General features: G+C 64.0%; 52 protein-coding genes, 6 tRNA genes and 5 pseudogenes (2 of these 63 only partly in view). 17 read left to right on the top strand and 46 right to left on the bottom strand.

What is annotated here, in order from left to right:
- The 6 genes from BVG12_RS09820 to BVG12_RS09845 all read right to left on the bottom strand — a co-directional run.
- Positions 1-977, bottom strand: the 5' portion of a protein-coding gene (locus tag BVG12_RS09820) for a ShlB/FhaC/HecB family hemolysin secretion/activation protein (RefSeq protein ID WP_075792240.1). Its footprint begins 637 nt before the window's first position; only the first 977 of its 1,614 coding nucleotides appear in the window; it begins with the start codon at positions 975-977; the stop codon falls past the left edge of the window.
- A 152-nt stretch (positions 978-1,129) separates the two neighbouring features.
- Entirely contained in the window at positions 1,130-2,500 is a 1,371-nt protein-coding gene (locus tag BVG12_RS09825; protein ID WP_075792241.1) for a hypothetical protein, read from the bottom strand.
- A gap of 290 nt (positions 2,501-2,790) precedes the next feature.
- The gene (gene epsA / locus BVG12_RS09830; RefSeq protein ID WP_075792242.1) at positions 2,791-3,573 is read right to left on the bottom strand and encodes an XrtB/PEP-CTERM-associated transcriptional regulator EpsA; all 783 of its coding nucleotides are present in this window, start codon (positions 3,571-3,573) and stop codon (positions 2,791-2,793) included.
- An 11-nt stretch (positions 3,574-3,584) separates the two neighbouring features.
- Positions 3,585-4,316 (bottom strand): phosphate regulon transcriptional regulator PhoB, encoded by a 732-nt coding sequence (gene phoB, locus BVG12_RS09835; protein ID WP_075792243.1) that lies wholly within the window; start codon positions 4,314-4,316, stop codon positions 3,585-3,587.
- A gap of 596 nt (positions 4,317-4,912) precedes the next feature.
- Positions 4,913-6,058 carry an extracellular catalytic domain type 1 short-chain-length polyhydroxyalkanoate depolymerase gene (locus BVG12_RS09840; protein WP_229503848.1) on the bottom strand — a complete coding sequence of 382 codons (1,146 nt, stop codon included), beginning with the start codon at positions 6,056-6,058 and terminating at the stop codon, positions 4,913-4,915.
- Positions 6,059-6,341: 283 nt separating this feature from the next.
- Positions 6,342-8,099, bottom strand: coding sequence for an alkaline phosphatase family protein (locus tag BVG12_RS09845; protein WP_075792245.1), 1,758 nt, complete (start codon positions 8,097-8,099; stop codon positions 6,342-6,344).
- 655 nt (positions 8,100-8,754) lie between these two features.
- On the opposite strand from BVG12_RS09845, the gene BVG12_RS09850 reads away from it, so the two are divergent.
- Positions 8,755-9,324 (top strand): DUF4337 domain-containing protein, encoded by a 570-nt coding sequence (locus tag BVG12_RS09850; RefSeq protein WP_075792246.1) that lies wholly within the window; start codon positions 8,755-8,757, stop codon positions 9,322-9,324.
- A 13-nt stretch (positions 9,325-9,337) separates the two neighbouring features.
- On the opposite strand, the gene BVG12_RS09855 is transcribed toward BVG12_RS09850, so the two are convergent.
- The 5 genes from BVG12_RS09855 to BVG12_RS09875 form a co-directional block, all read right to left on the bottom strand.
- On the bottom strand, positions 9,338-10,054 hold the full coding sequence (locus tag BVG12_RS09855; protein WP_075792247.1) for an MgtC/SapB family protein: 717 nt from the start codon (positions 10,052-10,054) through the stop codon (positions 9,338-9,340).
- Positions 10,055-10,228: 174 nt separating this feature from the next.
- Positions 10,229-10,936 (bottom strand): hypothetical protein, encoded by a 708-nt coding sequence (locus BVG12_RS09860; protein ID WP_075792248.1) that lies wholly within the window; start codon positions 10,934-10,936, stop codon positions 10,229-10,231.
- 513 nt (positions 10,937-11,449) lie between these two features.
- Positions 11,450-12,478 (bottom strand): YncE family protein, encoded by a 1,029-nt coding sequence (locus tag BVG12_RS09865; RefSeq protein ID WP_075792249.1) that lies wholly within the window; start codon positions 12,476-12,478, stop codon positions 11,450-11,452.
- Positions 12,479-12,527: 49 nt separating this feature from the next.
- The gene (locus BVG12_RS09870) at positions 12,528-13,880 is read right to left on the bottom strand and encodes an ATP-binding protein (protein ID WP_075792250.1); all 1,353 of its coding nucleotides are present in this window, start codon (positions 13,878-13,880) and stop codon (positions 12,528-12,530) included.
- Entirely contained in the window at positions 13,856-14,521 is a 666-nt protein-coding gene (locus BVG12_RS09875) for a response regulator (RefSeq protein ID WP_075792251.1), read from the bottom strand. The genes BVG12_RS09870 and BVG12_RS09875 overlap by 25 nt, the downstream gene beginning before the upstream one ends.
- 30 nt (positions 14,522-14,551) lie before the next feature.
- On the opposite strand from BVG12_RS09875, the gene BVG12_RS33980 reads away from it, so the two are divergent.
- From BVG12_RS33980 to BVG12_RS09885, 3 genes are read left to right on the top strand one after another with little or no spacing between them, the layout of a single operon-like run.
- Positions 14,552-14,725 carry a hypothetical protein gene (locus BVG12_RS33980; protein ID WP_156895599.1) on the top strand — a complete coding sequence of 58 codons (174 nt, stop codon included), beginning with the start codon at positions 14,552-14,554 and terminating at the stop codon, positions 14,723-14,725.
- Positions 14,700-15,497 (top strand): COG4705 family protein, encoded by a 798-nt coding sequence (locus tag BVG12_RS09880; protein WP_075792252.1) that lies wholly within the window; start codon positions 14,700-14,702, stop codon positions 15,495-15,497. The genes BVG12_RS33980 and BVG12_RS09880 overlap by 26 nt, the downstream gene beginning before the upstream one ends.
- Positions 15,490-16,239 (top strand): transporter, encoded by a 750-nt coding sequence (locus tag BVG12_RS09885; RefSeq protein ID WP_075792253.1) that lies wholly within the window; start codon positions 15,490-15,492, stop codon positions 16,237-16,239. The genes BVG12_RS09880 and BVG12_RS09885 overlap by 8 nt, the downstream gene beginning before the upstream one ends.
- Positions 16,240-16,370: 131 nt before the next feature.
- Here the strand turns inward: BVG12_RS09885 and BVG12_RS09890 are convergent, their stop codons facing one another.
- The 9 genes and pseudogenes from BVG12_RS09890 to BVG12_RS35825 all read right to left on the bottom strand — a co-directional run bounded on the left by BVG12_RS09890 (position 16,371) and on the right by BVG12_RS35825 (position 22,900).
- On the bottom strand, positions 16,371-16,619 hold the full coding sequence (locus tag BVG12_RS09890; protein ID WP_075792254.1) for a hypothetical protein: 249 nt from the start codon (positions 16,617-16,619) through the stop codon (positions 16,371-16,373).
- Positions 16,620-16,870: 251 nt separating this feature from the next.
- Positions 16,871-18,502, bottom strand: coding sequence for a methyl-accepting chemotaxis protein (locus BVG12_RS09895; RefSeq protein WP_083684863.1), 1,632 nt, complete (start codon positions 18,500-18,502; stop codon positions 16,871-16,873).
- A 484-nt stretch (positions 18,503-18,986) separates the two neighbouring features.
- Positions 18,987-19,139 (bottom strand): hypothetical protein, encoded by a 153-nt coding sequence (locus BVG12_RS35820; RefSeq protein WP_370662857.1) that lies wholly within the window; start codon positions 19,137-19,139, stop codon positions 18,987-18,989.
- Between the two features lie 20 nt (positions 19,140-19,159).
- Positions 19,160-19,300 (bottom strand): annotated as a pseudogene (locus BVG12_RS09900) (MFS transporter); the annotation flags it as partial.
- 97 nt (positions 19,301-19,397) lie between these two features.
- Positions 19,398-20,182 (bottom strand): annotated as a pseudogene (gene pcaD, locus BVG12_RS09905) (3-oxoadipate enol-lactonase).
- A 13-nt stretch (positions 20,183-20,195) separates the two neighbouring features.
- Positions 20,196-21,107: a catechol 1,2-dioxygenase gene (gene catA / locus BVG12_RS09910; protein WP_075792256.1), complete on the bottom strand. Its 912-nt coding sequence runs from the start codon at positions 21,105-21,107 to the stop codon at positions 20,196-20,198.
- Positions 21,108-21,138: 31 nt separating this feature from the next.
- Positions 21,139-21,429 carry a muconolactone Delta-isomerase gene (gene catC / locus BVG12_RS09915; protein WP_075792257.1) on the bottom strand — a complete coding sequence of 97 codons (291 nt, stop codon included), beginning with the start codon at positions 21,427-21,429 and terminating at the stop codon, positions 21,139-21,141.
- A gap of 23 nt (positions 21,430-21,452) precedes the next feature.
- Positions 21,453-22,586: a muconate/chloromuconate family cycloisomerase gene (locus tag BVG12_RS09920; RefSeq protein ID WP_075792258.1), complete on the bottom strand. Its 1,134-nt coding sequence runs from the start codon at positions 22,584-22,586 to the stop codon at positions 21,453-21,455.
- An 80-nt stretch (positions 22,587-22,666) separates the two neighbouring features.
- Complete coding sequence (locus BVG12_RS35825) at positions 22,667-22,900, bottom strand: tautomerase family protein (RefSeq protein ID WP_075792259.1); 234 nt, start codon at positions 22,898-22,900, stop codon at positions 22,667-22,669.
- A gap of 253 nt (positions 22,901-23,153) precedes the next feature.
- Between BVG12_RS35825 and BVG12_RS35830 the strand changes: the two are divergent.
- Both BVG12_RS35830 and BVG12_RS35835 read left to right on the top strand, forming a co-directional pair.
- A pseudogene (locus tag BVG12_RS35830) lies at positions 23,154-23,273 on the top strand (PAS domain-containing protein); the annotation flags it as partial.
- Between the two features lie 56 nt (positions 23,274-23,329).
- Positions 23,330-23,506, top strand: a pseudogene (locus BVG12_RS35835) (ATP-binding protein); the annotation flags it as partial.
- A 113-nt stretch (positions 23,507-23,619) separates the two neighbouring features.
- Here BVG12_RS35835 and BVG12_RS09940 read toward each other — a convergent pair.
- A complete protein-coding gene (locus BVG12_RS09940) occupies positions 23,620-24,525 on the bottom strand; it encodes a LysR family transcriptional regulator (RefSeq protein ID WP_075792260.1) in 906 nt (301 codons plus the stop codon).
- 110 nt (positions 24,526-24,635) lie between these two features.
- Here BVG12_RS09940 and BVG12_RS09945 point away from each other — a divergent pair, with 110 nt between their 5' ends.
- The 6 genes from BVG12_RS09945 to BVG12_RS09970 all read left to right on the top strand — a co-directional run bounded on the left by BVG12_RS09945 (position 24,636) and on the right by BVG12_RS09970 (position 30,926).
- A complete protein-coding gene (locus BVG12_RS09945; protein WP_075796287.1) occupies positions 24,636-25,853 on the top strand; it encodes a 3-hydroxybenzoate 6-monooxygenase in 1,218 nt (405 codons plus the stop codon).
- Positions 25,854-25,873: 20 nt separating this feature from the next.
- The gene (gene gtdA / locus BVG12_RS09950; RefSeq protein WP_075792261.1) at positions 25,874-26,923 is read left to right on the top strand and encodes a gentisate 1,2-dioxygenase; all 1,050 of its coding nucleotides are present in this window, start codon (positions 25,874-25,876) and stop codon (positions 26,921-26,923) included.
- Positions 26,924-26,955: 32 nt separating this feature from the next.
- Positions 26,956-27,663 carry a fumarylacetoacetate hydrolase family protein gene (locus tag BVG12_RS09955; protein ID WP_075792262.1) on the top strand — a complete coding sequence of 236 codons (708 nt, stop codon included), beginning with the start codon at positions 26,956-26,958 and terminating at the stop codon, positions 27,661-27,663.
- A gap of 55 nt (positions 27,664-27,718) precedes the next feature.
- Positions 27,719-29,083: an MFS transporter gene (locus BVG12_RS09960; RefSeq protein WP_075792263.1), complete on the top strand. Its 1,365-nt coding sequence runs from the start codon at positions 27,719-27,721 to the stop codon at positions 29,081-29,083.
- Positions 29,080-29,724, top strand: coding sequence for a maleylacetoacetate isomerase (maiA, locus tag BVG12_RS09965; RefSeq protein WP_075792264.1), 645 nt, complete (start codon positions 29,080-29,082; stop codon positions 29,722-29,724). The genes BVG12_RS09960 and maiA overlap by 4 nt, the downstream gene beginning before the upstream one ends.
- Positions 29,725-29,819: 95 nt before the next feature.
- A complete protein-coding gene (locus BVG12_RS09970) occupies positions 29,820-30,926 on the top strand; it encodes a porin (RefSeq protein ID WP_075792265.1) in 1,107 nt (368 codons plus the stop codon).
- A gap of 83 nt (positions 30,927-31,009) precedes the next feature.
- On the opposite strand, the gene BVG12_RS09975 is transcribed toward BVG12_RS09970, so the two are convergent.
- The 8 genes from BVG12_RS09975 to BVG12_RS10010 all read right to left on the bottom strand — a co-directional run bounded on the left by BVG12_RS09975 (position 31,010) and on the right by BVG12_RS10010 (position 38,748).
- Positions 31,010-31,246, bottom strand: coding sequence for a hypothetical protein (locus BVG12_RS09975; RefSeq protein WP_075792266.1), 237 nt, complete (start codon positions 31,244-31,246; stop codon positions 31,010-31,012).
- A gap of 71 nt (positions 31,247-31,317) precedes the next feature.
- A complete protein-coding gene (locus BVG12_RS09980; RefSeq protein ID WP_075792267.1) occupies positions 31,318-32,403 on the bottom strand; it encodes a porin in 1,086 nt (361 codons plus the stop codon).
- A 114-nt stretch (positions 32,404-32,517) separates the two neighbouring features.
- Positions 32,518-34,083, bottom strand: coding sequence for a bifunctional 3-(3-hydroxy-phenyl)propionate/3-hydroxycinnamic acid hydroxylase (locus tag BVG12_RS09985; protein ID WP_075792268.1), 1,566 nt, complete (start codon positions 34,081-34,083; stop codon positions 32,518-32,520).
- Positions 34,080-34,943: a fumarylacetoacetate hydrolase family protein gene (locus BVG12_RS09990; protein ID WP_075792269.1), complete on the bottom strand. Its 864-nt coding sequence runs from the start codon at positions 34,941-34,943 to the stop codon at positions 34,080-34,082. The genes BVG12_RS09985 and BVG12_RS09990 overlap by 4 nt, the downstream gene beginning before the upstream one ends.
- Before the next feature lie 9 nt (positions 34,944-34,952).
- A complete protein-coding gene (locus tag BVG12_RS09995) occupies positions 34,953-35,846 on the bottom strand; it encodes a VOC family protein (RefSeq protein WP_075792270.1) in 894 nt (297 codons plus the stop codon).
- A gap of 9 nt (positions 35,847-35,855) precedes the next feature.
- The gene (locus BVG12_RS10000; RefSeq protein WP_075792271.1) at positions 35,856-36,908 is read right to left on the bottom strand and encodes an amidohydrolase family protein; all 1,053 of its coding nucleotides are present in this window, start codon (positions 36,906-36,908) and stop codon (positions 35,856-35,858) included.
- Complete coding sequence (locus BVG12_RS10005; protein ID WP_075792272.1) at positions 36,905-37,345, bottom strand: GlcG/HbpS family heme-binding protein; 441 nt, start codon at positions 37,343-37,345, stop codon at positions 36,905-36,907. The genes BVG12_RS10000 and BVG12_RS10005 overlap by 4 nt, the downstream gene beginning before the upstream one ends.
- 41 nt (positions 37,346-37,386) lie before the next feature.
- Complete coding sequence (locus tag BVG12_RS10010; protein WP_075792273.1) at positions 37,387-38,748, bottom strand: MFS transporter; 1,362 nt, start codon at positions 38,746-38,748, stop codon at positions 37,387-37,389.
- Positions 38,749-38,964: 216 nt separating this feature from the next.
- On the opposite strand from BVG12_RS10010, the gene BVG12_RS10015 reads away from it, so the two are divergent.
- Positions 38,965-39,867: a LysR family transcriptional regulator gene (locus BVG12_RS10015; RefSeq protein WP_083684869.1), complete on the top strand. Its 903-nt coding sequence runs from the start codon at positions 38,965-38,967 to the stop codon at positions 39,865-39,867.
- A 486-nt stretch (positions 39,868-40,353) separates the two neighbouring features.
- Positions 40,354-41,781: pseudogene (locus tag BVG12_RS10020) on the top strand (IS1182 family transposase); the annotation flags it as partial.
- Between the two features lie 227 nt (positions 41,782-42,008).
- Here BVG12_RS10020 and BVG12_RS10025 read toward each other — a convergent pair.
- Positions 42,009-42,878: a LysR substrate-binding domain-containing protein gene (locus BVG12_RS10025; RefSeq protein WP_218921053.1), complete on the bottom strand. Its 870-nt coding sequence runs from the start codon at positions 42,876-42,878 to the stop codon at positions 42,009-42,011.
- Between the two features lie 112 nt (positions 42,879-42,990).
- On the opposite strand from BVG12_RS10025, the gene BVG12_RS10030 reads away from it, so the two are divergent.
- The 3 genes from BVG12_RS10030 to BVG12_RS10040 all read left to right on the top strand — a co-directional run bounded on the left by BVG12_RS10030 (position 42,991) and on the right by BVG12_RS10040 (position 46,588).
- Complete coding sequence (locus BVG12_RS10030; RefSeq protein ID WP_083684872.1) at positions 42,991-43,416, top strand: alcohol dehydrogenase catalytic domain-containing protein; 426 nt, start codon at positions 42,991-42,993, stop codon at positions 43,414-43,416.
- A gap of 40 nt (positions 43,417-43,456) precedes the next feature.
- Positions 43,457-44,707: an IS256 family transposase gene (locus BVG12_RS10035; RefSeq protein ID WP_075792275.1), complete on the top strand. Its 1,251-nt coding sequence runs from the start codon at positions 43,457-43,459 to the stop codon at positions 44,705-44,707.
- Positions 44,708-45,160: 453 nt separating this feature from the next.
- A complete protein-coding gene (locus BVG12_RS10040; protein ID WP_156895601.1) occupies positions 45,161-46,588 on the top strand; it encodes a hypothetical protein in 1,428 nt (475 codons plus the stop codon).
- A 145-nt stretch (positions 46,589-46,733) separates the two neighbouring features.
- Here the strand turns inward: BVG12_RS10040 and BVG12_RS10045 are convergent, their stop codons facing one another.
- The 16 genes from BVG12_RS10045 to lepB all read right to left on the bottom strand — a co-directional run.
- On the bottom strand, positions 46,734-47,111 hold the full coding sequence (locus BVG12_RS10045; RefSeq protein WP_075792277.1) for a hypothetical protein: 378 nt from the start codon (positions 47,109-47,111) through the stop codon (positions 46,734-46,736).
- A gap of 177 nt (positions 47,112-47,288) precedes the next feature.
- A tRNA-Cys gene (locus BVG12_RS10050) sits at positions 47,289-47,362 on the bottom strand.
- Between the two features lie 74 nt (positions 47,363-47,436).
- A tRNA-Gly gene (locus BVG12_RS10055) sits at positions 47,437-47,512 on the bottom strand.
- A 28-nt stretch (positions 47,513-47,540) separates the two neighbouring features.
- Positions 47,541-47,616 (bottom strand) — tRNA-Gly (locus BVG12_RS10060).
- A gap of 30 nt (positions 47,617-47,646) precedes the next feature.
- Positions 47,647-47,722: transfer RNA gene (locus tag BVG12_RS10065), tRNA-Gly, on the bottom strand.
- A 44-nt stretch (positions 47,723-47,766) separates the two neighbouring features.
- A tRNA-Gly gene (locus BVG12_RS10070) sits at positions 47,767-47,842 on the bottom strand.
- 78 nt (positions 47,843-47,920) lie between these two features.
- Positions 47,921-47,996, bottom strand: a tRNA-Gly gene (locus tag BVG12_RS10075).
- Between the two features lie 85 nt (positions 47,997-48,081).
- The gene (gene pgsA, locus BVG12_RS10080; protein WP_075792278.1) at positions 48,082-48,666 is read right to left on the bottom strand and encodes a CDP-diacylglycerol--glycerol-3-phosphate 3-phosphatidyltransferase; all 585 of its coding nucleotides are present in this window, start codon (positions 48,664-48,666) and stop codon (positions 48,082-48,084) included.
- A 138-nt stretch (positions 48,667-48,804) separates the two neighbouring features.
- A complete protein-coding gene (gene uvrC, locus BVG12_RS10085) occupies positions 48,805-50,673 on the bottom strand; it encodes an excinuclease ABC subunit UvrC (protein WP_075796289.1) in 1,869 nt (622 codons plus the stop codon).
- Positions 50,674-50,816: 143 nt separating this feature from the next.
- Positions 50,817-51,230: a holo-ACP synthase gene (gene acpS / locus BVG12_RS10090; protein WP_075792279.1), complete on the bottom strand. Its 414-nt coding sequence runs from the start codon at positions 51,228-51,230 to the stop codon at positions 50,817-50,819.
- Entirely contained in the window at positions 51,230-52,012 is a 783-nt protein-coding gene (pdxJ, locus tag BVG12_RS10095; RefSeq protein WP_075792280.1) for a pyridoxine 5'-phosphate synthase, read from the bottom strand. Before pdxJ ends, acpS begins: the two co-directional genes overlap by 1 nt.
- 17 nt (positions 52,013-52,029) lie before the next feature.
- Positions 52,030-52,866, bottom strand: coding sequence for a DNA repair protein RecO (recO, locus tag BVG12_RS10100; RefSeq protein WP_083684875.1), 837 nt, complete (start codon positions 52,864-52,866; stop codon positions 52,030-52,032).
- 21 nt (positions 52,867-52,887) lie between these two features.
- On the bottom strand, positions 52,888-53,820 hold the full coding sequence (gene era, locus BVG12_RS10105) for a GTPase Era (protein ID WP_370662833.1): 933 nt from the start codon (positions 53,818-53,820) through the stop codon (positions 52,888-52,890).
- Positions 53,817-54,650, bottom strand: coding sequence for a ribonuclease III (gene rnc, locus BVG12_RS10110; protein WP_075792281.1), 834 nt, complete (start codon positions 54,648-54,650; stop codon positions 53,817-53,819). Before rnc ends, era begins: the two co-directional genes overlap by 4 nt.
- A gap of 60 nt (positions 54,651-54,710) precedes the next feature.
- Positions 54,711-55,124 carry a DUF4845 domain-containing protein gene (locus tag BVG12_RS10115; protein WP_075792282.1) on the bottom strand — a complete coding sequence of 138 codons (414 nt, stop codon included), beginning with the start codon at positions 55,122-55,124 and terminating at the stop codon, positions 54,711-54,713.
- Between the two features lie 19 nt (positions 55,125-55,143).
- Positions 55,144-55,983, bottom strand: the 3' portion of a protein-coding gene (gene lepB / locus BVG12_RS10120) for a signal peptidase I (protein ID WP_075792283.1). 75 nt of this gene lie beyond the right edge of the window; 840 of the gene's 915 nt are visible here — the last part of the coding sequence; its start codon lies off the right edge, out of view; it ends in the stop codon at positions 55,144-55,146.

A 55,983-nucleotide genomic window follows, 5' to 3' on the forward strand; every position in this document is an offset into this window, starting at 1 on the left:
CCGCCTTCCTGCACCAGAAGGCTTTGGCCGATCCGCTTGTGGTCCAGGCCAGCCGACAGGAAATGTCCGAACGTACCGCTGCCGGGGAGCGGCAACGAATAGCGCAGGCCGACGATATCCGAATTGCCCAGCAGGCCGAGTCCGGGCGCATTGGCCAGGCTCGCCAGATCGCTGCGGGAATGGATCGCGGACAGCATGACGCTGCCGCCCGCCGCGCCGACCGGGAGTGCATAATTGCCGGCCAGGACGCGCGCATCCGCCGGGCGCTGCGGCGCCACCTGGGCGGTCAGGCTGAAGCTGTGCCCGCGCTGCCACAGGTTTTCGTAGCGCAGCGACGCCGTGACGCGCTCCGCGGTCGTGTTGGGCGTCTGGCGGTTGCTGACCTCGACGCTGCCGTGCAGCGGCAACTGGTCGTCGGCGTCAAGCTGGACCTCCACCGTGCCGGGCACCGCGCCGGCACGCAGGATCGGCGTCACGCGCAGGTTGGCGTTGCGGTTCACGGCCGCGAGCTGTTCCTGGACCTTGTTGAAATTCGGCACAGTGCCTTCGGCGAGTTCCGGCACCTGCGCCTTGATCGCGCTGGGCAGCGAGTACTGCGCGCCCTTGACGCTCAGCTTTTCCACGCCCGCTTCGACGACGTGCAGGGCCACCGTGCCGCCGTCGACGCTCTGCTCGGGAATCGCGACCAGCACCGTCAGGTAGCCGGCGTCGTGGTAAGCCTTCTCCAGCGCGGCGCGCGCGCCCTCGACGTCCTGCAGGTTCTTGCGCTCGCCGAGGAAGGGCGTGACGCTGGCCTCGATGGCGGCATCGCTCAACAGGCTGTTGCCGTCGACGACGTATTCGTAGACCGCGAAGGCAGGCTGCGCGGATGGCTGGGCGTGGGCGGCCAACGCCGTCATGGCGATGCAGCCGAGCACGGCACGACGAAGCCGCAGCGCGCTGCGCGGCCGGAAATTGGGCGAGATGAGCGAGATCATGGCGTCGCAGTATATGGACGCTTTTTGATTATTTCGTGAAAAAACGAAAACTGTTTTTGGCAAGTTTTTCCCGCCTTGAATAAAAAAAACGACCGCCCGCGTGGACGGTCGTTTCGCGACCGGGGCCAGACCGTTGTCCGGCCTGTGGCCGATTACAGGTCGCCGCGCACCAGCGGGGCGCAGTTGTTGTTGTCCGGACGGACAACCTTCGACTGCAGGGCGGAGATGCCGCCGTCGAGGTAAGCGATACCGCGCAGGTCGTGCAGCGTCGAGTCCTTCAGGCCCTGGATGACGGCCTGGGTCAGTGCCGACTTGTCGACCTTCGGCTTGACGTACTCGACCGCGAACGAGGTCACGGCGAAGCCATAGTCGCCGCCGGCGAAAGCAGCGCGCTGCTTGGCGTCCGGGGTCGGGCTCACGCCGTCGAGCTTGACGAACTTCCACGTGTCGCTGGCGGACGGGGCGGAGGTCAGCGAGATCACGCCGATGGCGTAGCCGGACTTGTTCAGCGCCTTCACGACGTCGCCGCCGACCGGATACTCCTGCACGACCAGATTGCCGGCCGATGCTGCGGCGCCGATGATCGGCTGTGCGCCGCCCAGCACGTTGGCGATCAGCTTGCCTTTCGGATCGTGGTTGTTGCCGCAGGCATTGTTGGCGAAATACATGTTCGACGCAGCCTGGGTGCCCGACAGGTCGTCGCGGCGGGCCAGAGTCAGCACGCCGTTGTTACCCGGCAGCAGCACGCTGGCCGACTTCGCCTTGCCCGTCACGATCGACGCGTAATCCACGCGGCGCACGGTCGGCTGGCCCGACGTACCCTGTGCGCTCTGCAGCGCGGCATACAGGTCGCCGCTGACGGCGACGCCGAAGCCCTGCATGGCCAGCGGCGTGACCTTCAGGGTGCTCAGCTTGGCGGTGGCTTCCGCGTACAGCTTGTACAGTTCGACCGGAGCGACGTCCGAGATCGCCATGTCGGCCTGGCGCAGGGCGCTGGTCGGGCAGTTCAGGACGGGGGCGGCATCCGTGCTGGAAGCATCGGCCACGCACGAGCCCGGGACACCGGCGACCGGGCCCACGCTCAGCACGTTCGATTCCTTGACGATGGCGGTCTTGCCGTCGAACTTGGCCAGCATCTGCGACACACCGGCGGCCGAACCGTTCATCTTGTTGTAGACGACGAACAGGCGCTTCGACGTGCCGCCCGTCAGGTTCGGCTTGGACCAGCCGTACCAGCCGCTGACCTGGCCGGCGCTGAAGCTGCCTGCGTCGGTGTATTTCAGCGTGATCACCGGCTTGCTGGAGTCGAACAGGTCGGCCTTCAGGACGACGTCGTTGACGCTGGCCAGGGCCGACGAGCCGGCCACGTACAGCGACACGAAATCGGTGGCCTTCGCGTCGGTGGCGCAGGTGTTGACCATTTTCTCTGCCGAGCTCGTGTCGCACGTCAGGGTCGCGGTGGCGGCAAACGCGGCCGACGAGCACAGCGTCATGCAAGCGACAGCGATCAGTTTCTTGTTCATGTGTTTCCCTCTCAATTGGAATGCCGTGATGGTGTTACAAACAGTTGTTCGTCGCTCAGGCGCCCGCATGCCCGCATTCGCCCTGCTGTTCCGCATGCCCGCGAAACCTGCTTCACACTGGAAGACGCATGTGCCGGCGGGTCGCCGCGCCATCGGGAGTCCGCGATGCCCGCGCAGGTCCACATGTCGTTTTCGCAATGAAAGATATGGTAAGGGCAAGATTTGACAGAAACTGGACAGTCCCGTCGGAATCGGATGAGCCGATCGGCTCATGCGCGACCCTGTCCGGCTCAGCCGGGGTCGCGTGCCCCCGGGAGGCCCAGCGCGTGCAAATCCCAGCAGCGCGATACGGCCTGGACGCGCGTGTGGACATTCAGTTTGCGGTAGATGTTCTGCAGGTGATTTTTTACGGTCAGCGTACTGAGGTCCAGAATCGCGCTGATTTCAAAATTGCTCTTGCCGCGCATGACCCACGTCAGGATTTCCAACTCGCGTGCGGACAGCAGGTCCACCGCGTCGCTGCTGGCAGACGGCCGGCCGCTGTCCGCCTGGACCCGCTGGAATGCCATGTGCAGGAGCGGCAGCAACAATTCGAAGAAAAACATTTCACGGGCGCCCGGCACGCCCGGCATGCCGAACAGGATGAAACAGCTGGCACCGCCGCGAAACCGCTCGGTACCATGGATCATGGCGCGTTCCAGCCCGAGATCGCGCACCTCCATCCCAATGCTTTCGAGCGGGTCCGCCCTGTCTCCGCTTTCCGGCAGCACATAGGGCAATGCGTTCCTGCTGCGCGCCAACCGGGCCAGGCGTACGGCCAGCCCGTGCTGGGGATGGCACAAATTGCGCGTGAATGCCGGGTCGCGCGCGTGGCGGTCGACGGGGTCGACGCAGACGACGCCGTCGGTTTCGTCGAACTGGATACAGACCATCAGGTGGTGCGGCAGCAGGGCCTGGATCTGCCCTTGCGTCCACAGGAACAACTGACGGATATTGCGCACTTGAACGAATGCCTCGCCGATCCGGACAAGATATTCCTCTTCGAGCCGGTCCAGGATCACCAGCGGCGTCATGCCCGGTCGGTTCATACGGAGGCGCCGACCATGTCCGCAGCCCCGACGCCGGGCATGTCGGACACATTGAACCGGTATCCCAGCCCACGAACGGTTTCGATGTTGCGGTCGTAGCCCACGGCGCCAAGCGCGTTGCGCAGCCTGCCGATATAGGCGTCGACCGTCCGCTCGTCCAGGTAGGAGTTGATCTTCCATACCTTGTCGAGCAATTGCGCCCGGCTATAGATCCGGTTCGGCTGCGCGACGAGGAAGTGCAACAGGCGGAACTCGGTCGCGCTGAGCGCGATCTCGCGGTCCGTCGCAACGACGCTGTGCGTGGTGGGATCGATCCGCAACTGACCCACGACAATGGCATCGGACGTCATATGGGGCGCGCGGCGCCGCAGCACGGCGTACACCCGTGCCAGCATTTCCCGCGGGCTGAACGGTTTGACGATGTAATCGTCCGCCCCGCCCTCCAGCCCGGCGATCGTGTCCTGTTCACCGCTGCGTGCCGTCACCATGATGATCGGCAACTGGCGCGTATGGTGGTCCGCACGCAATGTCCGCACGAGCGAAAGGCCGGACTGCCCGGGCAGGCTCCAGTCGGTCAACACCAGATCGGGCACGACGTCGCGCAATATGGCATGCGCGGCCTCGGCGGTGCTGGCCCGGATGATCCGGTACCCCGAACGTGCCAGCGTCGTCGCGATCAACTCCAGGATTGCTGCATCATCCTCGACAATTAAGATGTGCGCGCTCATTAGGCTCCCCGAAAAGTTTGTGTACGAGTCATCGGCATGCAGCTCCGCTTATGTGGCGTGAAGCGGGCGCATGCGCCGTTTTGGTGCGTGCCGCAGGCAAGACGTGGCGTCCTGCTCGTCAATACAACAGTATTGATGAGTTTTTAGACTATTTGATTACTATTTGTAAATATTAGTGGTCCGTTCGGATCATTTTTGGACACAAAGACCTTTTCTGCGAAGCATGTGGCGTTTCCGCCTGCAATCGAGGGGACGTTAATCGCCGGACCGGGTTCGGAAGGTGTGCGACGAACGCAAACTGTTTCTGAGATGGGCATTCAGGCTCGTCACGCGCCCGGGAGTGTGTTCGGATGCACCAGAGCCCGGATGGGCCCGAGCCAGTCACCAAAATGGCCGCCAGCGCGGCGATGTAGCGATCATCGCGTCCGTGCAGTGTGAACTCGCTGATCTCGACATGGGAATCGACATCGCGCGGGCTTTGATGGCTGATACCGAAACCATGCCGAACGATTTGGCATAGGCCCTATTGCACGTATATCGAACTGGATAAGTGCGCATAGCGGCTTCCGGATGAGCGGCGAGAAACATGACAGCGCTCAACCGCGCCTGGTTTGCCGCCGATGTTTACCGAGAAACTCAAGCATCATGCGGCTCGCCTCCGGCCCGGCTTGCGCGTTGAACCTCAACGTCGGGTCGCCACCGCTCCATGCATGGCCCAGGCCCGCGATGCGAACCACGCGCAACATGACCTTGCGACCCATCAGGTAGTCGTGGATCTCATGGGCATTCCGGCGGCCGCCCCGCCCTGCGGGCTTCACCGTCACACGCGTCGCCGGGCCGTCCGGCAAGCCATGCAGTTGCAACCACTGACGCGTCAGCTGTTGCTGGTTTATCGGACGTACCGCCTGATCGTCATCCCCCTGGATCAGGAGGGCGGGAATCAACGGCATCGGTTCCGGCACGCCTGGCGCGGCCTGCTCGGCGCGGCGATGTAGCACGCCGAGAATGGCCGCATCGAACTGCGCGGCCGCCCCATGGCGCATCACATGCAGCGCGCCCATCGGCGTATGGCCGACACCGAACACGGGACCGGAATGCAGGCCGACGGCGGCGATCAGTGCAGGATGATTCAATGCCAGCACAGCCGCCATGCCGGCCCCGGCAGACAGGCCGCATGCGTAGATGCGACGACGGTCGATCCCATGGTCTTCACATACGCGCCCGATCAACGCCGCCAACGCAATGGTTTCCCCACCGCCCTGCTGGGTCGAACGTTCATACCAGCGCCAGCAGCGCTGCGCGTGCACACTCATCGGTTGCTGCGGATAAAGCACCGCGTAGCCTTTGTCTTCCGCCAGCTGATTCATGCGTGTGCCCTGGGCGAACTGGGTCGCACTCTGCTGACACCCGTGCAGCATGACGACCAGCGGCCAGCCGTGCCGCGCCACGGTGTCCGGAACATGCTTCGGCACGTACAGCCAGTAACGCATATGTCGTACGACAGCGTGTCCCGGCAGTATCGGCAATGGATACCGCCCTGCCAGCCATTGGCCCGGCGCAGATGAACCGGATGGCTGCCGGCGCCGGGGCTCCGGCGGAGAGGCTTGGACATTGGGGGGCGTCGACGGCGACTTGCGCGGCGCCGCCTTGCGTGCGCGCTTTTCCGGTGGCGTGGCGTAGCTGTCCAACAGCTTGGCCAGCGCCGACCGTTGGGTTTTCGCGGCACGCGCCAGAGTGCGCATGAGCCGTACACCTGGGGCGCGTTTGACCATATGAGCCGGGCAGAGTTATGTTGCACCGCAATATATCGCCAGCTGTACGCGTGCTCTGTGCGCTGGCATACACCAGTCGTCATTTGTTCCGACAACGGTGGAGTTACGTGCCGGCATTGCGCGCGTCACGGCCGGTGCCGAACAACTTGGGAAGGACTTGGCGTGCCGGATCATCGCCCTTCTTGACAACGAAAGTGGACGCGCCACTGCAGTTGCCGGTTCGCTTGGCAGACCGGCAGCGGCGTTCGCAACTTCAGAACAGGCCAGGCAGCACCGCGGTACCTTCCGACGTCACCGAGTTCAGCAAGCCAGGATCGAGGCCCAGCGCTTTCACGATCGTGGGCGCAACTTGCGTGGTCGCCACCGCGGTACCGATCGTCTGCTTGGACAGCGTCGGGAACGACACAAGGAGGGCGACATTCGAATCATTGGGCGCGGCTCCGCCGTGCTCGGCATCCTTTTTCCCGGACTTCGAATAGATCACGCCGGCGTTTGGCTGGACCATGATGTCCGGTGTCCGGCCCTTGGCGGGGTCTCCGAAGCGCCCGTCGGCCTTCAGGTCGATCACGCCGCTGCCGGGATCCGTGCCCGCGCAGATGCCGGGATTCGATTGGCCGGCAACGATGATCTTCGACGTCGGGTCCACGGCCGGGCAGCCCAGGTTTGCCTTGAGCGCCGCGATGGCGGCGGCGCGCGCTGCGTCACTTTGGTCGTTGAGCCAGATGAAGCCGACATCGTCTTCCGTGAACTGCCCCGTACCCAGGACGTTGCCGGTGACGGAATCGGTTCCCGAACCGATATTGCTGTTCGCCCCGAGATTGGCAGCGGCCAGGGTAGAGCCGATCGTGTCGCCGATCTTGCGCAGCGCCGAACGGTCGGCCGGCGTCTGCCCGTGCTTGGCGCTGATGATAATCAGCGTGCTGCCGAGCAGATTCTGTTTGCTCAGTTCGGCCTTGATCTGTCCGATCTCCCCATCCAGAAACGCGATGGCGTCGGCCGTCAGCGCATTCGGCGTGAAGTTGGCGTCCTTGTAGCCGCCACCGTTCACGTTGAGTGCTTTCTGGGCAACGCTGAGTGTCTGGTAGTTTGTGCCGAACAGTGTTGGTACGGGGATCTTGTTACTCTTGAGCGCGCCCCCTGCCGCAGCACTGACCACGCCGGTCGAGTCGAGCCCGTCGATCTGATTCAGGATGATTTGGGTATGGTAATGATCGAACACCTTGGTCTGCGTGGGCGTATTCGTAAAATCGTAGCCTGCGGCGCTGGCGAAGCCACGCGCGGTATTGAAATCCGCGTTAATCTCGGTGCGGGCCAGGTCCATCACGCCCGTGCCCGACGGACCATTGACCCAGTCGGTCCCCCACGCATGCTTGTCCGCCCAGGCCGTGTAGGCCCCGGCAATGTTCTGGCGAACGACTTCGAAGATGGTGTTGGTCTGGATAAAATTGTGCGGATAAACAGGTACGCAGCTACCTGCGGCATTCTTCATCCGTGGAACTTGTTGGGAGTTGAAATCGCCGCCGCCGTCGAGGTGGACCAGAGCACCGCCATTGAAGGCATCCTCACCCGCCTGCTCTTGCAGCAACACCTCCACGCCCTGCTTGCCCGTGCACGTGGCGTCGGTTCCGGCGTACAGGTTCCGATCGTAGATATCGTCGTAAAACAGGCCCGTGCTCTTCGGGCTGCCGCCTGTCACGAGGGCGGCAAGTCCAGGCACGGAGTCGGACAGGCCGGGCGTATTCGCGGCCGTGTAGGTGACGCCCGTATTCGACAGGCTGGCAATGTTCGGACAGGTGCTGGCCGCGACGCAGGCAGCAAGATCCTGCTGGTGCAAGCCATCGATGCTGATCAATAACGCATGCTTGACGCCTTGGAGACCTGCCGGGCCGGGCGCAATGCCAGTCGAGGAAGTACTCGAGGTCGATCCACTACCTCCGCAGGCGGCTAGCCCAAGGCCGAGTAGTACGGCGGCTCCGGCGACAACGAAGGATTGGCTTTTCGTTCCGATCATACGCCCTCCACAGTGGTTAAGATCGCCAAAGGTTATTTAAGAAATATGTCCGGAATATGGCAGCCAACGAGAGATGGACGGACCGTAATCATGGTGCGCGTTCAAAGGTATCCGGTGCCGACGATTTGTAATACAGAGCCACTCCATCAGGCACGCGTCCCGCGCGTCCGGCACCCCGGTCTCGCCGCCGTATCTGCCGCTGTGCGTACCGCTTGTGGCCGCGCTGCCCGCCGCGGCACCGGCTGGCGGCGCGGCGACGGCAGCGCCGGTAAGGCGTCCCGGCATGGATTGCTCGCTACGGCAGGAGTCACGCAAAAAGCTCGGTCGAGGCGCCAGGCAGGACGTGACGCCCTGTTGAGCCGGACCACGGGATCGATGTGCGTTACGATTCCGTAAGGTAAAGGTCCCCATGGTGCATGCGGTGGCATGATCGTTGTGCTAGCAAAAAACCGCGGGCATTGCAGGCAACAGGCGCTTGATCGACCGCGGGATTTTGGAATTTCGTCCGCATGCTGCTCGCGTCCCGCGAGGCCGGGAGCCTCCGATGAGGCAAGAAACGCGGTGAGCAAGCTGAATGCCCTGTTCGGAGCGGCAGCGATGACGGGCGACCGTCGCGGCCGCAGGCACGAATATCGCCCAACCCAGGAAGATACGAATGGATGATGACTTCGAGGTTGAAGGACCACACAATCATGCTGTCGAGCATGCGGTTGAACAGCGCGACAAACTGGCCCAGCGCATTGCGCTCATGACGGCGGTCCTGTCGACGGTCGGCGCCATCGTCAACTATGCAAGCGGAAACGCCCAGACCGAAGCCCTGGTGCTGAAGAACGAGAGCATTCTCTTGCAGAGCCGAGCGAGCGATCAGTGGGCCTATTACCAGTCGAAGTCGACCAAATCGCACATCGCCGACGGCGTTGCGGCGCTGGCGACGGATCCGGAGGTGCGCCGGCGGTTTACCGCGGAACGAGACCTCGAGGACAAGGAGCGCCTCCAAGTGCAGCGCGAGGCGAAGCAACTGGAGTCGGCATCGCAGCGCCTGGCGCGCGAGTCGGACGCGAAGTTGCGACCGCACGAGCACCTTGCCCTCGCGCTGGGCTTCCTCCAGATCGGCATCGCGCTGGCCGCGATCACCGTGTTGACGCGTCGCCGCTGGCTGTTGTGGGGCGCCGCCGGCGCCGCGCTGGTCGGCATTGGCGCGGCGATTTCGGCGTTTTTACCGTGAGGTAAGCGCTCTCTCATTCGCTGGTGCTTGGGCTCCAGAACACTTGCCGTACCGCGGGGATGGCAGCGAGCTGGCCGACCACGGCGTCAAGTTCCGCGCCATCGATCGATGTCGCGGCCAATGTGGCGGCAATTTCGATCTCGTCCGCGCCAAATGGATGAACTTCGAGATTGCGTGCGGGATAGCTGCAGCGCGCGAGGTGATGCTCGATCTGCTCGACGATGCTCTTGCGTTCGCCGCGTTGGGCGATCACGTAGACGGTGTTGGTGACCTCGGCCGAGTCGACGTCCAGCGGCCGTCGGTTCAAGGCATTGACGGCCGGACGCAGAAGCGTGTTCGCACCGAGCACGAACAGCGTGGCAAGTACCGCTTCCAGGATCAGGTCGGCACCAGCGGCCGCGCCGACGCCGGCAGCGCACCACAGGGTAGCGGCGGTATTCAAACCGCGCACATTGCCTTCCTCGCGCATGATCACGCCGGCGCCAAGGAACCCGATGCCCGAGACCACATAAGCGAGGACATGCACCGCCGCATCACGTCCATTCAAACGGTTCGCCAGATCGACAAACACCGCGGCCCCGACCGCAACCAACACGTTCGTGCGCAGGCCGGCGGTGCGTTGCCGGTATTGTCTTTCTAGACCGATTATGCCGCCAAGAACGAACGCGGCACTCAAGCTGATGAACGTGTCCAACAAGGATTGCAAGTCAACGTTACGCACGGCTTCCATAAAAAAACCTCGTAGAGTTGATCGGCGTCCGCCGTACATTAACCGAGAGCCTGCCTCGGCAGGGGTTTTCCCCCCGAATAAAAGACGTGCTCTTCGAAGCGTCAACTTCGTTACCGCTTGCCGAATGAGACCCCGATTGTGCAGTTCAACATTCCAGGTACGTCGCGCAAGACCCTAGGACAGGATGTTGACAGCCCGCGCCGCCACCAGACCAACCGTCAGCAACGATGCAAACGACTCCACCATAAATAACAGCTTGGCTCGCACGCTAAGCGGCAGCGTATCGGTCGGGGAAAACGCCGTCGCATTCGTGAACGACACGAATACGTAGTCAAAAAAGCCGGGTGTCCATGTCTCGTGCCCTGGGCAATCCGAGTTCATTTGAGGAAACATCAAATCGGCGACCGGTTGTTTGATCAAGCCGCGCGCTGCCGGACCGCCGCGGTCCATATTCCAGAACCACAAGGCAAATACGACGATGTTTGTGAGCCATATGTTCAACGCGTCGACGAGAAGGCTTTGTCCGGTGGTGCCTTTGGCACCGTAAAGAAGAGCCTTCAGTACGCCGAACAGCGACTGAAAATTAATGAGTGTGATGACCATCGTCAGTACGATTGCGGCCTGACGAATTTTTCGACGCCGATGATGAATCAGGGTCCAGTGATGCTGGCTCGTCGCGCGCAGCATCTGGGTATGCGTCCAAGCAGTGGCCACCGATAGCGGCACGAGCAAGGCCAGTTCGACCACGGATGCAAGCCACCACGGGAAGGCCGTCAGATCATTGATGAGAAAAGCATTGAGCGCCGCCGTGACAAGAATAGCGGCGCGCGCTATCCATATCTCGCGCATATGTCGTTTCAGGGTTTGTCCAAGCTCGTGCATAAGTGATTTTTTTACGATATGAATAGGGCGACTTCGCTCACCAGGTGCCTAATCCCGGCAGCAGGTAAATGGCGACATGGCGCAAACGTCAGTGCGTGGCCTGGCTTGCATCACCCTGGCGGCGACCGCAGGCGAACCCGAGTCGTGTACCGAGTCCGAGATATCTCATGATAAGCAGCTTGCTATGCGTTCCGGCTTGGAAAAGGCAGTGTGTTAACGCTTTGTAATTTAAGCGCTTCTTCAGCCGCCGGACTCGGCTCAGTGAAACGTGCGGCAATGGACGTTGGGCGCGGAACCATTCTGTCGTGTTGCACGTCCCTTCCACGACAGGACGGGCTCGAACGAAGGCCGGCGGGAGCGAGGCTGGGGCCGGGGGCGAATGTGCCTGGCACGCCGTGCAGACCCTGGCGGTAAGTTCGCCGACGTCCACGATCGGCAACTCGTTCGCGTCTGGCGGAACGAACCCGACGTCGATTTTCCCGGCGGGCCAGGTAGCGCGGAACGCGCCCGGTTTTATTCCGCCCCCACCGTGATGACCGTGAACGTACCCGGTTTCAGGGCAGCCCGGCCATTCGAACTGGGCGCCGCCGTCGTGTCGGCTTCGGCCGACACGAGATACAGGTCGTGTGTCGCCGGATCGAGCGTGACCGTCCGGGCGCGCGGCATGGTGTCGACCGTTCCGCGTACCGCGAACGGCGCCGCCGCATCGACCACCGTCAGCGTCCCGTCGCCGTTGGACGCAAAGACAAGTTTTCGCTGCAGGTCGACGGCGACGGCATCGTTGCCGCGCCCGATCGGCACGGCACCGACGACCTTGCCCGACCGCGCATCGACGATGGCGAGTTTCTGGTTGTGGCAACCCGCGTAAAGCAAGCCGGCCTGCGGGTCGATCGCCAGGCCCGCCGGTTCGTCACAGGCGGGCGCGACGCGGTGTTCGGCCACCAGCTTCAGCTTGCGTGTATCGATTTCGGCAATCGCGTTGCGGTCCTCCAGGGCGACGAACAGACGCCCCTTTCCATCCACCACTGCGGTTTCGGGTGCGCCGGGCAACGCGATCGTGCCCGCTATCTTTCGGGTGACGGCATCGACGACGGACACGCTGTTCGCCTTGCCATTGGCGACGAACACCCGATGGGTGGCGGCATCGTAGACCAGCGAGTCCGGACCGGCGCCCACCGCCACTGTGGCCAGCGGCGCGAGCGTGTCCAGATGGAAGACCGTGACGGTATTCGCAGCCCCGTTGCTCGAAAAGCCGAGCCCGAGATCGGCCGCCACCGCCACGCCGTGCACCCCCGGCGTCGCCGGAATGCTGCCGACGACTTCCCGCTTCCGTACGTCGTAGACGTCGACATGGTCGCCGCGAGTCAGGAACAAGTGATGTCGCTCGCTGTCGACCGACAGGTAATCCCAGCGTACCGGTCCTGCGAGGACGCGCTTGTCCATTACCCGATAACTGCTCTCGCCCGCGTGCGCGCCGAGCGTCGTCCCGAGCATCGCCGACAGCCCGGCAGCCGTGAGGTAACGCCACATTGTGTGCATCATGTTTCCTCCGATAGTGAATGAACGACCTTGCATACGGGCCACGCCAGGCCTATGCCTGCTGACGCGACGTCAGACGCGGCAGAGCAACCTGTGCGCGCAAGCCGCCGGGCGTTTGTTCGTCCCGCCGATGGAAGGCCACCTTGCCGCCGCATTTGTCGACGATGGAAGCGACGATGGCGAGTCCTAGCCCGGTACCAGACTGATCCTGCCCGGCACCTCGATAAAACGGCGCGAAGACACGTTCCCGCTCATCGTCGGCAATGCCGGGGCCCTCGTCGACGACCTCGATCACCACATGTTCCACATCGGCGCACACCGCCAGGTCCACCCGCCCGCCCGCGGGCCCGTAGCGGATCGCGTTGTCCACGAGGTTCTTGATCAGCACGTAAAGATCAGCTTCGCTCAGCGGAACCCGCACGTCGGCTTCTTCGGCGATGCCGATGTCGACGTTCCTGGCTTCCGCCATGGTCAGCATGTCCTCAAGCACCCGGCGCAGCGCGGGCCGCACGGATGTGCCGTGCCGTTCCGCCGATGGCTGCAGGCGCGCGCGCGCCAGCGACAACAGCTGGTCCAGCAGTGCCGTTCCGCGCACGATTCCCTGGTGCAGGACGGCGAGTCGCGCCTTGGCCTCGTCCGGCATCGGCGCCGCGCCCAACCGCTCGGCCTGCAGTGCGATGGCAGTCATCGGCGTGCGCAGCTCATGTGCGGCATCGGCAATGAAACGGCGTTCGACGGCCAGTGTCGCCGCAAGCCGGCCGAGCAGGCGATTCAATGCCACGACAAAAGGACGCACTTCAATCGGCACCGCCTGGTCGTTCAACGGACTCAGGTCGTGCTGGTCGCGCGCATCCAGCTCCTGTGCGGCCGCGGTCACCGGCGCAAGGACCTTGCTCACCGATACCGTCACCGCGACCAGCAGGACGAACGTCAGGATCACGAGCGGCAGCACGGTACGCACTGCGCTGTCCTGCGCCGCATCGTCGCGCAGGTCCGTTTCCTGCGCAACCGCGATCCTGCGCCCATCGGCGAAGGTTTGGACCAGGACGCGGTATCCCGTACCCGCGACGTCGCGCGTGCTGAAGCCGTCCGGGATTTGCGCCGGAAGCGCCAACGGCGACGACCTGGATCCGTCGCCGCCAAGGGTGTCCACCAGGACACGCGCGTCCCGGTTTCGACTTGCGGGCATGCCTGCCGGCCGCGCCAGCGACGTGCCGGCTGGCAGACGCAGCGCGAGCGCTGCGATTTCGCGCAACGTGTCGTCCTGCAAATCGTTCGCGGACCGTAATGCGGTGATGAAGGAGAACGTCCCGGCGGCGATCGCGGCCACGAACATGACTGCCGCGAGCACGCAAGACAGCTGCAACCGGAGTGACGAGCTCAAGCGCGCTTGGAAACCATCCATCCCGCGCCCCTGATGTTCTGTATGACGTGCATGCCGAGCTTGCGCCTCAACGCGTGGATGAGGTACTCGATCGCATTGCTCTCTACCTCCTCGCCCCAACCATAGACGCGGTCTTCGAGGTCGCTGCGCGACAGTATCGCGCCGGGCCGCACCATGAGCGCATGCAGGACGGCGAATTCGCGGTTCGAGAGGGTGACGGAACCGCCGTCGCCGACACAGGCTTCGCGCGTCGTCGGATCCAGCGCGACGATGCCGTTGGAAAGGACGATGGCCCCGCCCGCATTCTGGCGCCGCACGACCGCCCGCATACGGGCCAGCAACTCCGCCATGGCAAACGGCTTGACGAGATAGTCGTCCGCCCCGCCGTCGAGCCCACGCAACCGTTCGTCGAGGTCGTCCCGGGCGGTAATGATCAGGAGCGGCAAGGTCCGGCCCGCACCGCGCAAGCTGCGCAGCACGTGCTGGCCATCCTGACCCGGCAAGCCGAGATCGAGCAACACCATGTCGTAATGCTGGCAACCGACGGCAACCGGCACCTCGGTACCATTGCGTACCCAGTCGACGGCATACGACGCATCGCGCAAGGCGGCCTGCACGGCCGCGCCGATCATCACATCATCTTCTGCCAATAACACCCGCATGCCACCCCTTTTGTGTCTACGGTCCAGTTCATGCAACTGGACGACACTATGGCACAAAACTTAGCGGTCACTGAGGCCGTGGTCGTTTTGGCGGATTCACAACAAGTCATGGAAATCAACGCTGGCGAACGCGGCGATTGGGCTAGGATGACGCGCATTATCGTCAATCGGAGTCCGTATGAGCGCCGCAGCTTCCGCCCATGATCACCATCACGCCGACCTGGCCAAAGTGCCCGCCGTCACACTGGGATTCTGGCTCATCAAGATTCTCGCGACCACACTCGGCGAGACTGCCAGCGATACCGTGACGATGTCGATGAACCTCGGCTATCTCGCCGGCACCGGCATTTTCGCTGTCCTGCTGGCGATCGCGCTGACCGCACAGATCCGGGCCAGCCGCCTCCACCCCTTCCTGTTCTGGGCCGTCATCGTGGCCACCACGACGGTGGGCACCACCCTCGCGGACCTGTGCGACCGCTCGCTGGGCATCGGCTACCTCGGCGGCTCGGCGCTGCTGTTCGCGCTCCTGATGCTGACGCTCTTCGCCTGGCACCGCAGCCTCGGATCGGTGTCGATCAAGCGGCTCGACACGCGCGCGGCGGAGATCTTCTACTGGGTCACGATCCTGTTTTCCCAGACCCTCGGCACGGCACTCGGTGATTGGGTGGCCGATCCGGAAACGGGATGGGGATTCGGCTATGGCGGCGGTGCCGCCCTGTTCGGTGCCGGTCTCCTGGTGGTGGTCGCCCTGTATTTCTGGACACGCACGTCGCGCACCGCGCTGTTCTGGGCCGCGTTCATCCTGACCCGGCCGCTGGGCGCGACGGTCGGCGATTATCTCGACAAGCCCGTGGCCAACGGCGGCCTGGCGCTGAGCCGCTACACGGCTTCGGGGACACTCGTGGTTTGCATGCTCCTGCTGGTCATCCTGCTGCCCCAGCGGGCGGAACGCCTGCAGCGCGCGCCGCATGATTAAGGCCGTGCGCCGGTACGTCGTGCTGGCAACCATGGCGTGGACGTCCGTCTACGCGGGCCCGCCTTTCGTCACCGACGATCCCGAGCCCGTCGATCTGCACGCGTGGGAGATCAACTATGGCGCGACCTGGCTGCGCACCATGAACGGCAGTGGCGGCGCCCTCCCAGGGATCGACCTGAACTACGGCGCGCTTCCCGATGTGCAGCTGCACGCGCAGCCACAGCTCGCTTATACGCGCGGCACTGGCGGGAACGCCGTCGGCCTGGGCGATCTCGAACTTGGCGTCAAATACCGGCTGACGAGCCCCGACCAGCCACGCAGCGACTGGATGGTGGGGATCTACCCGATGCTCGAGCTCCCGACCGGCAGCGCGCGCCGCGGCCTCGGTGCGGGGGCGCACAGCGTCTATCTGCCGCTGTGGCTGCAAACCACACGGGGTCGCTGGACCGTCTTTGGCGGTGCGGGCTACTGGCTCGATCACGGCGCGGATGCGCACAACGCATGGGCGGGCGGGATCACCGCACTGTACGAGGTCGATGCGCGCCTCCAGCTCGGCGCAGAGGTCTATGGAAGCACGCGCCGCCACATCGACGAAGCGACTGCGACGGGTTTCAACCTGGGCGGCATCCTGCAACTGCGCGACGGCCTGGCGCTGTTGTTCTCGGCGGGACATGGATTGCGCAATGCCCACACGAGCAACAACGGGACGGCGTACATCGGTCTGAGGACAAGTTTTCAATAACCGATGTCGCCGTCGGCACGCGACGCCTCTGCGCATCGATCAGAAACCCGCGCGAACCGAGACCTGGAAGCTGCGCGGCGCCTGGGACGTGTACCGGTCGCCGGCCACCGTCTTGCCAGACGAGATCGGGGTCACGTCCTGCTTGCCGACACGTTGAACACGTCCAGCTGGACCTTCAGCATACGCAGGCGCAAGCCCGGATTCGCGAAGCGATAGGCGATCGCCAGGTCCGCGCTCGTGTACGCACCGGCGCGGCAGGTGTCGTACGCCGCCGGCGTCGCGGCATCGGCATCCGACTGGTGGACGGCGCCGGTGCGCTTGCCGATCAGCGAACCCGCCCACGGCTCCCTGTTGTGCAACGGTCCCGCGGCGACTGTCATGTCGGGGGAACCCCTTGTCGTGCGAACCGTTGGCGTACCGCGCGACACCGTTTCCGACCAGCCAAGTCGGCTGCCCCCGATACCCTTGTACACGGCGATTCCCGGACCATGTCCGCCTGCCCAACCAACCTGCCAGGATCGTCGCTGCCGTTGCCGCCATCGGGCGACGCCGCCTGCGCGTCGGCACAGGCGTTCCGGCTGGGCCTCGACGATCCTCAAGGGCAACGCTAGGCAGTGCGGCGGCAGTCCGGCTACGGCAACACCGGCTGGACCCGGCTCGACGTGTTGGAAATCGTCGTCGCACGGTCGGGCGGTAACCGGACAGATCGCGACGTGTCCTGCTCCGCGAGCAGGAAGACGCTGACTGCCTGCCTCAGCTCCGCAGCCTGGTGACGCATCGACTCGGACGCGGCCGCAACCTGCTCGACCAGCGCCGCGTCCTGCTGGGTCACCTGGTCCATTTGGCCGATCGCGCGGTTGATCTGTTCGATACCAACGTTTTGTTCGCGCACCGCGAGCGTGATGTCGCCGATGATCGACGACGCCCTGCCGACGAGGTCGACGATCTCGTGCATCGACGTGCCGGCATGATTGACGAGCTTCGTGCCGATGTCGACCTTGTCGACCGCGTCATCGATCAGCGCCTTGATCTCCCGGGCGGCCGCTGTCGAGCGTTGCGACAGGTTGCGCACCTCGCCGGCCACGACGGCAAAACCCCGCCCCTGCTCGCCGGCACGCGCCGCTTCCACCGCGGCGTTCAGCGCCAGGATATTGGTCTGGAACGCGATGCCGTCGATGACGCCGATGATGTCGGCGATCCGTTTCGACGACGCGTCGATTGACGCCATCGTGTCGACGACCTGCGCGACGACGGCGCCGCCGCGTTGCGCTGCGTCCGACGCCGAACGTGCCAGCGCATCGGCCTCGTCCGCGTTGTCGGCGGTCTGCCGGACCGCGGACGTCAATTCCTCCATCGACGCAGCCGTTTCTTCGAGGGAAGCCGCGCGGTCCTCGGTGCGTGCGGACAGATCCGCATTGCCCGCGGCGATTTCGCTGGACGCGCCGGCGATCATCGCCGTGCCCGCGCGCACGCGACCGACGATGCCGACGAGCGCGTCGCGCATGATCTTCATCGATGCCATGAGGCTGGCCGTATCGCCCGGGCGCGTCTCGATCGGCGTGGCCAGGTCGCCCTGCGCGATGCGATGGGCCAGCGCGGCCGCCTGCTCCGGCGTGCCGCCCAGCGAACGCTCGATGTTGCGCACGATCGCTACGACGCAGGCGGAAAGAATCAGGCCGGCGAGCGCCAGCACCAGCATCGACTGGAGCAGCGACCGACGGAAAGCGGACTCCACGTCGCTGATGTACAGCCCTGTCATGATGGTCCAGTCCCATGGCTGGAAGTGCACGTCGTACGTCACTTTCCGCTCCGGCTCGGTCGCTCCGGGCTTGTTCCACATGAGGTAAGTGAAACCCTTGCCGGCGTCCTTGACCACGTTCAGCGCGTCCAGGCACATCTGCCGGCCCTCGACATCGCGGATGTCGGCAACGCTGCGGCCGACAAGATCCGGCTTGAGCGGATGCATGAGCATCTGCTTCGAATCGATCACGAGCAGATAGCCTGTGTCGCCATAGCGCAGCGCCTTGATGTCGGCGAGCGCCTGGGCGCGCGCCTGCGCGTCGGTGAGCTTGCCGGCGGCGGCCATGGCCGCGTACTCCTTCAAAATCGAAATCCCCATGTCGCCGGCGTTGGCGATCTGCGTCTTGCGCTCGTCCATGCGCAGCGTGCGTTCGTGCAGGCTGTTGGCCGCGACCACCGCGAGCAGGCACACCCAGCTGAGTACGAGGGGCAGGAAAAGCTTGATGCGAAACGAAAGGGTCATGGGTCTCCTGCTGGTGCGTTCCGGACGATCGCTGGCGTGTTGCGCTGCGTGCCGTCGTCCATGTGGTTTGGGATGGCGTGATGAACGGGCGGGACGGACACCGCCCGATATCGCGGCTGTGCCGAACGCACGCGGCCGCGGCAAGGTGGAAGAGTAGAGAGGCGCAGCGACCTCGTCCAACACCATTTCGGTATGGAAACTATATCGGCCAGGTATGATCAGGTGAACGCCGTGCATTTCCATGCACGACTCCCGCCACGCCTGCGTTCAAAGCCGCGCAAGGGTCAGAACACGTGCCCGATCCCGGCCATGACGCCATTCTGCGGGCGGCCCGGTGCGACCGCGCGCCCGCATCGAGGGCGATCGCAGCCTGGCCATGGTTGTCCATGCGCCCGACGGCGCCGTAGAAGCGCCGCGCTTCGCGAACGCATACGTCAGGCGCGCCGCCCAGGCCGTAAGTGACGATCGTGAAGAAGGCCGGGGATTACTGGCGGCCCACGCTCAGGTCGCCGGCGCGGCTGCTCAGGCGCACCCAGGATTGGCGGCCGCACGGCACGCTGCCGTGTCCCGAGGCAGGTGAGGTAGAGGACGATGCCGGGAAGAAGCCGGCCTCGAACACGCCCAGCAGGAAGCGCACGGCATGGAAATGATCCGGGCGATACGGTCGAGGAAGGAAACGACGTAGCAGAGAAAAAGAACGGGAATGATGCGGCGCGATACCTTGCGGTACAGCGCGTCGTCGGAATCACGGGCGGCCGCGGGCCGCACCGCGCTGGAACCGGTCGTGGTGTCGAACATGCTTGTCTCCGATATCTGCCCGTCATTGCGGCCGATTCCTTGTTCGTAATTGGTAACCGCGTCGCCGCGGTCGGCGGCCGCACAGGCCGCCCCGGCCCTACCCCAGGAAGGTGCGCAGCTGGCCGGTGAATTCCTTCGAGGCCTCGATGTTCGACAGATGCGACGCGTCGAGGACCTCGCAGCGGGCGCCGGCGATCCGGTCACGCATGAAGTTCGCGTCGTCGACCGTGGTGACCGGGTCGTGCCGTCCGGCGATCAGCAGCGTCGGCACGCGGATCGCGCCGATGTCCTCGCGCAGGTCGGCCCGGCCCAGCGCCAGGCAGCACGCCGCATAGCCGGCCGGCGATATGTTGCGCAGCCCGCCGACCAGCGCCGCGACGACCGTCGGGGAAGCTTGCGCGAAGCCTTCCGTGAACCAGCGGCCGCGTGCGCCGTCGGCCACCGGCCCCATGCCGGAGGCGGCGACCTGGGTCGCCCGCTCCCGCCAGCCGGGCTGGGTGCCGATGCGCGCCGCGCTGTTGGCGACCACGAGGCGCTCCAGGCGCCGGCCGGCGTGGATGCCGAGCCACAGCCCGGTCAGCCCCCCATCGAAATGCCGCAGAAGTGCGCGCGCTCGATGCCGAGACCGTCCAGCAGGCGCAGCACGTCGCCGCCCAGCTGGTCCAGCGTGTAACCGGCCTCGGCATCCACGCCGGAGCCGGAACCGCCGTGGCCGCGGGTGTCGTAGCGCAGCACGCGGAAGTCACGCGCCAGCGCGCCGGCCTGCTCTTCCCACATGGACATGGTCGTACCAAGCGAATTCGAGAGTACCAGCACGGGCGCGTGTGCAGGGCCCTGCAGCATGTAGCTGATCTGCTGCGGCCCGGGATCGAGGATCGGCATCGCGGCGTCTCCGTCAGGCTTCGAAGTGGGCGCGTTCGATCTGGTCCGCCGGCAGGCCGTCGCGCTGGGCGTGCAGGTCGAAGTCGAAGTCGATCGAGTAGAACGGTGCGTCGACCTCATGGGCGCGCAGCGCTGCCGGGTCGGTGACCTTGGTCACGGCGGGAACGAGACCGTCGCGCGTGGCGAACGCGAAGTCGTCCCACAGGTATGGATCGCCGTCGATGTTGATCTGCGTGGTCAGCTTGCGGTGGCCCGGCGCCGTCACGAAGAAGTGGATGTGGGCCGGGCGGGTGCCGTGGCGGCCGAGCGCCTTGAGCAGCTTGTCGGTGGCACCGTTCGGCGGCACGCTGTAGCCCACCGGGAGCTTGCTGCGGAAGCGGTAGCGTCCTTCCGCGTCGGTGCGGATCGTGCGGCGCAGGTTGTACGGGGTCTGGCTCGGATCGAAGAAGGAATAGCCGCCCAGGTGATTGGCGTGCCAGACTTCGACCGTGGCGTTGGCGACCGGCTTGCCGTCGGCGCCGCGCACCTGGCCCTGCATGAACAACACCTCACCCGGCTGCGGATCCTGGTCCAGGCGCGCGAAGCCGACCGATTCCGGCGCGCCGGCGACGTACAGCGGGCCCTCGATGGTGCGCGGGGTGCCGCCGGTCACGCCCTGGCGCGCCTCTTCCGCATCCATGCGCACGTCCAGCAGGCGCTCGAAGCCCAGGCCCGCGGCGATCAGGCCCCACTCGCCTGAGCGGCCGGCCTCGGTCAGGTAGCCGACGGCGCTCCAGAATTCGTGCGGCTGCACGTCGAACTCGTCGATCGTGACGAACAGGTCGCGCACGATGCGGTTGACGATGGCCTGCACGCGCGGGTTGCCGGTGTCCTTTTCGGTGCTCTCGATCTGGCGCAGCAGCGCCTCGATGGCGGTCTTGTTCATGTGTGTCTCCTTGATGTGTTGGGGGTGTGGATCAACGGTCGTCATCATGGATCGAGGACGGATGGCGGCACAGCGCTTCCACCTCGATCTCCATGTAAGGGAACAGCGGCAGCGACAGCAGCAGGTCGTGCAGCTCGGTGTTGTCGGCCACGTCGAAGATGCTGACGTTGGCGTAGCGCCCCGCCACGCGCCACAGGTGGCGCCACTTGCCGCTGCGCTGCAATTCCTGCGCAAGTGCCTTCTCGCGGGTCTTCAGGGCATCGGCTTCCTCGCGCGGCATCGTGTGCGGCAGGCGGACGGTCATGCTGACTTTGAATAACATGGTGGTCTCGTTCGTGTCGTTGTTCAGTGCTGCTGGCGCTGCAGGAAGGCGATGCGGTCTTCATCCAGTTCGATGCCCAGGCCCGGACCGGTTGGCAACTGCAGGGCGCATTCGCGGTATGCGAGCGGCGTGCGCAGGATCTCCTCGGTGAGCAGGAGCGGCCCGAACAGCTCCGTGCCCCAGGCCAGTTCAGGCAACGTGGCGAACAGCTGGGCCGACGCGACGGTGCCGACCGCGCCCTCGAGCATCGTGCCGCCGTACAAGCCGATGTTGGCGGCCTCGCCGATCGCCGCCACCTGCTGGGCGCCCCGCAGGCCGCCGGATTGCGTGATCTTGATGGCGAAGACGTCGGCCGCGCGGCGCTCGGCGATGCGGAAGGCGTCCAGCGGACCATGCAGGGCCTCGTCGGCCATCAGCGGCACGCGGTTCATCGTGCGCAGGCGGCGCATGCCTTCGATGTCGTGCGCCGCGATCGGCTGCTCGACCAGGTCCACGCCGGCGTGTTCGAGCATGGCCATGCCGAGCATCGCGTCGGTCTCGCTCCAGGCCTGGTTGACGTCGACGCGCACGCTGGCGCGGTCGCCCAGCGCGCGCTTGATGGCGGCCACGTGAGCGGCGTCGGCGCGCACGTCGCGCGCGCCGATCTTCAGCTTGAACACGCGGTGGCGGCGCAGGTCCAGCATCTGCTCGGCCTCGGCGATGTCGCGCGCGGTGTCGCCGCTGGCCAGGGTCCACGCCACCGGCAGGCTGTCGCGCACGCGGCCGCCGAACAAATCGGACAAGGGCACGCCGAGACGGCGCGCCTGCCCGTCGAACAGCGCCGTCTCGATGGCGCACAGCGCAAACCGGTTGCCCTGCAGGCGCGAACGCAGCTCGAACATGCGCGCATTCGGGCTGGTGGCATCAAGGCCGACCAGGATCGGCGCCATATAGGTTTCGATATTGGCACGCATGCTCTCCGGGCTCTCTTCGCCGTAGGCCAGGCCGCCGATCGTGGTGGCCTCGCCCCAGCCCGTAATACCGTCGCTGGCGCGGATGCGGACCAGCACCAGCTTTTGACGGCGCATCGTGGCGACGGACAGCTGGTGCGGGCGGATGGTCGGTAGATCGAGCAGGAGTACGTCGACCCCTTCGATCAGGATGGAATTCTCGCTCATGGGTTCCTCGGATGGTTTTCCAGACCATCATAGGAACTGGCGGAAGCGGCGTCCAAGACCGATTGGAGCATGTCGCATACCTACAAGGTATAAGCCGGCGCGGCACGAACCGGCTCGCTATCAGGCGCCTGCGTACCAGAGTGTGCGGCGCGCCCTGCCCCGCAATCAGGCCGCGAGGACGAGGCCTCGTGCCCGCACCTGGTGTCGACCGGGGCATCGATCGCTTCCACCACCGCGTCGGTGAGGACGGCGATCAGGCGCGCCTTCCGGCCATCCGAATGGCCGGTCAATATGAATGCCTGGACGGTCGGCATCGCTTACCTTTCGAATGAAGCCAGTCAGCGCATGAACAGGCGTGAATCCAGTGTAGGGAGACTGCGATGGCCCTTCAATTCGAAGGATTTCGGTTGCGCCAGGCAAAAACCATGCACCCGCTAAAGAACTTACGTAGTGGCGATGGAAAGTACGTAGTGGCGGTGACGGCGCGCGTCGTCTCCGTATAATCGGCAACGGACTTCAACGGAAAGGCGAACAATGGCGCAGTTCGAACTGGGCGATTTCAAGCGCATGGTGGAAGCCATGTCGTCCTGCGTCATCGTGCACGACGCCGCAACCAAGGCGATCCTGTGGGCCAACCCGGCCGCCTGCACGGTCCTCGGCTTCACGCTCGACGAGCTGCTCGCGCTGGAGGCGCCGGACATGAGCGCGCGCGCCGAGCAATACCGGCGCGAGATCGGCCTGCGCTGCACGAGCGGCTGTTCGACGGCTTCTTCACCTCCAAGGTCAGCGGCAACGGGATCGGGCCGGCGCTGTGCAGGAACATCGTCGCGCGGCACCGGGGCGACATCTGGGCGGAACAGGCGCCCGAAGGCGGGGCACTGTTCCGCTTCTCGCTGCCTTTACAATCCGACGGTCACTAAACCTCGAAATATTTGATTACAAAAAGCCGACCTTGCGGCCGCTATTGCACAGGCCGTTGGGCAGACGTCCGTGCGGTCGCCCGATCGCGCGGCCCGAAGCGTCCTGGCGGCCGCTACTCGTTGTCACCGGAGCCAAACAACGCAGCCACTTCCTGGCGCAGCCAGCGGTTCGAGACGTCGGCATGATAGCGCTCGTGCCAGTGCTGCTTGACCTGGAAACTGGGCAGTTCGACCGGCACCGGCAACAGCCGGATCGCTTCGCTTGCCGCCAGCACGTGCGCGTAGCGGAAAGGCACGATCGCCAACAGCTCGGTCTGCGCGACGATGCGCGCTACGCCGAGAAAACTGGGCAGATTCAACACCACGTTGCGCTCGATGCCCTCACGTGCCAGGATCTTGTCGACAATGGCATGGCCGGTGCCGGAGGTGCGCACCCGCACATGCCCTTCCCGGCGCAGCGTTTCGAGGCTGAGGACCTCGCCCACGCGCGGATGGGTGTTCGAGGCCAGGCACACGAAGTGCTGGTCGAACAGCTTTTGCTGGTAGAAGCCGGCCTCCAGGTGCGGCATGAAGCCGACGGCCAGGTCGACCGTGCCGTCGGCCAGCTCGGCCGGGCTGTCCGGCGATATCTTCGAGATCTCGAGATGGATGCCGGGCCCGACTTCGCGCAAGTGGTTCAGCAGGCGCGGCAGCAGCACGATCTCGCTGATGTCCGTCATGCAGATACGGAATTCGCGACTGCTGCCGGCCGGATCGAACACCGGCTGGTCGGCCAGCGCATGTTGCAGGGCCTGGATCGAGCGGCGCACATCCCCGATCGCGTTCTGGGCGCGCGGGGTCGGCACCATGCCTCGCGCCGTACGGCTGAACAGCTGGTCGTTGAAATGGCCGCGCAGCTTGCCCAGGCCGAGGCTGACCGTCGACTGCGGCAGACCGAGATTGTCCGCGGCCCGGGTCACGTTACCGGTCTTGTAGATTTCGTCGAAGATGAGCAGCAGCTCGAGGTCGAAACGCTTCATCGATAGAAGTATTATTTAAAATCCTGATCAAGGAAATCATAAACGATCCGTTTCTAAAATAGTGGCGTTCGGTCAGACTGGCCCCATTCAGAAAACGAATGGGGACCATCATGACACCTTCTAACTCCACTCCCGCCCCGGCGCGGCCGTCCGTCATCGTCGCCGGCGCCGGCATCGGCGGAATCGCCGCGGCGTTGTCGCTCTCGCGCCTGAACATCCCCGTCACCGTGCTGGAACAGGCTGCCACGCTGGGCGAGATCGGCGCCGGGCTGCAGCTCGGACCGAACGCCTTCGCCGCGCTCGACGCCCTCGGGGTCGGCGCCGCGGTGCGCGAACGCGCCGTCTTCACCGACCGGCTTGTGATGATGGATGCGGTCGACTGCGGCACGGTGGCCGACATCGAGGTGGGCGCCGCCTTCCGCGCCCGCTTCGGCAACCCGTATGCGGTGATCCATCGCGCCGACATCCACACCGCCATCCTCGAACAAGTCCGCGCCACGCCCGGGATCGAGCTGATCACGTCATGCCACATCGCCGCGATCGGCCAGGACGATGCCGGCGTCACCGTGACCGCCAGCGACGGCCGCCGCTTCCAGGCCGATTACCTGATCGGCTGCGACGGCGTGAAGTCCGTGGCGCGCGACGTGGTGGTGGGCGACCCGGCGCACGTGTCCGGGCACGTGGTCTACCGCGCCGTCGTGCCGGTTGCCGAGATGCCCGAGGAATTACGCGTGAACGCCCCGGTGGTGTGGGCCGGCCCCGACTGCCACCTGGTGCATTACCCGCTGCGCGGCGGCGACCAGTACAACCTGGTCGTGACCTTCCACAGCCGCGAGCGGGAAGTCTGGGGCGTGCGCGACGGCAGCAAGGATGAGGTGCTGTCCTACTTCACAGGCATCGCCGATCTGCCGCGCAAGCTGCTGCACACGCCTTCGAGCTGGCGCCGCTGGAGCACCGCCGACCGCGACCCGGTGGACAATTGGACGCGCGGGCGCATCACCCTGCTGGGCGACGCCGCCCACCCGATGATGCAGTACCTCGCCCAGGGCGCCTGCATGGCGCTCGAAGACGCCGTCACCCTGGGAGAAGCCGTGCGCCGCTGCGGCTACGACATGGATGCCGCGTTTGCCCTGTACCAGAAATCGCGCATCACCCGCACCGCGCGCGTGGTGCTGTCGGTGCGCGAGATGGGCCGGCTATACCACGCCAAGGGCGTGGAGCGCCTGGTCCGCAACGACCTCTGGAAGGGCCGCAGCGCTGCCGGCTTCTACGACGCCCTCGCCTGGCTGTACGGCTGGAGCGTCGACAACTGCCTCGCCACCGCCTGATGTCACAAGGAGGACGAACCATGAACACCAATCTGCCCGAAGCGCGCCGCGCCCTTTACCATGACATGCAGGCCTTGCATCTGATCCCGCTGTGGGAGTCCCTGCACACCCTGGTGCCCAGGCAGCCGACGCCTGACTACGAGGCCGCCTTGTGGCGCTACCAGGACATCTTGCCGCACCTGATGCGCGCCGGCGAGGTGATCTCGGCCGAAGAAGCGGTGCGCCGCGTGCTGGTGCTCGAAAATCCGGGCCTGCAGGGCAGCGCCTCGATCACCCGCTCGCTGTACGCCGGCCTGCAGCTGATCCTGCCCGGCGAAGTCGCGCCCGCGCACCGCCACACCCAGGCCGCGCTGCGCTTCATCGTGCAGGGCAAGGGCGCCTACACGGCGGTGAATGGCGAGCGCACCACCATGCATCCCGGCGACTTCATCCTGACCCCGTCCTGGACCTGGCACGACCACGGCAATCCGGGCATCGACGGCGTGAGCGAGCCGGTGGTCTGGCTCGATGGCCTGGATATCCCGATGACGCGCTTCTTCAACGGCGGCTTCGCCGAGAACGGCGACGCCGCCAGCCAGCCGGTCGCACGGCCGGAGGGGCATAGCTTCGCCGCCTATGGCCACAATATGGCGCCGGTACACCAGTGCGGTACCGGCGGCAGCTCGCCGATCTTCAACTACCCGTACGAGCGTTCACGCGAAGCGCTCGAGACCTTGCGCCGCCAGCAGGAGATCGATGCCTGGGTCGGCGTCAAGCTGCGCTATGTGAACCCGCTGACGGGCGGCGCCCCGATGCCAACCATCGGCGCCTGCATGCAGCTGCTGCCCGCCGGCTTCGAGGGACTGCCCCACCGCAGTACCGACGGCACCGTCTACAGCGTGGTCGAGGGCCGCGGCAGCGCGACGATCGGCGGCAGGCGCTTCGAGTTCGCGCCGCGCGACACCTTCGTCGTGCCGTCCTGGGCAACCCTGGCCCTGGACGCCCTTGACGACGCCGTGCTGTTCAGCTTTTCCGACCGCCCGGTGCTGCAGGCGATCGGCCAGTTGCGTGAAGAATTCCTTCCCGAGTAACGCCTCTCCAATATCCATTTAGCGAGCATTTCATGAGCGACAACTTCGTTTTCCCGGCGCCTGCCGCCGTCGGTCTCCCCATCAACGGCAGCGACGCCAGTTTCCCGGTGCGCCGCGTCTACTGCGTGGGCCGCAACTACGCCGCGCACGCGCGCGAGATGGGCTTCGACCCCGACCGCGAACCGCCCTTCTTCTTCTGCAAGCCGAACGATGCGCAATCGATCGTGCCGGTGCCGGAAGGCAGGACGGTCGCCATTCCCTACCCGTCGCGCACCGATAACTACCACTACGAGATCGAACTCGTGGTCGCGATCGGCAAGGCCGGCCGCGACATCGCTCCCGAGGACGCCAGCCATATCTTTGGTTACGCGGTCGGCCTGGACATGACCCGGCGCGACCTGCAGATGCGCATGCGCGAACAAGGTCGGCCCTGGGAAATCGGCAAGGCCTTCGACTATTCGGCGCCGATCGGTCCGATCACGCCGCTGGCCCACAACGGCCCCCTCGACAGCGGCGCGATCACGCTGACGGTCGACGGCAAGATCGTGCAAAGCAGCGATCTTGCCAACCTGATCTGGAACGTCAGTGACACCATCGCCCAGTTGTCGACACTGTTCGAACTGCGGCCGGGCGACCTGATCATGACAGGTACGCCCGAAGGCGTCGGCGCGGTACGGCCCGGCCAGACCATGGTCGGCAGCGTCGACGGCCTGTCCCCGATTCACGTGCAGATCGTCTGATTTCCCACCTCTGGCCAGAGCGGACCGCAGAAGTCCGCCATCGCCCACAACACGCATGGAGACACTCATGTCCACGATGAACGTACAGCAGTTCCTTGAACAGCACCCCTTTTCCGCCCTGCAGAAGCGCTTGCTGGTCCTGTGTTTCCTGGTCGTCGCGATCGACGGCTTCGATACCGCATCGATCGGTTTCATCGCCCCGGTACTGCGCAGCGAATGGCATTTGAGCGCGATGGCGCTGGCGCCGCTGTTCGGTGCCGGCCTGTTCGGGCTGATGACGGGCGCCCTGCTGTTCGGCCCGCTCGCCGACCGCTACGGACGCAAGCCGGTGCTGCTCGCCTCGGTCGGCTTCTTTGGTCTGACCTGCCTGCTGTCCTCGTTCGCGGGCGACCTCGGCATGCTGCTGGCGCTGCGCTTCCTGACCGGACTGGGCCTGGGCGGCGCGATGCCGACGGCGGTCACGCTGACGTCTGAATACTGTCCGCAATCGCGCCGCTCCGGGCTGGTCACCCTGATGTTCTGTGGTTTCACGATCGGTTCGGCCCTGGGCGGCCTGGTGGCGGCGCAGCTGCTGGACGCGGTCGGCTGGCGCGGCATTCTCGTCATCGGCGGCGCCGCACCGCTGGTCCTGCTGCCGATATTGGCGGTGGCGTTGCCGGAGTCACTGCGCTGGCTCGTGCTGCGCGGGCGCGACGGCGCGAGCGCGATCGCCACACACATCGCTGGTGCGGCCGTGCAGGTGCCGCGCCTGGTGGTCGACGACATCAAGCTGCCCGGTTCGCCGGTCGCGCAACTGTTTCGCGCCGGCCTGCTGGGCGGCACGCTGTTGCTGTGGACGACCTTCTTCATGAGTCTGCTGATCATCTATCTGCTGTCGAGCTGGCTGCCGACGCTGCTGCACAACGCCGGCCACAAGCTGTCGGAAGCATCGTTCATCAGTTCGGCATTCCAGATCGGCGGCACGATCGGTGCCGTCATGCTGGGGCGCTGGATGGACCGCTTCCGTCCGCACCGGGTACTGGCCGTCGCCTACCTCGTCGCCGCGCTCTGCATTGCCGCCGTCGGCATTTTCATCGACAACGTGCCCTTGCTGGTCCTGGCGGTGTTCGGCGTCGGCTTTGGCGTCAGCGGTTCTCAAGTGGGCGCGAACGCGCTGTCCGCGGCCTTTTATCCCACCGCGAACCGCGCGACCGGCGTGAGCTGGGCCAACGCCGTCGGGCGCAGCGGCTCGGTGGTCGGCTCGATGGCCGGTGGCTCGCTTCTTGCCGCCCAGTTGAGCAACCAGACCATCTTCCTGTTGCTGGCAGTGCCGTCGGTACTGGCTGCGCTGGCGCTCATGCAGATGGGCCGCCGCCAGGACCGACGCGCCGCATCGGCCTTTGTTCACATCGATTCCACCGGCGAGACCCCAACCCCATGAAACTCCATACCTATTACCGCAGCTCCGCGTCCTACCGCGTGCGCATCGCCCTGAACCTGAAAGGCATCAAGGCCGGGCAAGCCTTCGTCCACCTGTCGAAAGACGGAGGCGAACAGTTCGGCGCCACCTTCGACGCGCTCAATCCGCAGCATCTGCTGCCTGTGCTCGAGGACGACGGCCTGGTGCTTCCGCAATCCCTGGCGATCATCGAGTACCTCGATGAAACCGTCCCAGGCGCGCCCCTGCTGCCGTCCGGCGCACGCGCCAGGGCGCGGGTGCGCGCCCTGGCGCAAGCGGTCGCCTGCGACATCCATCCCCTGAACAACCTGCGCGTGCTGAACTACCTGGAACAGCAGCTGGGCGTCTTGTCCGAGCAGAAGACCGCCTGGTATCGCCACTGGGTCGGCATCGGATTGGCGGCCCTGGAGCGCCAGCTGTCGGGCAGTTCGGACACCGGGCAATTCTGCCACGGCGACGCGCCGACGATGGCGGATTGCTGCCTGATGCCGCAACTGTACAACGCGCGCCGCTTCGGATGTGACCTGGCCCCCTTTCCCACCCTGGTGGCGATCGGCGCACATTGCGAAGAACTGCCTGCGTTCGCCGCTGCGCGGCCGGAAGTCCAACCCGACGCGACATAACCCGACGCGACATAAGCCGGGGCGCAGGCGCCCGGAGCGGCGGCGCATGGCAGCCGCACCGCATTACAAAACCTATAAGACAAGTGGAGACATGAATGAGCAAACGGAGCAAACTGAATCGCGCCGCGATGGCGATCGCCCTGGCGGCGGCACTGGGAACGGGCGGCGCGCACGCGCAGAGCCAGGTGGCAGTGTATGGCGTCATCGACGTCGCGCTGGAGCACGTCAGCAACGCGGACGCGGCCGGACATGGCGTCACGCGCGAGCCCTCGCTGACCGGCAGCCTGCCTTCGCGCCTCGGCTTTCGTGGCACCGAGGACCTGGGCGGCGGCCTGGCCGCGGTGTTCACGCTCGAAAGCGGCTATAACCCCGACGTCGGCACCCTGGGCCAGGGCGGCCGCATCTTCGGCCGCCAGGCCTGGGTCGGCCTGCGCGGCGGCTGGGGCATGCTGCAGCTGGGCCGTATCCTCAACATGACCTACCTGGCCACCGCCAAGAGCGACGTGCTGGGACCGAACCTGTATTCGATCAGCAGCATCGACCTGTACCTGCCGAACGCGCGCAGCGACAATGCGATCGCCTATACCGCCAGTTTCGACAAACTGCGGGTCGGCGCCAGCTGGAGCTTCGGTCGCGATGCCTCGGCGGCCGGCGGCCCCTCGGCGACCGGATGTCCCGGCGAAGCGCCGGGCAATGCGCGCGCCTGCCGCCAGTACACCGCGCTGCTGGGCTACGAGACCGGCGCCTACGGCATGAACGTGACCTACGACAAACTGTACGGAGGCACCGGCGCCGCGAACGGCCTGAGCAGCAGCGCGAACTACGACCGCCGCGTCACCGCCAACGGTTACCTGATGCTGGGCGCCGGCAAGATCGGTGCGGGCGTCATCGATCGCAAGACCGATGCGGTCCAGGGGATCTCGGAATCGGACCTGTATTATCTCGGCATCAGTGTGCCCGTCGAGGCGCGATTCACGCTCGACGCCCAGGTCGCGCGCCGCAACACCAAGGGTTCGCCGGACGCCACCAGCATGCTGGTGGCGCGCCTGACCTATGCCCTGTCGAAGCGCAGCGCCGTCTACGCGGGCGCCGGGCGGATGGACAACCACGGTGCGGCCGCGGTAGCGCTCGATGCCGGCGGTACGGTTGCCCCCGGCCGCACGCAAAACGGCGTGATGGCTGGCCTGCGTCACATGTTCTGACCCCGGTTGCCTCGACCTCCGGCCACATGGCGATCCGGCTGGCGCCCGGTGCAGTGAGCGCGGCCGCGGTCCACGCTGCGACGTTACATGAGTTCGCTTAGAAAGGCGCAGTGCTTGGCCGGCCTCAACGCGGCCGACAGTTGCCGTCCCTTCTCCGCTCCGGCACGCGGCGAGCAGTCGGACAGGATCCTTCCCGCCTGGCGCTCGGCCGCATCGAGAGCGTCGCGTTCCTGGCGAGCGGCGTCGGGCGCGGTCACAAACGCCCGTTGGCGCAGACGGACCGATGCGTTTTTGACTTCCTCGAATGCATGGCCGGTCATGTCCGATACAGACGAAACGGCTCCGTTCGGATGAACGGAGCCGCCGAGCCGCACGCATCGCATGGCGAAATTTAGAACCGGTGGATCGTGCCGAAGATAACGCTGTTGATACTCTGTCCGGGCGCCACGGCGATGCCTGGCCCGCCGGCCGAACTGACCGTGAAACTGGCCGCGCTGTCGTTTTGCACGCGCGAGATGCCCGCGTACAGGCCGGTACGTTTCGACAGCAGGTAATCGTGGCGCAGCCCGTATGACTTCGCATTGCCGCTACTGCTCGCGCGCTTCGTGTATTGGCCATAACTGACCAGCAACGTGCCGCGCGGCGTCGCCCGGATCAGCGCGTTCAGTTCATAGAAATGATTATTCGGGTTCGCGAAGCTCGTGCCGATCGCGGCGGCCACACCGTCGCTGCCGCCATGCGATTGATAGATCAGGGCGGGTTTGACGAGACCGAAATCGTACGAGGCGCCCAGCAGGTAGTAGCGTCCAGTCTTGGCCGGCGTGCCGGAGGTGAGCGCCGCCGTGTTCGCATAGACCTGCTGCAGGTAGTCGACATCCACGGCCAGCGCGCCGTTCCTGTAAGTCACCGCCGCGGAACTCGTCTTGCCCAGGCCGTGCGGCTGGCCATCCGCGTTCTCGTTGCCCAGCCCATGGAACAGGCGCAGCGTGAAGCCTGCAAGCGCGGGCGAGGTATAGCGGATCGAGTTGGCCGTACGGGCCGCCGGTACGAACACGAAGTTGTTCGTGGCATTGCCCCAGCCCAGTGTGTTCAATTCGCCGAGCGAATACGTCACATAGCTGAGGAACAGCGGCGTATAGTTCACGCCGACCTGCACCTGTCCAAGGCCGCCTTTCAGGCCGACCCAGGCCTCGCGTCCGAACAGCACGCCATTGTTGGCGACCGCGCCGGTATCTGCGTTGAATCCGCTTTCGAGCCGGAAGATGGCCTGCGTACCACCGCCCAGGCCTTCACTGCCCTGGAAGCCGAAGCGGGTCGGCGCCACCGCGCTGGAATCGACGCGCGTCGTCGTGGCGCCATTGGTCCGGCCGGACTGCACGGCCAGATCGATCAGGCCATACAGAGTCACGTTCGTTTGCGCGAACGCGCCGGATGAGGATGCGGCCAGTGCAAGCGCCGCCATGATCGTCTTTTTCATATGTCTCCAGTTGGATGTTCGAATCCTTGTTGCCGTGCCGTTCGGTGCGGCCTTCGCCACGCCCGGGCTTTGCGCGCGGGCGCGGGATCTGCGTCGCGATCGCCCGAAGCTTTTTCATGCGGCCAGGCGCTGCTCCAGTCCCGAGAGCAGGTCCGATAGCGCATCAGGACCGGTTGCGACGCCGAAAACGTAATGATCCGGACGCACGATCGCCGCGCGGCAGCCATGGCGCGCGAACCAGCCCGCCACGACACCGTCCAGCTCCCGGGTCTCGACGCATCCCGGCATGCGGGTGCGTCCCTCCGCATCCGGCACGATGCTGACCAGCGTGCCGATGTCCGCCGCCAGCGCCGTCAATGACGGAGGCAGTTCAGCGATACGCAGGTTCGTGACGATGCGCCAACCACTGCCGGCAAGTTCGTCCAGCAGCACAGGACCGGCCGGCCCGTTCACGCGTGGTTGCGGGAACAACGTGCCGGTACCGTCCGCATGACCGGATGCCAGCAGACCTTCCATCAGCGGCGGGATGATGTCCTGGCGCGGGACCGTCCTGATCGTCCCGCCGGCCGCCTCGATCAGCTCCGCATCGCGCGCGCTGGCCGCTTGCGGATCGCGCTCGCAGATGACGGCGCCGATCTCCTTGATGCGCGTGGTGAGCCGGCGCACGTGTTCGCGCCGTTCCGTTGCATATGTGTCGAGCAGCCGCTCGGCCGCTGCTCCGGTCACGTCCCCGTCAAGTACCGCGCGCAGCTTCCACGTCAGGTTGACGACATCGCGCACGCCCTGGCACATGCCCTGCCCCAGGAACGGCGGCTGCTGGTGCGCGGCGTCGCCGGCGATGAACACGCGCCCGACGCGCCATTCGCGCGCCACCAGCGCGTGGAAGCGGTAGCTGGCCTGGCGCCACAGGGTCGCGTCCTCCGGGCCGATCCACCGTTTCAGCACGCTCCACGCGCCCTCCTCCGTCGCCATGTAAGCCGGGTCCTCGCCCGGCAGCAGAGAAATCTCCCAGCGGCGGTGGTTGCCCGGCCCGATCACGTAAGTGCACGGACGCGCCGGTTCGCAGTACTGCACGCTGGTCGTCGGCAGCTTGGCAAGGCCTTTCTCATTGACCTGCACGTCGACGACGAGCCACGGTTCGTCGAACTCCAGGTCCTGCAAGGTGATGCCGACGGCCTCGCGCACGGCGCTCGACGCGCCGTCGCAGCCGATCACGTAGCGGGCGCGCACGGCGCCATCGTCGAAACGCACCGTTACGCCATCGGCATCCTGCTCGACGCCGACGAAACGCCGGCCCAGAACGACGTCCACGGAAGGCAGTTCCTCGACGTGCCGGCGCAGTGCCGCTTCCACCGGCGGCTGCGTGAACACCATCGACGGCGTATGGCCCAGCGGGTACGGCGGCTCCACGGTGGCGAGCCGCTTGATCAGGCGGCCGTCGACGCCATAGTACTCGGACGGCGTGAACGGTTCGCAGTGCGGCGCGACGGCGTCCGCCAGGCCGAGGTTCTGGAACACGCGCATGATCTCGTGGTCGAGCGCGATGGCGCGTGGCTTCGGGTAGACGTCCCGGCTGCGGTCGACGACGAGCGTGCGCACGCCGGCCTGGCCCAGCAGCGCCGCCGCGACGGCGCCGGACGGACCGAAACCGACGACGACGACGTCATAGTCCGCGCTCATGGCTGCTCGTCCTCGATCGTGTTGCGAAGCAGGCCCACGCCTTCGATCTCGACCTCGATCGTGTCGCCCGCCTTCATCCACACGGGCGGCGTGCGCGACTGGCCGACACCGGCCGGCGTGCCCATCGCAATCACGTCTCCGGGCTCCAGGGTGAGGCATTCGGTCAGCAGCGCGATGGTCTCGGCCACGTCCCAAATCATGTCCTTCGTGTTCGCGTCCTGCATGACCTGGCCGTTCAGGCGCGACCGGATGGAGAGGCCCGCGCCGCCGGCCGGCAGTTCGTCGGCGGACACCAGCACGGGGCCGAGCGCGCCGGTACGGTCGAAGTTCTTCCCGATGGTCCACTGGGGCGTGCGCTTCTGGTAATCGCGCACGGAGATGTCGTTGAAGCAGGCGTAGCCGAACACGTAGTCCAGGGCGTCCTCGCGCTTGACGTGGCGGGCGCGCTTGCCGATGACGACGGCCAGCTCGGCCTCGTAGTCGAATTTTTCCGACACGCGCGGACGCGGCGACGCTTCGCCATGCGCCAGCAGCGACGTCGTGCCGCGCAGGAAGAACCACGGGTAGACGGGCTTCTCGCGGCCGCTCTCGGCGGCGTGGTCGTAGTAATTCAGGCCGAGGCACACGGTCTTGCCGGGTTCCGGCACGACGGGCGCCAGCGCGACGCCGGCGAGCAGCTGGCGTGCGGCGCCCGATTCGAGGGCTCGGCGGCCGGCGGCCACGAGATCGATGCCGGCGGCAAGCGCGGTGCGCACGTCGGCCGGCACGGCCGGCACGGCGCGGTTGATGTCGACGATATTCTCGCCGTCGACGACGGCCAGGCGGTTTTCAGTACCGTTGCGGTAGGTGACGAATTTCACTGGTGCTCCTTACTGTTCGATGAATCGGATTTTTTTCTGGGCCTGCTTGATGCGGTCGGACGGCGGTTTCGACACGCCCCACTGGTCGAAGCGCCCCGGCGGCCAGGTCCAGTCGGACGGCCCGCCGACCCGGTAGGAGTCATCGACCTGCAGCACGTCGGCGGTGTATTCGATGACAAAATCGTCGGGCCCGACGAAGTAGGAAAAGACGTTGTTGCCGGGACCATGGCGGCCGACGCCCCATTCGATCGGCCAGCCGGCGTCGCTCATGCGGCCGGCGCCGCGCATCACGGCGTCCAGGTCCGGCATCACGAAGGCGATATGGTTCAGCGTGTCGGCATCGCTGTCGGCGAGCGCGATGCTGTGGTGGTCGCTGTTGCAGCGCATGAACGCCATGATCTTCGTGCGGTCCGACAGGCGGAACCCGAGCGCCTCCTCGAAGAAGCGCTGGGCCACCGCCACGTCCGCGCTGTTGAACACGACGTGCGTGATGCGGCTCGGGGCGTCAGGGTGCGCTTGTTCCGTGTGGCGTGCGTCGCCATGCACGAAGCGCAGGATGCGGCCTTGCGGATCGGCGATGGTGACGGCCGTGCCGCCGCCCGGTTCGTCGACCGGCGCAGGTCCGGACAGCACGCGGCCGCCGGCGGCCGGCGTGCGCCCGGCGATCGCATCGAGGTCGGAACGCTCCGCCACGCTGAACGTCACGTTGCGGACGACGGGCCGGTCGCTCCGGTGCAGCGCGAGGATGTGATGAAAACTGCCGGCGCCGCGCAGGTACACGGCGTCGGTCGTTTTCGCCACAGTCTGCAAGTGCCAGGTGTCGTTATAAAACCGCTCGGCGGCGTCGAGGTCGGTCACGCCGATGGCGATGCTGCGCAGCTGGCCAGCTGGGGATGCGGGCATGGGAACTCCTTATGCTTGGATTGGGGACGCGCCGGCATCGATGCCGAGGAAACGCGCCGCGTTGTCGGTGACGAGTTGCGCACGCACGCGCGGATCGTCGATCGCAGCGATCACGCTGTCGACAGGTCGCGCGTCGTGGAACGCGAACGGATAATCCGTGCCGATCATCAGTTGCGACGCGCCGAAGCGGTCTGCCAGATGCCGCAACGTGGGCGCGTCGAACACGAGCGTGTCGTAGAAAAGCTTGCGGGCCTGCTCCGAAGGGCTGACGGGCATGGCATCGCGCAATGCCGGAAATACCTGGCGCGCCTGTTCGAGACGCGGCAGCAATGACAAGAGCGTACCGCCGCCGTGGCTGAACGCCATTTTCAAGTCAGGATGGCGGCCGATCAGGTTCGACGTGAGCACGGACGCCGCGGCCAGGCCGACATCGGTGGGATACGCCAGTGCCGGCAGCAGTTTCTCCGGTCCGACCAGCCGTTCGACGCCGGTTGGTTTCAGCGCGTGCACGAACACCGCCACGTTTTTTTCGGCGCAGGCCGCGAAGAACGGCGCGAATTCGGGCGCGCCCACCGGCTTGCCGTTGACGTTGCTGCCGACTTCGATGGCCTTGAACCCCAACTTGTCGTTGACGTACTCCAGTTCGGCGAGCGCAACGTCGACGTCCTGCAACGGCACGGCGCCCATGCCGACGAGGCGTCCGCCGGACAAGGCCGCCATCTCCGCTATCTGCTCGTTCATGTAGCGCAGCAGCTGGCTTGCCGCCTGCGGCTCCATCCAGTACGACAGCAGCTCCGGCATCGGTGAAATCGCCTGGACGGCCAGGCCCATCGGCGCCATGTCTTCGATACGGCGGCTGGGGCTCCAGGCGCGCTCGGAAACGGTGCGGTAGACCTTCCCGGCGATCATCACATGACGATGGCAGGCGTGCGCAGGGGCCATCGACGGCCAGGCGGCCGGCACCGCGTTACCGAGATAGCGCGGCAAGTCGTGCGGGATCACGTGGGCGTGCACATCGATGCCGCACGCGCATCCCGGGGTGTGCCGGTGCGTCGAGCTCATGCAACCACCAGGTTCGCGGCCTTTACGCCAGCCGCGCAGATCGCTTCGTCCTGCGCGCCCGTGCCGCCGCTTGCGCCTACGGCGCCGAGCAGAGCACCGTCCGTATCGCGGATCACGACAGCGCCCGCCTGTGGAATGAATCTACCCTGGCTGCTGGATGCCAGCGCGTTGAAAAACACCGGGTTGTCCTGGGCGCGCTGGTGCAGGACACCGCTCGACACGCCCATCCCCGCAGCGGCATAGGCCTTGCCGCTAGCGATATCGACACGCAGCGGCGTGGCGCCATCCTCGCGCTGCAATGCCACCGGATCACCGGCGGCGTCGACCACCGCCACCGCCACCGACGGAAGACCGTCGGCGCGTGCTGCGGCCAGGGCGGCGGCGAGAATCGTGTTGGCCTGGGAAAGGGTCAGGCCCGGTTTGCGAGCTTCGCTCATGGTTGTCATCTCCTTCAAAATCGGTTTCTGCTTGCGTAGCTTCAGTCGTCGGTCACCGACGTACGCAGGACGTCCGCGCCCAGTGCCGGAGCGGCGCGGTCGGCGTGGACAAGCACGAACGACATACTGGCGAGGAACATGGCCGCAGCCAGCACGTAGAACGTCCAGGTCGGATCGGGATCGAGCGACTTGACCAGGCCGATCACGACCGGCCCGAGCATGCCGCCGACGCGGTTGATGCCGACGGCGACGCCGACGCCCGTGCTGCGTATCTCGGTCGGATAGATCATTGCGATATAGTTGTTCTGTACCGACTGCCCGCCGAACACGAAGAAGCCCGCGGCCGCCACGAGTACCATCATCGTGACCGGACCGTGCGCGTGGGCGAGAGCCAGCATCACGAGCGCCGCCATGGCAAACCACGCGACCATGGCGACGACCCTGCTCTTCGCGGCGTCGGCTACCCAGCCGCTGCCGAGGCCTCCAAACAGCGATGCGGTCATGATCAGGGCGCCGTAAGTGGCGGCGGACGACATGGCTTCACCGCGCTGCACGAGCAGCGTCGGCAGCCATCCGGTCAGTCCGTGGATGCAGAACAGGCTGAGCGCACCGGAAATCCAGGCAACGACCGTCTTCACACGATATGGCGCCTGCAAGAGGAAACGCAGAGGCACTGCGCGACCTGCATTGCCCGCGGCCGTGAACACGGCGTCCCGGTACAGGTGGGCGCGCGTCGGACGCAATTGCGCGAGGATCCGGCCGATGCTGCGGAAATCGCGCTTCAGTGCGAGATACTGCGCGGACTCGGGCAGCCAGCACTGGGCCGCAACCGCGACGAGAATCGCCATGGCGCCCGCATAATAGATCGCCTGCCAACCCAGCGAAGGCGCCAGGATCGCACCCGCCGCACCCGCCGCGATACCGCCGACGCTGAACCCGAACTGGAAGACCCAGATCGTGTAGACATTCGCCGTGCGCTTCGGCGCCCACTCGTTGATGTAGGAGATCGTCAGCGGCGTGATCATGCCCAGGGCCGTACCGAGGCATAGACGAAACAGTGCGAACTGCAGCGGGTTGTGGGCGACCGACGCCAGCGCCAGGCTCGCGGCGCCCATGCCGTACAGCGCCCACAACATCACTTTGCGGCGGCCCAGCCGGTCCGCCAGCAGGCCTTGCAGGATCGAGCCGATCGAGAGCCCGACGATACCGCTCGACAGCATCATGCCGATTTCGGACGGAGCCGGACGCCACGATTTCAGGATGAGTGGAATCGCGTAGGCCGCATTGAATAGTTCATACCCGTCGAAGAACATGATGAGGCCGATAAGTGCCCCGAGCTTCCAGTGGAAATTCGTGATCTCCGCGCCTTCGATTTCTGCGCGCACGTCGAACGTTGCTGCCATTGATTGTCTCCTTGACGGCGCAGCTGCATGTTCGCCGGCCGATTCTTTTATGGGTCGTTGGTTTGTCCAAAGCGTGACGACGACAACCTCGACGACGGCAGGCCCGGCAGGTTTCGTTCAGCTCGCGCGGGATCGTTCTGCATCATCGATTGACCCATACTACGTTCGCGGCAATAATCGGAAAAGCCGACTTTGTCTATTTTAGGAATCCAAAATTTGAATATCGCCGACCTGGACCTGAATGTCCTTGTAGTGTTCGACGCGATGCTGCAGCATCAGAGCGTGACCCGCGCCGGGCAGGCCTTGAATCTGAGCCAGCCGGCGATGAGCGCCGCGCTGGCGAAAATGCGCACCCAGCTCGGCGACCCGCTGTTCGTGCGCACGGGCCATGGCATGCGGCCGACGCCGCGCGCGTTGCAGTTGTCGGAACCAGTGAAGAAAATTCTCGAGATGGTGCGCCTGGATGTGCTGCAGCAGCCGGCGTTCAATCCGGCGGCGGCACAACGGGTGTTTACGATCATCACACCGGACATCGGCGAAACGGTGTTCATGCCGAAGATCCTCGCCTACCTCGGCACCCATGCGCCGCGCATCGCGATTCGTTCGATCGCCATTTCATCGGAGGGTGCCGGTGAGGCCCTGGAATTCGGCCGGGCCGACTTGGCGATCGGTTATTTTCCCGATCTCGCAAAACCCGGCTTCTATCAGCAGCGGCTGTTCAAGAACACGTTCGTCTGCATGGTGCGCGCGGATCATCCGCGTATTCGCGACAGCCTGACAATGGCGGACTTCCTTGCCGAGTCACACGCCCTCGTGCGCCCGGCGGGTCGCACTCATTTGTTCGAGCGCTTCCTGGAGGCGAAGAATATCAAGCTCGACGTGCGCGCCGAACTGTCGCATTTCGCGAGCCTGCTGACAATCATCTCGAGCTCGGACCTGATCGCCACCGTGCCGCGCGATATCGGCCACGTGTTCGCCTCGCTGGCAAACGTGCGTCTCGTGGATCCGCCGCTCAAGCCTCCCTCCTTCCACCTCATGCAGCACTGGCATACCGTGGTGAATACGGATTCGGCCAACATCTGGCTCAGGCGGATGGTCAAGGGTTTGTTCAACGACTGAGACCGTGGCGGCTTTGGATCGACCGCTCGCGGGTGCTTTCGCCCGCGGCTAACGCGTCGGGCGGTCGCAAAGGGCCCTTCAGCGCCTGTAGCCAATCCAGTCAAGGTTGAACCCCGATCGCAGGCAACCGGTATCGCAGTCTCGCCGTCGGCCCGTTCAGTGTGAACTATCAGCGGGGCGTGTATGCGGCCAATATGTCAAAGTCGATTAATCGGAATCCGGAGGGTTCTGGCGTGATGCACGAAATTCCCGGACTCGTCCAAGCCGTAAGTGTGGCGCGCTAATAAAGTTCGCCGCAAACAATAAAGTCTGCCACAACGACCCAGTACTAGGGGCATCGCGTGACTTGTCCTATCAGCAACAAGCTGGTACACTGAGCCATACCGACCGTCTGCTACCGGCCCAGGCCGTGTAAAAACGCAGGCCCAGGTAAACGGAACCGGCCCAGTAAACGTTGAGTCAGTATCTCATCAATACGGATGCGACATGAAGCGCTTTATCGAAGGCGAGAATCGAGGACAGGGCACGCTGCTGCCCGAGCTCTTGGACGACTACGTTGCCGAGGACAACCCGGTACGCGTGGTCGATGTCTTCGTTGAAGAGCTGGACCTTGGCGGGCTTGGATTCAAAGGTGTGCAGCCTGCGAAAACGGGGCGGCCCGCTTACCACCCGGCCGTGCTTCTGAAGCTTTACATTTACGGCTATCTCAATCGTATCCAGTCGAGCCGGCGACTCGAACGTGAAGCCCAGCGTAACGTCGAATTGATGTGGCTGACACAGCGCCTGAGGCCCGACTTCAAGACGATAGCGAACTTCCGCAAGGACAACGGCAAGGCCATTCGCAATGTCTGCCGCCAGTTCGTTGTGTTGTGCCAGCAGCTGGATTTGTTTTCGGACGCGGTGGTCGCGATCGACGGCAGCAAGTTCAAGGCCGTCAACAGCAGCGACCGCAACTTCACTGGCGCAAAGCTCAAGCGCAGGATGGAGGAGATCGAGGCCAACATCACTCGCTATCTGGCAGAGCTCGACACGGCCGACCGGCAGGAACCTGCTGCCATACAAGCGAAAACTGTCCGTCTCAACGACAAGATCGCGTCGCTGAAGGAGCAGATGACCAAGCTCCGCGAAATCGAAGCGAAGCTGGAAGAGACAGGGGAAACGCAGATTTCGCTGACCGATCCGGACGCTCGCTCGATGATGACACGGGGCAGCGGCATCGTCGGCTACAACGTCCAAACCGCAGTCGACACCCGGCATCATTTGATCGTCGAACACGACGTGACAAACAACGGTAGCGATCGCGATCAACTGTCCGGGATGGCCAAGAAGGCGCGCACAGTCATCGGCACACCGATACTGACCGCGATTGCCGACCGTGGTTACTTCAAGGGTGAGGAAATCCTTGCGTGTCACGAGGCCGGAATCTTCGCCCTGGTGCCACCGACGAAGACCTCGGGCGCCAAGGCCGACGGGCGATTCGACAAGGCTGACTTCATTTATGATCCGCACAAGAACGAGTACCGTTGTCCGGCAGGTGAGGCACTGATCTGGCGTTTTGCGACTGTCGAGAAAGGCATGACAAACCACCGGTACTGGAGCTCGAATTGCCAGGGGTGCCCGCTCAAGGAAAAATGCACGCCGAGCCCGAATAGACGTGTAACGCGATGGGAGCACCAGACCGTACTTGACGATATGCAGACGCGTCTCGAACAAAGCCCCGACGCCATGCGAATTCGGCGCTCCACGGTCGAGCATCCATACGGAACGATCAAAGCGTGGATGGGATCGACGCACTTCTTGACGAAGGGCCTTGAACGCGTGAAGACCGAGATGAGCCTGCACGTGCTTGCCTATAACCTCAAGCGATTGATGGCACTGCTCGGCATCGCCGCGATGATGGATGCGATCAGGGCGTATGCCCTTTTTCTGCGGCGATATGGCCCACTCCGGGCAATTATTTTGACCACCTTACCTGGAAGGCTGAGAAGCAGGTTTGGCGTGACTGGGGCTCTCGCCCCGTGCTAAAACCGGCTTCTCGCGGCCCCGATATTCTGCCTTTTGTTTTCACACAGCCTGGACCAAGAGCAGACGTTCTGCCAGGACAGGACTATGTTGTCAAAATCCTCTCACATGAATTTTCTCTATTTCGTCAGAACATTGATCAATTCCCGCAGGGCTGCTGACACGTGTCGTCGGCTGCTGTAATACAAATACAGGTCGCCGATCGAGCAGGTCCAGTCACTGATACATTCGATAAGCTCGGATCTTTGCACATGATCTTGGACGAGGTCAGCGAACACGAGGGCTAGACCGGCACCGGATAGTGCGCACTCGACCATCATCCCCTGATCATCAAGCGTTAGTCTGCCGGCGACCTCAACGCTGACTGTCTCGCCAGCGCGGCTGAACTCCCACGGGAAAACAATGCCGCTTGGGAGACGGTATCGAATGCAATTGTGGTCGAGAAGTTCTGCTGGCGTGTTCGGTACATGGCGCCCCTCAAGATACGTAGGCGAACCCACAACCTTGAACTCGAAGGAACGCTTCAACGGAAGTGCGACCATATCCGGTTGCAGACTCCTGCCAAAGCGGATACCCGCGTCGAAACCCTCGGCAACAATATCTATCAGCCGGTCGTCGCACCACACGTCCACGGAGAGACCGGGGTTCTCATTGATAAGCTGACTTATCGCTGGGCCAAGCATCGCATGAGCAACTGCGCGAGGCGTTGTCAGCTTCAGCGACCCAGTTGGCGAACCCCGATAGTCATTCAGTCCTTCCAAGGCATCAGCGACCTGCGCAAACGCCGGTTTGATTCGTTGAAGAAGTTCTTTTCCAGGCTCCGTAAGGGTCACCCCCCTGGTATTTCGATTAAGCAGACGAACACCTAGATGTTGCTCCAGTGTCTTGATCGAGTGGCTCAGAGCGGACCTGGTCACACCCCGCTCGACGGCAGCCTTTTGAAAGCTGAGGAGCGTCCCGACAGCTACGAAAGCTTCCAGCTCATTCATGCGAGTAGCCATGTTGAATTTTCCTCACCTCCGTATTGAGATTGTTGAGCTATTCAGTTTAGTCTCGTCCATCTAGACTGTCCAGATATCACTTTAGAAGAAGGAACTTGCAATGCGCGCTTTTGTAATTGGTGAACAATCGGGACTGGATACTTGGCGTTTGGTCGAACGTCCTGATCCTCGGCCGGCTCACGGACAGGTTCTTATCAAGATTCACGCTGTTTCCTTGAACTTCAGGGACGTACTACTTGCCAGTAAGAGCTACGGCTTCCCAGTAAGCAGCCCAGACGTCATTGCTGCGTCGGACGGTGCAGGTGAGATCGTTGCTGTAGGCGACGGCGTATCGCGTTGGAAAGTTGGGGATCGCGTCGCTGGCATATTCGTTCAAAGCTGGTTTGGTGGTCGCCAACCGGATGACGCCTTTCAGCACATGCTTAGTGGTGCGCGCGATGGCATGCTGGCCGAGTTGGTGGTCCTCGATCAAGAGGGAATCGTTGCGATTCCCGAGCATATGGAGGGTGTAAATAATATTGTGTAAACGGTCATTTGGCAGGACACTGCCGCCATTAGGAGAAACGATGACCGTTGTAAAGCGTAACAAGCGGGCCAAGCCCGATCCGGAACTGCTCAAACTTGCCGACGGCCTGCTGGCAAACTACCAGAAGCCCGAGGACCTGATCGGCGAAAATGGGCTGCTCAAGCAGCTCACCAAGATGCTGGTCGAGCGCGCGCTGGAAGTCGAGATGACCGACCACCTGGGCCACGACAAAAGCGGCGAGGTGACCAACAGCACTGCCAACACCCGCAACGTCCATAGCATCAAGACGCTCAAGGGCGATTTCGGCGCGCTGCCGCTTGACGTTCCTCGCGACCGCCAGGGCACGTTCGAGCCGCAGATCGTCGTCAAGCATCAGACACGCTGGACCGGCTTCGACGACAAAATCATCTCGCTCTACGCGCGTGGCCTGAGCGTGCGGGAGATCCAAAGCCATCTGGAAGAGATGTACGGCACCGAGGTGTCACCGACCCTCATTTCCAACGTCACGGACGCTGTCAGCGAGGATGTGAAGCTCTGGCAGGCCCGCCCGCTCGACGCCGTGTACCCGATCCTCTATCTCGACTGCATTCACGTCAAGGTGCGCGACAACGGCGCGGTGCGTACCAAGGCGGTCTACCTGGCCATCGGCGTCAACATGGATGGCCACAAGGAGGTGCTGGGCCTGTGGATCTCCCAAACTGAAGGCGCGAAGTTCTGGCTGCAGGTCGTGACCGAGCTAAAAAATCGTGGCGTGCAGGACATATTCATCGCCTGCGTCGACGGCCTGAAAGGCTTCCCGGACGCCATCGAGGCGGTCTACCCGCAGACCTCGGTTCAGCTGTGCATCGTTCACATGGTGCGCAACAGCCTGAATTTCGTGCCCTGGAAAGCGCAGAAGGAAGTCGCCGCCGATCTGAAGTTGATTTACAGTGCAGCCACTACCGACGAGGCTGAACTCAGGCTTGCCGAATTCGAAGATAAATGGGATAAACAGTATAAACCGATAAGTCAGTCCTGGCGCCGTAACTGGGCGCGCGTCATACCGTTCTTCGACTACCCGCCGGAAATCCGAAAGGTGATATACACCACGAACGCTATTGAATCGATTAACATGAGCCTGCGAAAAGTGACCAAGGCCCGCAGTTCCTTTCCGACCGATGAAGCTGTCAGCAAGCTGTTTTATCTTGCCCTGAACAACATCAGCAAGAAGTGGACGATGCCGATACGGGACTGGAAAGCTGCGTTAAACCGCTTCGCCATCCAGTTTGAAGACCGGGTGCCGCAGACTTAAACGAAGAATCGTTTACACAGAATCTGGTACACCCCCGCTCGCGCGGCAGTGAGGCATCGGTTTCGCGTTGTTGCACAACCAGATTTGAACCCGGTCGGTCAACAACCGGTTGTACCCCGCTTCGTACCCAGGTGGCTTCGAGGAGGAGTCCAGTTTCACTTCATACACAGTCTCACTTTTACTTCATCGGACAACGGACGACATTGAACGCGCTCGCTGAGCCGGTCCAGCCGGTCGTGACAGTCTGTGATTTTTTCGGCGCGGCAACCTGCTATGCTGAGTCGCATAGCCAAGCTTGGCCATAGTCGACCGTCTATGTTGCACGTTAGCTCGGGCCGCGCATTGCTCGAAGAAAAATCAAGCGGCTAATTAAGTTCCCAACCAGCACTGACCGCAGGCAGCTCGGCATGCGTTAGCCGTTACCTATGATCGTTGCGCATCACAGTTGCGTGAATGCTTCGATACCTGCGCATTTTGTCAATCAACGAAATGAAGACTATGTTTGCAACTCGATTACCCACCAATGCCTTGCTGGAGCCACCAATCGGCATTGCGCCGCGCTTTCAGGCATTGAAGTCATTCTTGAAAAGCTACACGCTTGGGTGGGAAAACTGGGAAAGCGAATCGATTCCTCTGCTGCAGCGCTATGGCGTGGAAGGTGCGGGGTTCAAGTTCAGAAAAATCTTCGACGATCCCATTTGCTACTCCTTCAATCACGCCGGCAACGATTTGGAAAAGGTGTCAATGGCACTCAGATGGCATGCGCTCCAGGCAGCGCTCGCATCCAATAGCGAACGGAACAAACCAGGCGACACAAACAAGCGAGCGGGGAAAATACCGGTCCGGGACCTGGACGCGGCCATCGGGGAGTACCGAAAGCAAGCCGCATCGAAAAAGCACTTGGGCGCGATGATGTACGCGCACAGCTATCTCGACGCAGATAACACGGCCAACGATCTACAACGATCGGATGACGAAATGTCCGGCATGGACAGGGACATTGCTTGCAGCCTCGTGGTGGACGGATACGCCGTGAACGAGATCGCGCAGGCGATTCTTGCCTGTTCTCCCCATCTCACCGCTCGCAAAAATCAGAAAGAAGCGTTGTATGCGATCGAGACGGCTGAACAGGCACGCAGCGACCCGGAAGTCGCCAGGGTAATCACCAAGGCGACGGCGGCCGAGGCGTCGAAGGCGTCGATGCAAGCGCAAATCGGGGGCGACTGGCGGCCCGCCTGGCAGCGCGCGGTCGCGTATTGCTATTGGGCCTGCCAGATGCGGACACTCTCGGGCATGGGGCTCTTCCACTACACGGTCGGCACCGTCGGAAATTGCCTTGTGCTGGGATGGCACGACTGGGCTCTCAGCCTTGCCGCACGCGCCAAGGAAAGCATAGGGCACGATTTTTACTCGAAAGTTCAAGACAAGCAGCGGACCCAATTCTTTTTATTGCGGCTCATCGATGACTGGCAAGGCAATCCGACGCATAAATATCCGCCGGCCGCCTATGATGACCCTCTGCTGACTGCATTGCTGGAGCAATGGAGAACGCCCAACCCGGCGCACGTTGCGCCACTCCTGATGGGCGCATGCGATCGCCACACGCACCACGCTAAGTCCGTGTCGGAGAAAACCGATCCCGACTTTCCCGACCGAGCATGGTGGTACGACCCGTTCGAAATCTTGAGCGTGCTCTATCTGCGCAATCTCGAAGGGCTGGAGAACCCGGTTTTGGAACATCCATTACTCGGAACGCAGATAGGGATGCTGCCAGCCATTGCTCCGAACTATTCCGACGGACTGCTTGATGGCGTGGTAAAGCAGGCATGCAGGGAACGGCCCGAGCTGGCACACGGGATGGCTGTTGGGCAGCCGGACTAAGCGACCTTGAACGTCAAAGTCGGCAAGTGCTGGCTCACAAGCAAGCGTCGAACCCACTCGGTCGTTTCTGAACTCGACGGGATTCGGGTCCGGTCGGCCTGCCCAGGCGCGACGTTTTTGCTGCGCAAGGCGGGGCATTCTTGATTCAACGGACGCTTCTGCTCAACATAGCCCACGTCCTGTCGCAAAACCAACCTTCGGCCCAGTCGTAGTCCAGGAACCTGATGCTAATTTTCTCCAAGCTCGGCATCACTGCCTTCAAGAGCTTCTGGTCCGATAGCGGGACAGGATTGTGCCTGAGATACTCGGCAATGCATCGGTGCACTGTCCATATCTCGTTCTCGGATTGGTCGCGCTCAACCAATGCAGCCGGCACGATTCCTTGGGCTAGCAAGCCTTCAGGCTGCCTGCCGTACTGCTCGGCCGCCTCACGTGTGTCGAAAGCCGCCCACAGGTCCTTGGGCAAGAGTTTGTGGGATACGGGCAGTTGGAACCCGTACGGGCGTTTGATGATGGTAGCCATGATCCGCGCATCTTATGCCTGATGGGTGCCGCGATGGTTGATCGCCATTGAGGCACAGCTATACAAGATAAGAACTTAGACGGCCAGTAGGCCGTCGATGCATGTGGTACACCACAAATTCGATGTGGTGTGCAGACAGGCTGAACCGGTAGTGAAACGCTGCCCTACTGGAAGATTTGGAGGCGAGGACGGGAGTCGAACCCGTCTAGACGGCTTTGCAGGCCGCTGCATAACCGCTTTGCTACCTCGCCGGAGGAAGACTTGACTATGCCACAGCGACCGGTTATCTGTCGCAGCGACACGAGAAGACTGGCTTCTCTGTAACTGGAGCGGGAGAAGAGTCTCGAACTCTCGACCTCAACCTTGGCAAGGTTGCGCTCTACCAACTGAGCTACTCCCGCATCGGGTACTGCTTGTTCGTGAATCACCTGGAGCGGGAGAAGAGTCTCGAACTCTCGACCTCAACCTTGGCAAGGTTGCGCTCTACCAACTGAGCTACTCCCGCATGGAGTTCATCACTGCTGCCGTAAAACACTGGAGCGGGAGAAGAGTCTCGAACTCTCGACCTCAACCTTGGCAAGGTTGCGCTCTACCAACTGAGCTACTCCCGCATGGAGTCTTACTATTACTACTGCCCCAGCCTCATCTGCATGAGTGGAGCGGGAGAAGAGTCTCGAACTCTCGACCTCAACCTTGGCAAGGTTGCGCTCTACCAACTGAGCTACTCCCGCGTCGCTGGAACTTGCGATTATCTCAGATTTTTGACTGCTTTCCAAGACAACCTTTTCATTACGTCGACCGGCAAACTCTGGAGCGGGAGAAGAGTCTCGAACTCTCGACCTCAACCTTGGCAAGGTTGCGCTCTACCAACTGAGCTACTCCCGCCTCGTTTCGTTTGCCGCGTTGTCGTCGCAACAGGCAGGCATTATAGAGATGCTGAGCTATGTGTCAAGGATGACCTGGAAGAAACCTATACCGTGCCCGACTTTTCCTTGATCAGGGGCCAGGCGCGGCGCAGGTAGTAGAACATCGACCAGACCGTCAGCACGCCCGCGATCCATAACAGGATCTCGCCGCATTTGTGGATGTCGAGCGCGCCGCCCCACAGCGGGTCGTGGAACAGCAGCATGGGAATGGCGACCATCTGCGCGGCCGTCTTGATCTTGCCGAGCGAGCTCACCGCCACCGATTTGCGCGCGCCGATCTCGGCCATCCATTCGCGCAGCGCCGAGATCGTGATCTCGCGGCCGATGATGATGAAGGCGATGACGGCGTTCACGCGGTCCAGCTGCACGAGCACGAGCAGCGCGCCCGCCACCATCAGCTTGTCCGCGACGGGGTCGAGGAAGGCGCCGAAGGCCGACGTCTCGTTCCAGCGCCGCGCCAGATAGCCGTCGAACCAGTCGGTGACCGCGGCCACGATGAAGACGAGCGTCGAGGCCAGGTTGCGGTCGGTCACGTGCAGCCAGTGTTCGGGGAGGTAGTAGACGCCAACGACCAGCGGAATGAGTGCGACGCGTAGCCAGGTCAGGAGAATCGGGATATTGAAAGGCATGGGTGAGGCTGATCGGTGCTGCGCTTGTTGAGTTTCGTGCGCGCTAGTCTACATGGCTCTTGCTGTTTAAACCAGTTGAGCCCTGCCGTGACGGGCCTGCGTCCATACACGGAACCGGGCCAGGGCCCGGTTCCGGTGTCAGTGCAGCTGCCGGTAGATCTCTTCCGCCAGCGTACTGGAGATGCCCTCCACCGACATCAGGTCCTCGACGCTCGCATCGATCACGCCGCGCAGGCCGCCAAAGCGCGCCAGCAGCTTCTGGCGGCGTTTGGCGCCGATGCCCTCGATCTCTTCCAGGCGCGACGCCTGGCGCGTCTTGGCGCGTTTGGCGCGCATGCCCGTGATGGCGAAGCGGTGCGCCTCGTCGCGGATCATCGCCACGAGCATCAGCGCGGCCGATTCCTTGCCCAGTTCCTGCGCCGGACGGCCGTCGGCGAAGATCAAGGTCTCGAGGCCCACGCGCCGTCCCTCCCCTTTTGCCACGCCGACGATGGAGGCGATGTCCAGCCCCAGCTCCGTGAAGACCTGGCGCGCCATCTCGACCTGGCCTTTGCCGCCGTCGATCAGCGCGATGTCCGGCATGACGCCCTCGCCGTTCGCCACCTTTTCGTAGCGCCGCGTGAGCACCTGGCGCATGGCGGCATAGTCGTCGCCGGGCGTGATGCCGGTGATGTTGTAGCGCCGGTATTCGCCGTTCTGCATCTGGTGGTGGTGGAACACGACGCACGACGCCTGCGTCGCTTCGCCGGCCGTGTGGCTGATGTCGAAGCATTCGATGCGCAAGGCTTCGAGATCCTCGCTGTCCAGGCCGAGCACGTCCGCCAGCGCGCGCGTGCGCGACTGCTGCGAGCCCTGTTCGGACAACAGCCGGGCCAGCGAGATCTCCGCGCCCTTCTGCGCCAGTTCCAGCCACTGGCGGCGCTGGCCCTGCGGCTGGAACACGAGGTTGATGCGATGCCCGCACTGCTCCGTCAGCGCCATCATCAGCTCGGGCTGGTCGAACTCGATGTTCAGGATGAACGTGCCCGGCACGAACTTGTCGCCGTAGTGCTGCGCGAGGAAGGCCGCGAGCACTTCCACTTCGATGGGACATTCGTCCATCGCCTCGCCCACTTGGGTCGGGAAGTACGCGCGGTCGCCCAGGTGGCGGCCGCCGCGCACCATCGCGAGGTTGACGCAGGCGCGGCCGCCCTGCACGACGACGGCGATGATGTCGACGTCGGCATCGCCCGTCGTTTCCATGCTCTGCTGGTGCAGCACGCGCGACAGCGCCTGGATCTGGTTGCGCACGCTGGCCGCCTGCTCGAACTTCAAGTCCTCGGCATACGCGAGCATCTTCTTTTCGAGTTCTTCCAGCACCTCGGTCTGGCGTCCGCGCAGGAATTTGGCCGCATTGTCGACGTCGCGCTTGTAGTCTTCCGGTGCGATCAGGTCGACGCACGGGCCGCTGCAGCGCCCGATCTGGTGCAGCAGGCAGGGCCGCGTGCGGTTCGCGAAGACGCTGTCCTCGCACGTGCGCAACATGAACACCTTTTGCAGCAGCTGCATGGATTCCTTCACGGCCCATGCGCTCGGAAACGGCCCGAAGTACTGGTTCTTCTTGTCCAGCGCGCCGCGATAATAGGCCATGCGCGGATAATCGCCGCTCGTCAGCTTCAGGTACGGATACGATTTATCGTCGCGGAACAGGATGTTGTAGCGCGGCTTGAGACTCTTGATCAGGTTGTTTTCCAGGATCAGGGCCTCGGCCTCGCTGTGCGTCACCGTCGTTTCCAGGCGCGCGATCTGCGACACCATCATCGCGATGCGCGGGCTCGACAACGTCTTCTGGAAATAGCTGGACACGCGCTTCTTGAGGTTGCGCGCCTTGCCGACGTACAGGACCCTGTCCTCGGCGTCGAAATAGCGATACACGCCCGGCAGGTCGGGCAGCTTGGCCACCGTCGCCAGGACTTGTTCGCGCGCCTCTTCGCTGGGGCGCACGGGGGATTCCGCATCCTTCGTCATCGTCGCGATCAATTCCTCTTTCATGGCTTGCCACGCATCCGGACGGGCGCGCGGTGCTCTTACCGGGGCCGGCTGCGGCTTGCGCCGCGGGACCTTTGGCCGCGCGGGTACTACGACTTCGTCTTTCACTTCCACCGCACCTGCTATGCAGCGGACGCTCCTTCGGGGGCCTGGGTGACGATGACGAACGCGACGCCGTAATCGGCTTCGTCGCTGATCGTCACCTGGGCCGTGAGCCGGTGCGTCCGCATGAATTCTTCGAGCGCCCCGCTGCATACGATGACCGGCCTGCCGCTCGGGGCGTTGAGCATCTGGGCCGAGCGCCACGTCATGGGCATGCGCATGCCCATGCCGATGGCTTTCGAGAACGCCTCCTTGGCCGAGAACCGCGTGGCCAGGAAGCGCAGCCCCCGCACCTCGTTCTTGGCGCGGCGGGCGTGGTATTTGACGAGTTCCTCGGGGCCGAGGATTTTTTCGGCGAAGCGTTCGCCGCTGCGCTTGAGCGCTGCCTCGACGCGCGAGATCTGGACGATGTCCGTGCCGATCCCGTAGATCATCACTGCCCCGTCTTGGTGGCGTACGAGACGCCCAGGCGCGCGGCGACCATGATCGCCTTCATCTCGCGCACGGCGTTTTCGAAACCCGCGAACAACGCGTGCGCGACGATCGCGTGGCCGATGTTCAGTTCGTGGATCTCCGGGATCGCCGCGATCGGCTGCACGTTCGTGTAATGCAGGCCGTGGCCCGCATTCACGCGCAGGCCGTGCTGCACGCCGGCGCGCACGCCCTGCTTGACGCGTGCCAGCTCGCGGGCCAGTTCTTCCGGGCTTTCCGCCTCGGCGTAGCGGCCCGTGTGCAGTTCGATGACGGGCGCACCGACGGCCGCCGCGGCCGCGATCTGCTGCTCGTCCGCGTCGATGAACAGCGACACGCGGATGCCCTCGCCTTTCAATTGACGGATCGCGGCCTCCACTTCCTTCTGGTAGCGGATCACGTCCAGGCCGCCTTCCGTCGTCACTTCTTCGCGGCGCTCGGGCACGAGGCACACGTCCTGCGGCTTCACCTTGCACGCGAAGTCGATCATCTCCTGCGTGACGGCCGCTTCCAGGTTCATGCGCGTCGCCAGCTGCGGGCGGATGGCGAGGACGTCGGCGTCCTTGATGTGGCGGCGGTCTTCGCGCAGGTGCAGGGTGATCACGTCGGCGCCCGCCTGCTCGGCCAGCAGCGCGGCGCGCAGCGGGTCGGGATAGACGGTGCCGCGCGCATTGCGGACGGTGGCGATGTGGTCGATGTTCACGCCCAGGTCGATCACCTGGCCGGCGGGTTGCAGGAAGCTCATGGTCGTAGTCTTTATTCTTAAAGCTGCATCAGGTCGATCAAAATCTGGCGCGTGTTCAGCGGCGCGCCTCCCAGGTGATAGGCCAGCAGGAAGCGCATCAGCTGCTTGCTCTGCGCCTGCGTCTGCGGGTCGGCATACTGTTCGCGCTCCATGTCGATCAGCGTACGTCCCGACACGACCGGCCACGATTCCACGGCCGCCGCGGTGCGCGCGCCGCGCTCCGGATCGACGACGTACAGGCCGTCCGGCTCGACGGGCGCGCGCGTCGTCGTGCAGCGCGTGAGGTCGGCGGCGACGCCGGTCTCTTTAAGTAAGGCCCGTTCGAATTTTCGCAAGGCGATCGGCGCCGGTTCGCCGTGCGCCAGTTCGTTCAGGGTCGACACGTAGTGGTTGAACAGCGCGGGATGCGCATCGTCGCGCGCCAGCAGTTTCACCAACAATTCATTGAGATAAAAGCCGCACAGCAGCGCCGTCTTTTCGATCGGCAGCATGCCGCCGACCCATTCGGCGTCGATCAAGGTGCGCAGTTCCGACTTGCCGGAAAACGAGACGGACAGCGGTTGAAACGTCTGCAGCACGCCCCGCAGTTTCGAATGCGGCCGCTTCGCGCCCTTCGCGACGACGCCGATGCGGCCGTGGTCGCGCGTAAACATGTCGACGATAAGGCTCGTTTCCTTGTACGGATAGCTGTGCAGCACGAAGGCGGGCTGGCCGGCAATCCGGTGGCCGGTCACGCGGCCTTCGCGCGCGGGCGCGCGGCGCTTCGCACTGGCCGGTGCCGCATGCGGGGCATGCGGCACGGTTGCATGCGCGTCGTTATCGTTGTCGATGTGTTCGTCGTCGCGGCTGGGCATGCGGGCTATCTTACCCCGGCTTCACTCGTAGCCGTAAGCACGCAGGCCCGCTTCATTGTCGGCCCAGCCGGATTTTACCTTGACCCAGATTTCCAGGTAGACCGGACCGCCGAACAGTTTTTCCATATCGAGGCGGGATTGCGTCGAAATCTCTTTCAAACGCGCGCCCTTGTTACCGATGATCATGGACTTGTGCGTGTCGCGCTCGACGAGGATGGCGGCGAAGATGCGGCGCAGGTTGCCTTCCTGCTGGAATTGTTCGATCAGCACGGTGCTCGTGTACGGCAGCTCGTCGCCCAGCAGGCGGAAGACTTTTTCGCGCACGATCTCGGCCGCGAGGAATTTCTCGCTGCGGTCCGTGATGTCGTCCGGGCCGAAGACCGGCGGATTTTCCGGCAGGTGGCGCTTGATCTCGCCTTCCAGCGCGTCGACCTGGAAGCGGAGCTTCGCCGACACCGGCACGATCGCCGTGAAATCGCGCAGGCCGGCCACCTTCGCCGCGAACGGCATCAGTTCGGCCTTGTCCTTCATGCGGTCGGACTTGTTGATGACGAGGATGACGGGCACGTTCTTCGGCAGCAGATCCAGCACTTGCTGGTCGGCCGGACCGAACGTTCCCGCCTCGACGAGGAACAGGATCACATCGGATGCCGTCAGCGTGTTCGACACGGTCTTGTTGAGCGTCTTGTTCAGCGCGTTCGCGTGGCGGGTCTGGAAGCCCGGCGTGTCGACGTAGATGAACTGGGCGTCGTCACGGGTCTGGATGCCCGTGATGCGGTGGCGCGTCGTCTGCGCCTTGCGCGACGTGATCGACACCTTGGCACCGATCAGCACGTTCATGAGCGTCGACTTGCCCACGTTCGGACGGCCGACGATGGCGATGTAGCCGCAGCGGAAGCCTTCCGGGGCCGCGCCTGCCTCGTTGGTGTCGTTGGGGGTAGTTTCCATGTTCATGCTGGCGTGTTTCCTGACTGGTGTTGCTGTGATGGTTTCTGCTGCGACTGCGGCTCTTCGGCCTGCACCGTCAGCTCGCTCTGGTCGGTGGCGATGCCCGCCAGCTTGAGCTGGGCGGAGCGGGGCCGCGACTTGCGCGCCGTCGACGGGCTCTTCTGCAGCAGCTGCTCGGCCGTTTCCAGCGCGAGCCGCGCGGCGGCCTGCTCGCCCGCGCGGCGGCTGCCGCCGCGGCCGAACACCTGGATGCCGAGTTTCGGCACGAGGCATTCGATTTCGAATTCCTGGCTGTGCGCGGCACCGTGTGTCGCGACGACGTTGTACGTGGGCAGCGAGATCTTTTTACTCTGCAAGAATTCCTGCAGCAGGGTCTTGGCGTCCTTGCCGAGCGTGCGCGGGTCGACGGAATCGAGCAGCGGGATGTAGAACGCACGGATCGCGTCGCGCGCGGCATCGAAGCCGCTGTCGAGGAAGATCGCGCCCAATAACGCTTCCAGCGTATCGGCCAGGATCGACGGGCGCCGGAAGCCGCCGGATTTCAGCTCGCCCTCGCCCAGGCGCAGGAATTGCGACAATTCCAGCTTCTGCGCGATCTCGAACAGCGATTGCTGCTTGACGAGGTTGGCGCGCAGGCGCGACAGATCGCCTTCGGCCAGGTTGTTGAAACGTTCGTACAGGATGGAGGCGACGACGCAGTTCAGGATCGAGTCGCCGAGGAACTCCAGGCGCTCGTTATGCACACTGCTGTGGCTACGGTGGGTCAGCGCCTGTTGCAGCAGGCCGGGGTCCCGGAACGTATAGCCTAGGCGGGTTTGCAATAACTGAAGATTCATTGTCGTACCAATCTAATGGGCCGGCTGCGCGCCGATCCCATCGCGCGCCCTCCCGGCGTATTACTTATCGGCCTTATCGGCCTTGGCGGCGACGACGCCGCTCGGGTCGGTGGTGCCGGCAAAGTCGAACAGCAGGCTGACGTTGCCCGCCAGCGGAACCTTCTTCTCGTACGCGAAGCTGATTTCGGTATCCCCGCCGTCGCGCGTGATCACCAGGTCGCGCCCGGCGATGGCGTTGACGTCGTTGACACCCGCATTCTTGTCGAACGCCTGCTGGATCTCGCGCACGCTGCCGCTGCCGGCATCCGCCTTCGCCTTGACGATCGAACTCTTGACCGCCTTGTACTCGAGGAAAGCCGGGGTCACCTTGATAGCCACCAGCGCCAGCGTACCCAGCACGATCAACACGACGATCAGGCCCGACAGCGAGACACCGCTCTCCGCGCCGATCCGATACCGCTTGCCACCTTTCATCTCACCCTCCACGTCCGGCTTAGTGGATACCGCCGATGCGCTTCAGGTTGCTGAAGTTCATCCAAACAAACACAGCCTTGCCGACGATGTTCTTGTCCGGCACGAAGCCCCAGTAGCGGCTGTCTGCGCTGTTGTCGCGGTTATCGCCCATCATGAAATAATTGCCTTCCGGTACGATACAGGTAAATCCATCGTAGGAATAGGTGCAATTTTCGTGATGGGGAAACTCCTCCACGGCGCTCAGGTTGATCGTGCGCGCGCCGTCCATGTTCAGGATGCGGTGCGGGACGTTCGGCAGCTTTTCCAGGAATTGCTTGTGGTAAACCGGGCGCTCGTCGTCCAGGTAATCGTCCATCGGCTGGTACTCGACCGGCCGGCCGTTGATCGTCAGGCGCTTGTTCTCGTAAGTGATTTTATCACCCGGCACGCCGATGACGCGCTTGATGTAGTCCTGGCTCGGATCCTTGGGGTATTTGAACACCATGACGTCGCCGCGCTGCGGATCGCCGACCTGGATTATCTTTTTGTTAATCACCGGCAGGCGGATGCCGTAATCGAACTTGTTCACGAGGATCAGGTCGCCCACGAGCAAGGTCGGCACCATCGACGACGACGGGATCTTGAACGGCTCGAACAGGAAAGAGCGCATCACGAACACGAGCGCAATCACGGGGAAGAAGCTGCCGGAATATTCGACCCACGTCGGCTGCCGCAGGATCGACGCTTCCAGCACGGCGCGGTTGCCGTTGTCCACCTTGATGCCGTCGGCCGTCAGCTTGGCGTGGCGCGCGTCGTACTCGGCCAGCGCGGCGTCCGCCCTGGCGCGGCGCTGCTTGGCCAGCACGAACACATCCAGGCA

Origin of the sequence: Massilia putida (assembly GCF_001941825.1) — a bacterium.
Taxonomy (GTDB): Bacteria; Pseudomonadota; Gammaproteobacteria; order Burkholderiales; family Burkholderiaceae_D; genus Telluria; species Telluria putida.

What these genes read in the sequence shown, in the direction of transcription:
- BVG12_RS09825 (WP_075792241.1), bottom strand. Translation starts at nt 2,500, where the DNA reads ATGAACAAGAAACTGATCGCTGTCGCTTGCATGACGCTGTGCTCGTCG.
- epsA (WP_075792242.1), bottom strand. Translation starts at nt 3,573, where the DNA reads ATGACGCCGCTGGTGATCCTGGACCGGCTCGAAGAGGAATATCTTGTC.
- phoB (WP_075792243.1), bottom strand. Translation starts at nt 4,316, where the DNA reads ATGAGCGCGCACATCTTAATTGTCGAGGATGATGCAGCAATCCTGGAG.
- BVG12_RS09840 (WP_229503848.1), bottom strand. Translation starts at nt 6,058, where the DNA reads ATGCGCACTCTGGCGCGTGCCGCGAAAACCCAACGGTCGGCGCTGGCC.
- BVG12_RS09845 (WP_075792245.1), bottom strand. Translation starts at nt 8,099, where the DNA reads ATGATCGGAACGAAAAGCCAATCCTTCGTTGTCGCCGGAGCCGCCGTA.
- BVG12_RS09850 (WP_075792246.1), top strand. Translation starts at nt 8,755, where the DNA reads ATGGATGATGACTTCGAGGTTGAAGGACCACACAATCATGCTGTCGAG.
- BVG12_RS09855 (WP_075792247.1), bottom strand. Translation starts at nt 10,054, where the DNA reads ATGGAAGCCGTGCGTAACGTTGACTTGCAATCCTTGTTGGACACGTTC.
- BVG12_RS09860 (WP_075792248.1), bottom strand. Translation starts at nt 10,936, where the DNA reads ATGCACGAGCTTGGACAAACCCTGAAACGACATATGCGCGAGATATGG.
- BVG12_RS09865 (WP_075792249.1), bottom strand. Translation starts at nt 12,478, where the DNA reads ATGATGCACACAATGTGGCGTTACCTCACGGCTGCCGGGCTGTCGGCG.
- BVG12_RS09870 (WP_075792250.1), bottom strand. Translation starts at nt 13,880, where the DNA reads ATGGATGGTTTCCAAGCGCGCTTGAGCTCGTCACTCCGGTTGCAGCTG.
- BVG12_RS09875 (WP_075792251.1), bottom strand. Translation starts at nt 14,521, where the DNA reads ATGCGGGTGTTATTGGCAGAAGATGATGTGATGATCGGCGCGGCCGTG.
- BVG12_RS33980 (WP_156895599.1), top strand. Translation starts at nt 14,552, where the DNA reads ATGCAACTGGACGACACTATGGCACAAAACTTAGCGGTCACTGAGGCC.
- BVG12_RS09880 (WP_075792252.1), top strand. Translation starts at nt 14,700, where the DNA reads ATGAGCGCCGCAGCTTCCGCCCATGATCACCATCACGCCGACCTGGCC.
- BVG12_RS09885 (WP_075792253.1), top strand. Translation starts at nt 15,490, where the DNA reads ATGATTAAGGCCGTGCGCCGGTACGTCGTGCTGGCAACCATGGCGTGG.
- BVG12_RS09890 (WP_075792254.1), bottom strand. Translation starts at nt 16,619, where the DNA reads ATGACAGTCGCCGCGGGACCGTTGCACAACAGGGAGCCGTGGGCGGGT.
- BVG12_RS09895 (WP_083684863.1), bottom strand. Translation starts at nt 18,502, where the DNA reads ATGACCCTTTCGTTTCGCATCAAGCTTTTCCTGCCCCTCGTACTCAGC.
- catA (WP_075792256.1), bottom strand. Translation starts at nt 21,107, where the DNA reads ATGAACAAGACCGCCATCGAGGCGCTGCTGCGCCAGATCGAGAGCACC.
- catC (WP_075792257.1), bottom strand. Translation starts at nt 21,429, where the DNA reads ATGTTATTCAAAGTCAGCATGACCGTCCGCCTGCCGCACACGATGCCG.
- BVG12_RS09920 (WP_075792258.1), bottom strand. Translation starts at nt 22,586, where the DNA reads ATGAGCGAGAATTCCATCCTGATCGAAGGGGTCGACGTACTCCTGCTC.
- BVG12_RS35825 (WP_075792259.1), bottom strand. Translation starts at nt 22,900, where the DNA reads ATGCCGACCGTCCAGGCATTCATATTGACCGGCCATTCGGATGGCCGG.
- BVG12_RS09940 (WP_075792260.1), bottom strand. Translation starts at nt 24,525, where the DNA reads ATGAAGCGTTTCGACCTCGAGCTGCTGCTCATCTTCGACGAAATCTAC.
- BVG12_RS09945 (WP_075796287.1), top strand. Translation starts at nt 24,636, where the DNA reads ATGACACCTTCTAACTCCACTCCCGCCCCGGCGCGGCCGTCCGTCATC.
- gtdA (WP_075792261.1), top strand. Translation starts at nt 25,874, where the DNA reads ATGAACACCAATCTGCCCGAAGCGCGCCGCGCCCTTTACCATGACATG.
- BVG12_RS09955 (WP_075792262.1), top strand. Translation starts at nt 26,956, where the DNA reads ATGAGCGACAACTTCGTTTTCCCGGCGCCTGCCGCCGTCGGTCTCCCC.
- BVG12_RS09960 (WP_075792263.1), top strand. Translation starts at nt 27,719, where the DNA reads ATGGAGACACTCATGTCCACGATGAACGTACAGCAGTTCCTTGAACAG.
- maiA (WP_075792264.1), top strand. Translation starts at nt 29,080, where the DNA reads ATGAAACTCCATACCTATTACCGCAGCTCCGCGTCCTACCGCGTGCGC.
- BVG12_RS09970 (WP_075792265.1), top strand. Translation starts at nt 29,820, where the DNA reads ATGAGCAAACGGAGCAAACTGAATCGCGCCGCGATGGCGATCGCCCTG.
- BVG12_RS09975 (WP_075792266.1), bottom strand. Translation starts at nt 31,246, where the DNA reads ATGACCGGCCATGCATTCGAGGAAGTCAAAAACGCATCGGTCCGTCTG.
- BVG12_RS09980 (WP_075792267.1), bottom strand. Translation starts at nt 32,403, where the DNA reads ATGAAAAAGACGATCATGGCGGCGCTTGCACTGGCCGCATCCTCATCC.
- BVG12_RS09985 (WP_075792268.1), bottom strand. Translation starts at nt 34,083, where the DNA reads ATGAGCGCGGACTATGACGTCGTCGTCGTCGGTTTCGGTCCGTCCGGC.
- BVG12_RS09995 (WP_075792270.1), bottom strand. Translation starts at nt 35,846, where the DNA reads ATGCCCGCATCCCCAGCTGGCCAGCTGCGCAGCATCGCCATCGGCGTG.
- BVG12_RS10000 (WP_075792271.1), bottom strand. Translation starts at nt 36,908, where the DNA reads ATGAGCTCGACGCACCGGCACACCCCGGGATGCGCGTGCGGCATCGAT.
- BVG12_RS10005 (WP_075792272.1), bottom strand. Translation starts at nt 37,345, where the DNA reads ATGAGCGAAGCTCGCAAACCGGGCCTGACCCTTTCCCAGGCCAACACG.
- BVG12_RS10010 (WP_075792273.1), bottom strand. Translation starts at nt 38,748, where the DNA reads ATGGCAGCAACGTTCGACGTGCGCGCAGAAATCGAAGGCGCGGAGATC.
- BVG12_RS10025 (WP_218921053.1), bottom strand. Translation starts at nt 42,878, where the DNA reads ATGAATGAGCTGGAAGCTTTCGTAGCTGTCGGGACGCTCCTCAGCTTT.
- BVG12_RS10030 (WP_083684872.1), top strand. Translation starts at nt 42,991, where the DNA reads ATGCGCGCTTTTGTAATTGGTGAACAATCGGGACTGGATACTTGGCGT.
- BVG12_RS10035 (WP_075792275.1), top strand. Translation starts at nt 43,457, where the DNA reads ATGACCGTTGTAAAGCGTAACAAGCGGGCCAAGCCCGATCCGGAACTG.
- BVG12_RS10040 (WP_156895601.1), top strand. Translation starts at nt 45,161, where the DNA reads ATGCTTCGATACCTGCGCATTTTGTCAATCAACGAAATGAAGACTATG.
- BVG12_RS10045 (WP_075792277.1), bottom strand. Translation starts at nt 47,111, where the DNA reads ATGGCTACCATCATCAAACGCCCGTACGGGTTCCAACTGCCCGTATCC.
- pgsA (WP_075792278.1), bottom strand. Translation starts at nt 48,666, where the DNA reads ATGCCTTTCAATATCCCGATTCTCCTGACCTGGCTACGCGTCGCACTC.
- uvrC (WP_075796289.1), bottom strand. Translation starts at nt 50,673, where the DNA reads ATGACGAAGGATGCGGAATCCCCCGTGCGCCCCAGCGAAGAGGCGCGC.
- acpS (WP_075792279.1), bottom strand. Translation starts at nt 51,230, where the DNA reads ATGATCTACGGGATCGGCACGGACATCGTCCAGATCTCGCGCGTCGAG.
- pdxJ (WP_075792280.1), bottom strand. Translation starts at nt 52,012, where the DNA reads ATGAGCTTCCTGCAACCCGCCGGCCAGGTGATCGACCTGGGCGTGAAC.
- recO (WP_083684875.1), bottom strand. Translation starts at nt 52,866, where the DNA reads ATGCCCAGCCGCGACGACGAACACATCGACAACGATAACGACGCGCAT.
- era (WP_370662833.1), bottom strand. Translation starts at nt 53,820, where the DNA reads ATGAACATGGAAACTACCCCCAACGACACCAACGAGGCAGGCGCGGCC.
- rnc (WP_075792281.1), bottom strand. Translation starts at nt 54,650, where the DNA reads ATGAATCTTCAGTTATTGCAAACCCGCCTAGGCTATACGTTCCGGGAC.
- BVG12_RS10115 (WP_075792282.1), bottom strand. Translation starts at nt 55,124, where the DNA reads ATGAAAGGTGGCAAGCGGTATCGGATCGGCGCGGAGAGCGGTGTCTCG.